Origin of the sequence: Serratia proteamaculans (genome assembly GCF_013337185.1) — a bacterium.
Classification (GTDB): domain Bacteria; phylum Pseudomonadota; class Gammaproteobacteria; order Enterobacterales; family Enterobacteriaceae; genus Serratia; species Serratia proteamaculans_D.
On record NZ_SWDE01000005.1, the window covers coordinates 114,459 to 172,129 of the forward strand.

Annotated in this window: 48 protein-coding genes and 1 tRNA gene (2 of these 49 cut by a window edge); 19 read left to right on the forward strand and 30 right to left on the reverse strand. The window is 54.8% G+C overall.

Translation table 11 applies throughout. The annotated features are described in order from the left end of the window. Positions 1 to 386: the final stretch of an ATP-dependent RNA helicase RhlB gene (gene rhlB / locus FCL49_RS18950; RefSeq protein ID WP_174354720.1), read on the forward strand. 901 nt of this gene lie to the left of the window's left edge; 386 of the gene's 1,287 nt are visible here — the last part of the coding sequence; its start codon lies off the left edge, out of view; the stop codon is at positions 384 to 386. A 6-nt stretch (positions 387 to 392) separates the two neighbouring features. Next, positions 393 to 1,889, forward strand: coding sequence for an exopolyphosphatase (gene ppx, locus FCL49_RS18955; protein ID WP_174354721.1), 1,497 nt, complete (start codon positions 393 to 395; stop codon positions 1,887 to 1,889). 31 nt (positions 1,890 to 1,920) lie between these two features. On the opposite strand, the gene rep is transcribed toward ppx, so the two are convergent. Next, positions 1,921 to 3,945, reverse strand: coding sequence for a DNA helicase Rep (gene rep, locus FCL49_RS18960; protein WP_174354722.1), 2,025 nt, complete (start codon positions 3,943 to 3,945; stop codon positions 1,921 to 1,923). Between the two features lie 109 nt (positions 3,946 to 4,054). Here rep and ppiC point away from each other — a divergent pair, with 109 nt between their 5' ends. Further along, on the forward strand, positions 4,055 to 4,336 hold the full coding sequence (ppiC, locus tag FCL49_RS18965) for a peptidylprolyl isomerase PpiC (RefSeq protein ID WP_174354723.1): 282 nt from the start codon (positions 4,055 to 4,057) through the stop codon (positions 4,334 to 4,336). A 35-nt stretch (positions 4,337 to 4,371) separates the two neighbouring features. Here the strand turns inward: ppiC and FCL49_RS18970 are convergent, their stop codons facing one another. From FCL49_RS18970 to bcsR, 9 genes are all read right to left on the reverse strand, one after another. Beyond that, positions 4,372 to 5,865 (reverse strand): M16 family metallopeptidase, encoded by a 1,494-nt coding sequence (locus FCL49_RS18970; protein ID WP_153858682.1) that lies wholly within the window; start codon positions 5,863 to 5,865, stop codon positions 4,372 to 4,374. 407 nt (positions 5,866 to 6,272) lie between these two features. Next, a complete protein-coding gene (locus tag FCL49_RS18975) occupies positions 6,273 to 7,562 on the reverse strand; it encodes a dicarboxylate/amino acid:cation symporter (protein WP_135314654.1) in 1,290 nt (429 codons plus the stop codon). Positions 7,563 to 7,854: 292 nt separating this feature from the next. Beyond that, complete coding sequence (hmsP, locus tag FCL49_RS18980; protein ID WP_174354724.1) at positions 7,855 to 9,861, reverse strand: biofilm formation regulator HmsP; 2,007 nt, start codon at positions 9,859 to 9,861, stop codon at positions 7,855 to 7,857. Positions 9,862 to 10,151: 290 nt separating this feature from the next. Beyond that, the gene (bcsC, locus tag FCL49_RS18985; protein ID WP_174354725.1) at positions 10,152 to 13,625 is read right to left on the reverse strand and encodes a cellulose synthase complex outer membrane protein BcsC; all 3,474 of its coding nucleotides are present in this window, start codon (positions 13,623 to 13,625) and stop codon (positions 10,152 to 10,154) included. Then, positions 13,607 to 14,719 (reverse strand): cellulose synthase complex periplasmic endoglucanase BcsZ, encoded by a 1,113-nt coding sequence (gene bcsZ, locus FCL49_RS18990; RefSeq protein WP_174354726.1) that lies wholly within the window; start codon positions 14,717 to 14,719, stop codon positions 13,607 to 13,609. The genes bcsC and bcsZ overlap by 19 nt, the downstream gene beginning before the upstream one ends. Before the next feature lie 5 nt (positions 14,720 to 14,724). Further along, the gene (gene bcsB / locus FCL49_RS18995; RefSeq protein ID WP_174354727.1) at positions 14,725 to 17,034 is read right to left on the reverse strand and encodes a cellulose biosynthesis cyclic di-GMP-binding regulatory protein BcsB; all 2,310 of its coding nucleotides are present in this window, start codon (positions 17,032 to 17,034) and stop codon (positions 14,725 to 14,727) included. Positions 17,035 to 17,089: 55 nt separating this feature from the next. Beyond that, entirely contained in the window at positions 17,090 to 19,693 is a 2,604-nt protein-coding gene (gene bcsA, locus FCL49_RS19000) for a UDP-forming cellulose synthase catalytic subunit (protein ID WP_174354728.1), read from the reverse strand. Continuing rightward, positions 19,690 to 20,427, reverse strand: coding sequence for a cellulose biosynthesis protein BcsQ (gene bcsQ, locus FCL49_RS19005; RefSeq protein ID WP_174354729.1), 738 nt, complete (start codon positions 20,425 to 20,427; stop codon positions 19,690 to 19,692). Before bcsQ ends, bcsA begins: the two co-directional genes overlap by 4 nt. Before the next feature lie 3 nt (positions 20,428 to 20,430). Continuing rightward, entirely contained in the window at positions 20,431 to 20,622 is a 192-nt protein-coding gene (gene bcsR, locus FCL49_RS19010; protein ID WP_174354730.1) for a cellulose biosynthesis protein BcsR, read from the reverse strand. Between the two features lie 198 nt (positions 20,623 to 20,820). On the opposite strand from bcsR, the gene bcsE reads away from it, so the two are divergent. Genes bcsE through bcsG form a run of 3 tightly spaced genes read left to right on the forward strand, consistent with a single transcriptional unit; the run spans position 20,821 to position 24,227 of the window. After that, on the forward strand, positions 20,821 to 22,389 hold the full coding sequence (bcsE, locus tag FCL49_RS19015; protein WP_174354731.1) for a cellulose biosynthesis protein BcsE: 1,569 nt from the start codon (positions 20,821 to 20,823) through the stop codon (positions 22,387 to 22,389). Further along, positions 22,376 to 22,591, forward strand: a complete 216-nt coding sequence (bcsF, locus tag FCL49_RS19020) for a cellulose biosynthesis protein BcsF (protein ID WP_174354732.1) — start codon at positions 22,376 to 22,378, stop codon at positions 22,589 to 22,591. The genes bcsE and bcsF overlap by 14 nt, the downstream gene beginning before the upstream one ends. Then, entirely contained in the window at positions 22,575 to 24,227 is a 1,653-nt protein-coding gene (gene bcsG, locus FCL49_RS19025; RefSeq protein WP_174354733.1) for a cellulose biosynthesis protein BcsG, read from the forward strand. Before bcsF ends, bcsG begins: the two co-directional genes overlap by 17 nt. 297 nt (positions 24,228 to 24,524) lie before the next feature. Here the strand turns inward: bcsG and dppF are convergent, their stop codons facing one another. The 6 genes from dppF to FCL49_RS19055 form a co-directional block, all read right to left on the reverse strand. Continuing rightward, positions 24,525 to 25,514 carry a dipeptide ABC transporter ATP-binding subunit DppF gene (gene dppF / locus FCL49_RS19030; RefSeq protein ID WP_174354734.1) on the reverse strand — a complete coding sequence of 330 codons (990 nt, stop codon included), beginning with the start codon at positions 25,512 to 25,514 and terminating at the stop codon, positions 24,525 to 24,527. Continuing rightward, on the reverse strand, positions 25,511 to 26,491 hold the full coding sequence (gene dppD, locus FCL49_RS19035; protein WP_037422859.1) for a dipeptide ABC transporter ATP-binding protein: 981 nt from the start codon (positions 26,489 to 26,491) through the stop codon (positions 25,511 to 25,513). The genes dppF and dppD overlap by 4 nt, the downstream gene beginning before the upstream one ends. Positions 26,492 to 26,505: 14 nt before the next feature. Continuing rightward, positions 26,506 to 27,408 carry a dipeptide ABC transporter permease DppC gene (gene dppC, locus FCL49_RS19040; protein WP_174354735.1) on the reverse strand — a complete coding sequence of 301 codons (903 nt, stop codon included), beginning with the start codon at positions 27,406 to 27,408 and terminating at the stop codon, positions 26,506 to 26,508. 11 nt (positions 27,409 to 27,419) lie between these two features. Then, complete coding sequence (gene dppB, locus FCL49_RS19045; RefSeq protein ID WP_174354736.1) at positions 27,420 to 28,439, reverse strand: dipeptide ABC transporter permease DppB; 1,020 nt, start codon at positions 28,437 to 28,439, stop codon at positions 27,420 to 27,422. Between the two features lie 142 nt (positions 28,440 to 28,581). After that, positions 28,582 to 30,189, reverse strand: coding sequence for a dipeptide ABC transporter periplasmic-binding protein DppA (gene dppA, locus FCL49_RS19050; protein WP_174354737.1), 1,608 nt, complete (start codon positions 30,187 to 30,189; stop codon positions 28,582 to 28,584). A gap of 603 nt (positions 30,190 to 30,792) precedes the next feature. Beyond that, positions 30,793 to 32,484 (reverse strand): glycosyl hydrolase family 18 protein, encoded by a 1,692-nt coding sequence (locus tag FCL49_RS19055; protein ID WP_174354738.1) that lies wholly within the window; start codon positions 32,482 to 32,484, stop codon positions 30,793 to 30,795. Between the two features lie 378 nt (positions 32,485 to 32,862). On the opposite strand from FCL49_RS19055, the gene FCL49_RS19060 reads away from it, so the two are divergent. Continuing rightward, positions 32,863 to 33,159, forward strand: coding sequence for a toxin-antitoxin system TumE family protein (locus FCL49_RS19060; protein ID WP_174354739.1), 297 nt, complete (start codon positions 32,863 to 32,865; stop codon positions 33,157 to 33,159). Beyond that, the gene (locus tag FCL49_RS19065) at positions 33,147 to 33,503 is read left to right on the forward strand and encodes an HVO_A0114 family putative DNA-binding protein (RefSeq protein ID WP_174354740.1); all 357 of its coding nucleotides are present in this window, start codon (positions 33,147 to 33,149) and stop codon (positions 33,501 to 33,503) included. The genes FCL49_RS19060 and FCL49_RS19065 overlap by 13 nt, the downstream gene beginning before the upstream one ends. A gap of 48 nt (positions 33,504 to 33,551) precedes the next feature. Here the strand turns inward: FCL49_RS19065 and FCL49_RS19070 are convergent. From FCL49_RS19070 to FCL49_RS19100, 7 genes are all read right to left on the reverse strand, one after another. Continuing rightward, positions 33,552 to 33,628 (reverse strand) — tRNA-Pro (locus tag FCL49_RS19070). A gap of 120 nt (positions 33,629 to 33,748) precedes the next feature. Beyond that, positions 33,749 to 35,080 carry an MFS transporter gene (locus FCL49_RS19075; RefSeq protein WP_012004606.1) on the reverse strand — a complete coding sequence of 444 codons (1,332 nt, stop codon included), beginning with the start codon at positions 35,078 to 35,080 and terminating at the stop codon, positions 33,749 to 33,751. 94 nt (positions 35,081 to 35,174) lie between these two features. Beyond that, positions 35,175 to 36,716, reverse strand: a complete 1,542-nt coding sequence (uhpB, locus tag FCL49_RS19080; protein ID WP_174354741.1) for a signal transduction histidine-protein kinase/phosphatase UhpB — start codon at positions 36,714 to 36,716, stop codon at positions 35,175 to 35,177. Beyond that, positions 36,716 to 37,306, reverse strand: coding sequence for a transcriptional regulator UhpA (gene uhpA, locus FCL49_RS19085; RefSeq protein ID WP_017891232.1), 591 nt, complete (start codon positions 37,304 to 37,306; stop codon positions 36,716 to 36,718). Before uhpA ends, uhpB begins: the two co-directional genes overlap by 1 nt. A 120-nt stretch (positions 37,307 to 37,426) precedes the next feature. Beyond that, a complete protein-coding gene (eptB, locus tag FCL49_RS19090) occupies positions 37,427 to 39,121 on the reverse strand; it encodes a kdo(2)-lipid A phosphoethanolamine 7''-transferase (RefSeq protein ID WP_174354742.1) in 1,695 nt (564 codons plus the stop codon). Between the two features lie 224 nt (positions 39,122 to 39,345). Further along, a complete protein-coding gene (locus FCL49_RS19095) occupies positions 39,346 to 39,771 on the reverse strand; it encodes an organic hydroperoxide resistance protein (RefSeq protein ID WP_004934114.1) in 426 nt (141 codons plus the stop codon). Between the two features lie 156 nt (positions 39,772 to 39,927). Beyond that, complete coding sequence (locus FCL49_RS19100) at positions 39,928 to 40,392, reverse strand: MarR family winged helix-turn-helix transcriptional regulator (protein WP_174354743.1); 465 nt, start codon at positions 40,390 to 40,392, stop codon at positions 39,928 to 39,930. Between the two features lie 111 nt (positions 40,393 to 40,503). Between FCL49_RS19100 and FCL49_RS19105 the strand changes: the two genes are divergently transcribed. Beyond that, complete coding sequence (locus tag FCL49_RS19105; protein ID WP_174354744.1) at positions 40,504 to 41,103, forward strand: HD domain-containing protein; 600 nt, start codon at positions 40,504 to 40,506, stop codon at positions 41,101 to 41,103. Positions 41,104 to 41,115: 12 nt separating this feature from the next. Here the strand turns inward: FCL49_RS19105 and FCL49_RS19110 are convergent, their stop codons facing one another. Beyond that, complete coding sequence (locus tag FCL49_RS19110; RefSeq protein WP_174354745.1) at positions 41,116 to 41,874, reverse strand: SDR family NAD(P)-dependent oxidoreductase; 759 nt, start codon at positions 41,872 to 41,874, stop codon at positions 41,116 to 41,118. 114 nt (positions 41,875 to 41,988) lie between these two features. Here FCL49_RS19110 and FCL49_RS19115 point away from each other — a divergent pair, with 114 nt between their 5' ends. Next, positions 41,989 to 42,852 (forward strand): LysR family transcriptional regulator, encoded by an 864-nt coding sequence (locus FCL49_RS19115; RefSeq protein ID WP_174354746.1) that lies wholly within the window; start codon positions 41,989 to 41,991, stop codon positions 42,850 to 42,852. 93 nt (positions 42,853 to 42,945) lie between these two features. Beyond that, the gene (locus FCL49_RS19120; RefSeq protein WP_174354747.1) at positions 42,946 to 43,695 is read left to right on the forward strand and encodes an NAD-dependent epimerase/dehydratase family protein; all 750 of its coding nucleotides are present in this window, start codon (positions 42,946 to 42,948) and stop codon (positions 43,693 to 43,695) included. Here the strand turns inward: FCL49_RS19120 and FCL49_RS19125 are convergent. From FCL49_RS19125 to wecB, 4 genes are all read right to left on the reverse strand, one after another. Next, complete coding sequence (locus tag FCL49_RS19125) at positions 43,692 to 45,140, reverse strand: alpha/beta hydrolase (protein ID WP_174354748.1); 1,449 nt, start codon at positions 45,138 to 45,140, stop codon at positions 43,692 to 43,694. The two genes, FCL49_RS19120 and FCL49_RS19125, sit on opposite strands and share 4 nt — an antisense overlap. Before the next feature lie 224 nt (positions 45,141 to 45,364). Then, positions 45,365 to 46,627 (reverse strand): FG-GAP repeat domain-containing protein, encoded by a 1,263-nt coding sequence (locus FCL49_RS19130; RefSeq protein ID WP_174354749.1) that lies wholly within the window; start codon positions 46,625 to 46,627, stop codon positions 45,365 to 45,367. After that, positions 46,620 to 47,354 (reverse strand): hypothetical protein, encoded by a 735-nt coding sequence (locus tag FCL49_RS19135; RefSeq protein ID WP_174354750.1) that lies wholly within the window; start codon positions 47,352 to 47,354, stop codon positions 46,620 to 46,622. The genes FCL49_RS19130 and FCL49_RS19135 overlap by 8 nt, the downstream gene beginning before the upstream one ends. A 16-nt stretch (positions 47,355 to 47,370) precedes the next feature. Beyond that, complete coding sequence (wecB, locus tag FCL49_RS19140; protein ID WP_174354751.1) at positions 47,371 to 48,552, reverse strand: non-hydrolyzing UDP-N-acetylglucosamine 2-epimerase; 1,182 nt, start codon at positions 48,550 to 48,552, stop codon at positions 47,371 to 47,373. A 183-nt stretch (positions 48,553 to 48,735) separates the two neighbouring features. On the opposite strand from wecB, the gene FCL49_RS19145 reads away from it, so the two are divergent. The 6 genes from FCL49_RS19145 (at position 48,736) to FCL49_RS19170 (ending at position 54,690) form a co-directional block, all read left to right on the forward strand. Then, positions 48,736 to 49,638, forward strand: a complete 903-nt coding sequence (locus tag FCL49_RS19145; protein ID WP_174354752.1) for a LysR family transcriptional regulator — start codon at positions 48,736 to 48,738, stop codon at positions 49,636 to 49,638. A 157-nt stretch (positions 49,639 to 49,795) separates the two neighbouring features. Next, positions 49,796 to 50,956, forward strand: coding sequence for an MFS transporter (locus FCL49_RS19150; RefSeq protein WP_174354753.1), 1,161 nt, complete (start codon positions 49,796 to 49,798; stop codon positions 50,954 to 50,956). 32 nt (positions 50,957 to 50,988) lie between these two features. Then, positions 50,989 to 52,140: an acyltransferase family protein gene (locus FCL49_RS19155; RefSeq protein ID WP_174354754.1), complete on the forward strand. Its 1,152-nt coding sequence runs from the start codon at positions 50,989 to 50,991 to the stop codon at positions 52,138 to 52,140. A gap of 17 nt (positions 52,141 to 52,157) precedes the next feature. Beyond that, the gene (locus FCL49_RS19160; protein WP_174354755.1) at positions 52,158 to 53,114 is read left to right on the forward strand and encodes an alpha/beta hydrolase; all 957 of its coding nucleotides are present in this window, start codon (positions 52,158 to 52,160) and stop codon (positions 53,112 to 53,114) included. Then, positions 53,105 to 53,893, forward strand: coding sequence for an SDR family NAD(P)-dependent oxidoreductase (locus FCL49_RS19165; RefSeq protein WP_174354756.1), 789 nt, complete (start codon positions 53,105 to 53,107; stop codon positions 53,891 to 53,893). The genes FCL49_RS19160 and FCL49_RS19165 overlap by 10 nt, the downstream gene beginning before the upstream one ends. 11 nt (positions 53,894 to 53,904) lie before the next feature. Further along, the gene (locus FCL49_RS19170) at positions 53,905 to 54,690 is read left to right on the forward strand and encodes an SDR family NAD(P)-dependent oxidoreductase (RefSeq protein ID WP_174354757.1); all 786 of its coding nucleotides are present in this window, start codon (positions 53,905 to 53,907) and stop codon (positions 54,688 to 54,690) included. A 71-nt stretch (positions 54,691 to 54,761) separates the two neighbouring features. On the opposite strand, the gene FCL49_RS19175 is transcribed toward FCL49_RS19170, so the two are convergent. After that, entirely contained in the window at positions 54,762 to 54,998 is a 237-nt protein-coding gene (locus FCL49_RS19175; RefSeq protein ID WP_012004591.1) for a DUF4282 domain-containing protein, read from the reverse strand. 145 nt (positions 54,999 to 55,143) lie between these two features. On the opposite strand from FCL49_RS19175, the gene FCL49_RS19180 reads away from it, so the two are divergent. Further along, complete coding sequence (locus FCL49_RS19180) at positions 55,144 to 55,731, forward strand: histidine phosphatase family protein (protein WP_174354758.1); 588 nt, start codon at positions 55,144 to 55,146, stop codon at positions 55,729 to 55,731. Positions 55,732 to 55,797: 66 nt separating this feature from the next. Here FCL49_RS19180 and FCL49_RS19185 read toward each other — a convergent pair whose 3' ends face one another. Continuing rightward, positions 55,798 to 56,529, reverse strand: a complete 732-nt coding sequence (locus FCL49_RS19185) for a helix-turn-helix transcriptional regulator (protein WP_174354759.1) — start codon at positions 56,527 to 56,529, stop codon at positions 55,798 to 55,800. Between the two features lie 1,048 nt (positions 56,530 to 57,577). Between FCL49_RS19185 and FCL49_RS19190 the strand changes: the two genes are divergently transcribed. Beyond that, positions 57,578 to 57,671: the 5' end (the start) of an autotransporter outer membrane beta-barrel domain-containing protein gene (locus FCL49_RS19190; protein ID WP_174354760.1), read on the forward strand. 3,200 nt of this gene lie beyond the right edge of the window; the window shows 94 of its 3,294 coding nt (coding positions 1-94); its start codon is at positions 57,578 to 57,580; its stop codon lies beyond the right edge, outside the window.

Consider the following 57,671-nt stretch of genomic DNA (forward strand, 5'->3'; position numbering starts at 1 on the left):
ACTTCACCAAGGGCAACCTCGATATTCTGGTCGCCACCGACGTCGCCGCTCGCGGTCTGCACATTCCGTTGGTTACCCACGTCTTCAACTACGACTTGCCTGACGACTGCGAAGACTACGTTCACCGTATCGGTCGTACCGGCCGTGCCGGCGAAAGCGGTCATTCCATCAGCCTGGCTTGCGAAGAATACGCGCTCAACCTGCCGGCGATCGAAACCTACACCGGCCACAGCATTCCGGTGAGCAAGTACAACAGCGATGCGTTAATGAGTGACCTGCCTGCGCCGAAACGCCTGGCACGCCCACGCGGCGGCAACGGCCCACGCCGTAACTCCGCGCCACGTCGTGGCGGCGCGCCACGCAGTAACCGTAAACGTTCAGGCTGATAGACCATGCTCAGTTCCAGCGCACTTTATGCCGCTATCGACCTTGGCTCCAACAGCTTCCACATGTTGGTGGTGCGCGAGGTGGCCGGCAGTATTCAGACTTTGGCGCGCATCAAGCGCAAGGTGCGTCTGGCGGCCGGGCTGGATCAAAACAATCTCCTGTCGCATGAAGCCATGCAGCGCGGCTGGCAATGCCTGAAGTTGTTCTCCGAACGCCTGCAGGACATTCCACGCGCACAGATCCGAGTGGTCGCCACGGCCACGCTGCGTCTGGCGTCCAATGCCGATGAGTTTCTGCAAACCGCAGAACAAATTCTCGGCTGCCCGATCCAGGTGATCAGCGGTGAGGAAGAAGCACGGCTGATCTACCACGGCGTTGCCCATACCACCGGCGGTCCGGACCAGCGTTTAGTGGTCGATATCGGCGGCGGCAGCACCGAACTGGTCACCGGTACCGGCGCACAGGCGGCTCAACTGTACAGCCTGTCGATGGGTTGTGTCACCTGGCTGGAACGGTTCTTCAGCGATCGCAATCTGGGGCTGGAGAATTTCGAGCGGGCCGAACAGGCTGCGCGTGAAATGGTGCGTCCCATCGCGCCACAGCTGCGTCAGCACGGCTGGCAAATCTGCGTCGGCGCTTCCGGCACCGTCCAGGCGCTGCAGGAAATCATGGTGGCACAGGGTATGGATGAACGTATCACCCTGTCCAAACTACGCCAGTTGAAACAGCGCGCCATTCAATGCGGCAAGCTGGAAGAGTTGGAAATTGAAGGACTGACGCTGGAGCGCGCTCTGGTGTTCCCAAGCGGGCTGTCGATCCTGCTGGCGATTTTCCAGGAACTGGGCATCGAAAGCATGATGCTGGCCGGCGGCGCACTGCGCGAAGGACTGGTCTACGGCATGCTGCATCTGCCGGTCGAACAGGACATCCGCAGCCGTACCATTCGCAACCTGCAACGACGTTACCTGTTGGATACCGAGCAGGCCGAACGCGTCAGTCAGTTGGCTGCCAACTTCTCACAGCAGGTGAGCAATGAATGGCAATTGGATACGCGATGTCGCGAGTTATTGCACAGCGCCTGTCTGATCCACGAAATCGGCCTCAGCGTTGATTTCAAACAGGCGCCGCAACACGCCGCCTACCTGATTCGCCATCTGGATTTACCCGGTTTCACCCCGGCACAGAAAAAACTGCTGGCCACCCTGCTGCAAAACCAGAGCAACACTATCGATCTGCCACTGCTGAGCCAGCAAAACGCCCTGCCGCCGCGAACGGCGCAACGTTTATGCCGGATTTTGCGCCTGGCCATCATCTTTGCCAGCCGTCGCCGCGACGATACGCTGCCGGCGGTACGCCTGCGTGCCAATAATGATGATGAACTGACGGTGATCCTGCCGCCGGGTTGGCTGGAACAGCACCCGCTACGGGCAGAGTTGCTGGATCAGGAAAGTCATTGGCAAAGCTATGTTCATTGGCCGTTGATACTGGAAGAACAACGTTGATATGACAAGGGCGCTAACCGCGCCCTTACTTTTAACTTCCGCCTTTAGCCTTGGCCAACTGGGCGCGAATATTCGCCAGATGGCTTTGACCTTTTTGCATCCGTTCTTGCGGACTGACCACCTTACGTTCACTTTCCCACGCCAGGTCATCCTGTGGTAGCTCCAACAAGAAGCGACTTGGCTCCGGCCGCACCAGCTCACCATATTGGCGGCGTTCGCGACACAGGGTGAAAATCAGCTCTTTTTGGGCACGGGTGATCCCCACATAGGCCAAACGCCGCTCTTCATCGACGTTATCCTCGTCAATGCTGCTCTGATGCGGCAGTAACCCCTCTTCCATTCCCACCAGGAACACATAAGGGAACTCCAGCCCTTTGGAGGCGTGCAGCGTCATCAACTGCACCTGGTCCAGTTCCTCATCGCTTTCGCCGCGTTCCATCATGTCGCGCAGGGTAAAGCGCGTGACCACCTGGGTCAGCGTCATGGGCTCATCCAGCTCGCTGCCTTCGAGCATTTCCGTCATCCAGCCGAACAGGGTATTGACGTTTTTCATGCGCATTTCAGCGGCTTTCGGGCTGGGTGAGGTTTCAAACAGCCAACTTTCGTAATCTACGCCGTGGATCAGATCGCGCACCGCGGCTATCGGTTCACGCTCCGCCAGTTGGGCAATACCGTCCAGCCAGTGAGTGAAGCGTTGCAGCGACTCTAATCCACGACCGGTCAGGTGCTGGCTCAGGCCGAGATCGAAACTGGCGCGGAACAGGCTTTTGTTACGTTGATTGGCCCATTCTCCCAGCTTTTGCAGCGTTGCCGGGCCAATCTCACGCTTTGGCGTGTTAACGATACGCAGGAACGCGCTGTCATCATCCTGGTTAGTCAGAACACGCAGGTAGGCCAGCAGATCCTTGATTTCCGGCCGCGAGAAAAACGAGGTGCCACCGGAGATTTTGTAAGGAATGCGGTTTTGCATCAGCATTTTTTCAAACAGCCGTGACTGATGGTTACCACGATAAAGGATCGCATAATCGCCGTAGTTGGTTTTCTTCACGAAGTGATGGGCAATCAGCTCCCCGACAACGCGCTCGGCCTCATGATCCTCATTGTTGGCGGTCACCACTTTTAGCTCTTCACCGTAGCCCAGCTCGGAAAACAGCCGTTTTTCAAATACGTGCGGGTTATTGGCGATCAGGATATTCGCCGCCTTCAGGATACGCTCGCTGGAGCGGTAATTCTGCTCCAGCTTAATCACCTGCAGCGCCGGAAAGTCTTCCTTCAACAGCACCAGGTTCTGCGGACGCGCACCACGCCAGGAGTAAATCGACTGGTCGTCGTCCCCCACCACGGTGAAACGCGCGCGGTTACCCACCAGCAGTTTCACCAGCTCGTACTGACTGGTGTTGGTGTCCTGATATTCATCCACCAACAGGTAGCGAATACGCTGCTGCCAGCGTTCGCGTACTTCTTCATTGCGCTGCAATAGCAGGGTCGGCAGCAGGATCAAATCGTCGAAATCCAGCACGTTACAGGCACGCATATGCGCGTGATACAGGCCATAGCAATGCGCGAACAGCTTGTCGCGTTCTGAACGCGCCAGCTCCATTGCCTTCTGGGGATCGACCAGGTCATTCTTCCAGTTGGAGATGGTAGAAATCAGCTGTGCCACCAGCGTTTTGTCATTCTCCAGCCATTTCTCGGTCAGTTCTTTCAACAGCGCCAGCTGATCCTGATCGTCGAAAAGTGAGAAGTTGGACTTCATCCCCAGCGCGACATATTCACGTTTGATGATTTCCAGCCCCAGCGTGTGGAAAGTGGAAATCATCAGTCCGCGTGCTTCTTTGCGCCCCATGGTTTGCGCCACACGCTCCTTCATCTCACGCGCGGCCTTATTGGTAAAGGTCACGGCGGCGATGTGTCGCGCCTGATAACCACTGTTGTGGATCAGGTGAGCGATTTTGTTGGTGATGACGCGCGTCTTGCCGGAACCGGCACCGGCCAGCACCAGGCAGGGCCCGGTAACGAATTCGACGGCTTGTTGTTGGCTGGGGTTTAATCGCATGGCGCTTTATTGCTCGACTTTATAACGTAGGAGAGGATTGTAGCAGAAAGCGTCGACGAGATTTAACGGGTATAATCAGCGCAATTTCTGTATCGATAAAGGCAATACCATGGCAAAGACGGCGTGCGCCCTGCACATTCTGGTAGATAACGAAAAACTGGCCGATGAACTGTTGGCCAAGCTTAAACGCGGTGTCAGCTTTGACACCCTGGCACGCAAATATTCAACTTGCCCATCAAAACGCAATGGCGGTTCTTTGGGCGAGTTCAACAAGGGCACCATGGTGCCGGCCTTCGATAAGGCAGTATTCAGCATTCCACTGCTCAAGCCCTACGGCCCGGTAAAAACCCAGTTCGGCTACCACATCATCAAAGTGCTGTACCGCAGTTGATTGAGGGGGCTTGCGCCCCCCTATTCTTACTGTTCTTACTGTGCGCTGGTCTCCGGCGCTGGAGCGGTATCGGTGGGTTTGACTTCTTCCGATACCACGGCAGGTGCCGGGGACATAATGCCGTTATAGGTTTCCTGTAACTGCTTCATGCTCATCTCTGGCTCGCCTTTCGGCTGCATCAGCACCAGGGTCGCATCTTGCGAAAGCTGAAGTTTCAGCTCCTGGTTCAGCGCTTCCAGCGTCAATCCACTCAGGAACTCCTGACGCAGTTTTTGATACTGCTCCGGTGCGATATCCACCACGCCGCTCTGTTGCGAGCGCAAGCGCTGGCTCATCAACACGTCCGTATCGGTGCGGGCATAGGTGGCAAACAGCTTGCTGAGTTGATCGTTTTTCTGCGCCAGCAGGGCGTTAAACTCGTCTTGCGACAACCCGTTATTACGCACGTTAGCCAACTCGCGGGCGATAAAGCCCAGGCTGTTGTTCAGGTTGTTGTTTGGCGTGTCCAGATGGATGGCACATTGGGCACGTTGGTATTGCACGCGGCAATCGAAGCCCAGATGCAGGTTTTTCTGGTCACTTTTGTCCAGCACCTGCTGGAGATGCCAGAACAGCGCTTCGCGAGCCATGTCACCGCGCCAATAGCGGCTCAGATTTTGCGAGTCACGGATCGGGTGCCAGGGTGCATCCCACATGATCGACAGCGTATCCTGTTTCACCTGCTCGCTGATCAGGCTGACCGGCTGCGGTGGCAGTGAGGTCAGCGTTGGCATCAGGGCCGGCGTTTCACGCTTGCCTTGCAGCGGCGAGAAGGCTTTGTTGATTTGCTCGCTCAGGCTACGACTGTCTACCTTGCCCACCACATACAGCGTCATCGCGTCCGGGGTGTACCACTGCTGGTAGAATTTCTTCAGTTGATCAACATTCACCGGTCGCTTGGGTGGCTGGGCCGGATCGTGCGCCAGCATCGTCGAGCCTTTCAGGCGATAGCGCCACCAGGCATCTTTGGGATTCGGTGGGAAAGTGCCAACCGGATCGACGCTGGAGTTGACCACCGCATGCACCGTATGTTCATCGATAGCCAGCTTGCCGGTGGTATCGGAAAGCCACGCCAGCGCTTCTTTCAGCAGATCTGGGCGGTTATTCGGTAAACTGAGATTATAAATGGTGAAGTCATAAGAACTGATGGCCGGCGGCAGAGGCCGGTCGCTGTCTACGCTTTGTTGCCACAGTGAACGCAGTTGCGGTGGCGTAAAGCTTTCGCTGCGCGCCAACGACAGGCGCGGCAGCAGATGGGCGAAGCCAATCTGCTGTGAAGACTCCACTAAAGAGCCGGTGTTAACCATCAACCGCAGCTCGACGCGATCGCTCGGCCGCTGCGGTGTGTCTAATATCTGCCATGAAAACCCGTTGGCCAACGCCCCCTGCTGCCAGGCAGGATCGGGTTGTAGTGCTTCAGCCTGCACGCTGCTGTTGGCTGCAGCCAACAGCAGCCCACCTGCTATGAGATGAATTCTGGTGCCCTGCATGTGAACCCCTACTTAATAACTATACCCGTCGCCTTTCAAGTTGCAGCGTTGTTAACTGCACTCGCTCACCTCAGTTACTTACTCAAGTAAGCGCCTGAGGATGAGCGAGCTGGCCGCCTAGCTGCAACTTGAAATTCATAGGGTATATCCAATTTCTTTATGCAAATGCGGATATTCCATTCACCGGAATATTAGGCTGCAACCAACAGCCTACAAACAAAACGCCCTGAGTTTCACAGTGGGGCGGAAAGCAGAAAGTGTACCATCGAGTTAGACCGCGCGCCTTTGCGGATGTCACTCATTAGTGTGAAAAATAATGGATAACCGAATTTTTAATGCAAGAAATCATTACGCGGGGGGATAAAACATCACCGATTGCCGTGGCAACCGGTGATTTGAGGATAAAATCAGGCTGAAGGCAGCGTTTTATCGGCACCTGTTCCAGACTTGTTGGACAGGGTGTCATGCAGCTGTTTTTCATCCAGCTGTTTACACCATTTGGCCACCACCACCGTAGCCACACCGTTACCGACCAGGTTGGTCAGCGCACGGGCTTCGGACATAAAGCGGTCGATGCCCAAAATCAGCGCCAGACCGGCCAGCGGCAGATGACCGACGGCGGAAATGGTGGCGGCCAGCACGATAAAGCCACTGCCGGTCACCCCTGCAGCCCCTTTCGAAGACAGCAACAACACTACCAGCAGAGTTACCTGATGGATAATATCCATATGGGTGTTGGTCGCCTGCGCGATAAACACCGCGGCCATGGTCAGGTAGATTGAGGTGCCGTCCAGGTTAAAGGAATAGCCGGTCGGAATAACCAGACCCACCACCGATTTTTTACAGCCCAGTTTTTCCATCTTGTCGAGCATGCGTGGCAGTACCGACTCGGAAGAAGAGGTCCCGAGCACGATCAACAACTCTTCTCTTATATAGCGAACAAACTTGAAAATGCTGAAGCCGTTGGCGCGGGCAATCGAGCCCAGCACCACCACCACGAACAGAACACAGGTGAGATAGAAGCAGGCGATCAGCTGACCGAGCTGCAGCAGCGAGCCCACGCCATATTTACCTATGGTGAACGCCATGGCCCCAAAGGCCCCCAACGGCGCCAGGCGCATAATCATATTGATGATGCCGAAGATCACGCGGGAGAAGCTTTCAATCACATTGAAGATCAGTTGGCCCTTATCGCCCAGGCGATGCAGGGCAAAACCGAACAGCACGGCAAACAGCAGCACCTGCAGAATATTGCCGCTGGCGAAGGCACCGATCACGCTACCGGGGATGATGTCCAGCAAGAACGGGATAATACCTTGCTGCTGGGCTTGTTCGGCGTAGACGGCCACCGCTTTGGCATCCAGCGTGCCGGGGTCGATGTTCATCCCGGCACCCGGTTGTACCAGGTTGACGATCAGCAAACCAATCAGCAACGCAATGGTGCTGACAATTTCAAAATAGAGCAGTGCAATCGCACCGGTACGGCCCACGGCCTTCATGCTCTCCATGCCCGCGATACCGGTCACCACGGTACAGAAGATCACCGGAGCGATGATCATTTTAATCAGTTTGACGAATCCATCGCCCAGAGGTTTCATCTGCGCGCCAATGTCAGGGTAGAAATGGCCAAGCAGGACGCCCAGCGTAATCGCTGTCAGCACCTGAAAATAGAGGCTCTTAAAGATAGTGAGTTTCATATGAACATCCTTTGGGGGGGAAGACACGCACCAGGCGGTAGTCTAGTTATCTCGCCTGTTCATCGCTTGCGCGGAAAATAACACCCACCTAACAACATGGAAATAATTTGTTGCACCAATAGATACATGTTGATACGAATTTAAGAGCTGAAACGCGCCAGCCCGAATGCAAGGCTGTAAATTGCGTAACCCATTGTTTGCACTAACGCAAAAGAGGTAGGAACCACTGGCGGTTTTCGGACGGGGTTAGCGGGCGACGCGGATGTCGCCCAGACGGAAAGCAAAAGGCGGATCAGGCCGAAGGCCGGCAAAACTCGGCTTCAAACTCACTGCGCGGTAACGGACGAGCAAACAGGAAGCCCTGGCCGCTATGAATACCGTGCTGCAACAGCCAGTCACGCTGACCGGCGTTTTCGACGCCTTCGGCCATCACTGGCAACGCCAGTACTTCAGAAATCGAACTGACAATACGTACCATGGCGTCGTCCGTCGGCAGACCCTGAATAAAGCTCTTGTCGATTTTAATCAAATCGATCGGCAGGCATTTCAACCGGTTGAGGTAATTAAGACTGGAATACCCCATGCCAAAATCATCCAGCGCAATGGAAAGCCCCAAATCGTGCAACTCCCGCAACAGCGCCAATGCACGATCGAGATCGTCAATACGCACCGTTTCGGTAATTTCCAGCAACAGTTTGCGCGGGTCAATCTGATACTGCGCCAACAGGCTCTTCAGGTGTGGAATAAAATCTTCATGCTTCATCTGGATCGGTGACACATTGACCGCCAGCGGCAGCGTAATGCCTCGCGCCTGCCAATCAGCCAGGATCAGGCAAGCCTCTTCCAGCACCCAGTTGCCGAGCGGCACAATCACACCCAACTCCTCGGCTAACGGAATCACCTCGGCCGGCAGGGTAAAGCTGCCGTCATACTGCTGCCAGCGCAGCAGGGCCTCGGCACCGATCACCTCGTTGGATTGCATATCGACCTGCGGCTGCAAAAACAGGGTGAAGCGGCGCTGCTCGATGGCTTGCAGGATTTCACTTTCCTGCGTCAGTCGTTTCTGCGTACGCTCCGTCAGGCTGGGTTCGAAGAAAAACACCTGATTTTTACCTTCACGATGCGCCGACATCATCGCCGAGGTGGCACTGCGCAGTAGCTGTTCCGCACTTTCCCCCGGATTAAGATAGTGAGCGATACCGATGCTGGCGCTGGGTCGCAGCGGCATATCCTGCAGGCTCAGCGGCGCATTAATCTGTGCCATGATCCGACGCGCCAATTGCATGGCGTGGAACGGCCGCTCAACACCTTTGGCCAAAATGGCAAACTCGGTTTTGCTCAGCTGCGCCAGCACGCCGTTTTCATCGATGCACTCACGCAGCTTCTTCGCCAGCGTCAACAGCAGCGCTTCACGCATGGCCGGGTTGAGCACACCGGAAGCTTCATGCAGGGTTTCAATGCCGATAACCAGCAAATTAAAACGCTCAGGCCGCAGGCTGGAAGCAATATGCTGCTCCAGCAGGGCAGTAAACAGCGCCTGATTTGGCAACTCGGTGACCGGATGATGGGTGCTCATGCGGCTCATTTCGGCATAGGCTTTGGCCAGCCGCTGCTGATTGCGGTTGTAGTTGCGCACCAACAGCCCCAGCTCATCGTCCTGGTGCAGTACCGGCAACATCAGTTGATGGTATGGCGCTTCTTCCTGGGAAATATTTTCCAGCTCTTTGGCCATTGCACGTAACGGATGCACCATCAGCCGGTTCATACACCAGCTGATAGAAACCGACAGGATCAGCGCCAGCAGCAAATAGGTCGATAACATGGTCGACAGAATGCTGAGAATGAATTGGTACATGCGGAACGAGTCGGCCTGCAGCACCAGATAAGCCAGCGGCTGCGGGTTGGCCGGCACGCGCTCCAGCGAATAGAGCGGCACGGAAATCTGGATTGGCAGCTCGAACAGGCGGGCAATCAGCGTCGGTACCGGGCGCTCTGGCGGAAAATTGGCGTGTAATGCCTGGAATTCATTCGGCAGAACAATATCCGCCCGGCTCAGAATACCTACCGGCAGCAGGGTGTTCAGCACCCGCTTGGTTTCCGGCACGTCCATGCGCAGCACGGCCTCCGCCAGCGGCTGGCGGACGGAATGAGCAATATTTTCCAGTTGCTGGGCATAGTCATCCCTGCGCTGCTGCACAAAATGGAATAACTGGATCACGATAAAGATACAGATTGTCACCAGCGCCACGCCGGAAACCGTTGCCATCTGTTTAATCGTTAATGAACGCCTGACCCGCAAACCTGCTCTCCGCTAATTCGGGCTGAAATAAAAAAGGGATGAATAATACCCATCCCTCGGACCGGTCTGAGTATACTCGATCGTTAGCTGTTTTTATCTTGCCATACCCAGGACAAAACCAAGAAAACCGCGGGTTTCAGTCTTTTCCTAATGAAACGCGACTTACAAAGCCGGTTATTAGTGATAGCGCACCTCGGTGCGTCAGGTCCGGGTATCTCAGGCTACATACCAAACTCACACAGGGTAGCAAAACTACCCTGTGCCGACACTCTGAATCTACCTGAGTTGGGCTATTTGAAATCGGCGTATGGCGTCAGCGGCTGCGGCGGTAAATCCAGGTCGCCTTGCCAACCGGCCATCGAATAGCGCAGATAAATCAATGCGTGGCTTGGCGTATAGTCTTTCGCCTGCTGGATATCAAGCCCGGCACCCAGCGTCCAGTGTGAACTGAGACGTCGCTCGACAATCGCCCGCAGGGTATAACCGACACCGGAAGAGGAACTGCCGTCCTCTACCGCAAACTTGTCCGGCAGCGAGTCCGGGATCAGCCCTTGTAGCGGATAACGTTGCTGACTGTTGGTTTTCGAATGGGACAACGACACCGACCCACCCAGCTCCCATGACCAGTTCTCGGTCCGCTGGCGATAATTGACCGGCACCGCCAGCGACATATATTGCTGCGGACTGTAATAGCCCCCCTGGCCGAGAGAGTAACCGCTCAAATCCTTCTGATAGTGCCACAGCATGGTGTTCAGCCCGACGGTGACGCGACGGTTATCTTCATTGATCAGCTTGTAATAATAACCGGCCATAAAGCGTTCACGTTGGTTATCCTCAACGTTTTTGCCGGTCAACTGATGTGCGCTGAGATCGGCCCAGACGCCATGAGCCTCGCCACGATCGTAGCTGCCGCTCAGGCTGACCCCGGTGGCGCGTACGCCGCCCCAGGTGGTGCCGGTGTTCGGATCCTTGGTGCCGCCAAACGCCAGCAATGAGCTGGAAATCGGACGACGCGAAGCCGCCAACGTCCAGCCAATGTGGTTCCAGTCATTGCTGTAGGCCAGCCCGCCGACCCAGTCGACCACCTCAAAGCCCATCGGCGTGGTCCCGATGTCCCCTGACCAGCGATCGTTCTGCCAGCCGACCGCCACGCTGGTGCCGGTGGTTTTTTGATGCTCGTCGCCGCTACACCCCTGAGTATTACAGGTGCCAAAGGTCTCGTAATATTTGCCGCTACCGCCTGTTGCGAAACTGCCGGCATCCAACTGCACGGTATCGGAACGGAAAAATGCCCGCCCGTCGTACAACGGCATATCCACCTGCAGCATGGTGTCGTGCGCTTTGTAATCTGAGATACCGCCGGTACCGCTCGAGCCCCAATAATCGTGATCGAGCGTGACGTTAACATCCTGCTGACGGTACAAATCTGCCGCGTCCGAGCGAATACCCCGCTTGAGCCAGTCGTCGCCCGGATTGTTGCGTGTCAGATAGGTGTAGCTGTCGTTATCCTGCGGCACGCCTGGCGCAATGCCGCTGGCCACCATCGCCTGTTTGTAATCCTGTTGCGCCAGCGCCGGTTGTAACTGGTCGCGCTCGAGCCGCGCCGCATCGCGGTAAATCAACGCCTTCGACTGGCTTGCCGGCTCTGGTTGGGCCGCCGTTTTTAGCCGGGTAAAGATGTCGGTGGCTTTTTGCGGTTCGCCAACGGCATACCAGGCGTTAGCCTCCCGTCGCTCGCTGTTGCCTGAGGGTGCCGGCTCCGGCGTTTTGGTTTGCAACTGCTGGCGTGCCTCGCTCAGCCTGCCCTGCGCCACATAGGCCTCGATTTCGCCCAGTCGCGCATCCGGGTTATTCGGTTCGCGTGCCCGCACCCGCTGATAATCGGCCAGTGCGGCGTCATAGTCACCGCGTGCCAGCGCCCAATCAGCCAACTGGAGATCGATACGGGTATCCGCCGGTTGCCGACGCAGGTAAGCCACCGCGCCCGGCTCGTCACCCGCGGCGCGTAGCTGCTCGGCATGCTCCAGCGTCGCCTGCATTTTCAAGCGCTGCGCCAGTTCGCGCATATTGTCGTTCCACTGTGCGGTAGGCAAAGAGTTCAACTGTGCCAGCGCCTGCTGGTCGCGATCGCTGCCGGAGAGATACAGCGCATAGGCATAGGTCAACTGCGGATTGGCACGCTGTTTTTGCGCCAGTCGAGCGAACAAGGCATCCGCCTGTTGTGGCTGCCCAGCCTGACGCAGGGTTTGCGCGTAGTGATAGGTCAGCCAGACGTCATCGGGGTCCATCTGCTGGGCGCGACGGTATTTTTCCGCCGCCTGATGCCACTGCTGCTGCTGAACCAGCTGATCGGCCTGCTGCTTGAGCATATCGAGCTGCAAACCCTCCAGCGTACTGCGCATTTTGTTTTGCTGGCTGCGCGGCAGGCTGTTGAGATAGGCCAGCGCCTTTTCCGGCGATTGCCGTTGGTAAATATTCACCAGGCCACGCACCGCACTGCCGCTGCCCGGATCCAGCCGTAATGCCTGCTGATAAAAGCGTTCGGCGGCGGCGTCATCTTTACGCGCGACCGCAACGTCACCCAAACCGATCACCGCACTGCTGTCCGTGTTGTCGAATTGCCGCGCCTGTTGGTATTTTTGCTCGGCCAGCGCCAGATTGCCGGCTTTCAACGCCTTGTCACCTTCGTCGACCGCCAGCCAATAGCTGTTGCTCTTGATCAAACTCTGCCATTTACTGCTGCCATAGCCGCTTTTATCGGCCTGCAATGCCTGGCGGAACAGGCTCAAGGCCTGCGGACGATTACCTGCGCGGGAATAAGCCTGCCCAAGCGCGCCCAGCACTTCGGCATCATTGGGAGAGGCCGCCAGCGCTTTCTTCAGTTCGGGGATCGCCGCCCGGCTGCCGCCCTTGTCGACCTGCGCCAACCCGCGCACCCGGGCCTGATAGGCCGGATCCGACAACAACGCCTGCTGCCGGGCCAGCTCTTGCCGGGCGCTGACCGCCTGATCGCCGGTTTCAAACACCCCGAGGAAACGGTTAAGGGCCGCCACGCTTTGCGGGCTGACCGGCATGGCTTTCACTTTCTCCAGCCACAAATCGGCAGCGTCCCCACGCCCGACCGGATCGGCCGCCACTTTCTGCAGCAAATCATAAGCCTGCGCGTCACGATCCTGACTAAACAGCATCCGCGCCAGCGACATGCGCAGCGGCACGTTGCCGGAATATTGTTGATCCAGCGTCTGCAGTTGTTTCAGTGCCGCCGCTTCCTGCCCCGGCAGCCGTGCCACCAGCCGCCAGTATTCCACCGCCAGTTCAAGCGTCGGCGGATCCCCATGGAACAGGGCATCATACTGCGCCTTCGCCTCCGGCAAACGACCGGCGGTCGCCATCAGCCGCGCCTGCTGTAGCTTTTGGCGGGTCTCCGGCTGGGTCAGCAGCATATTCATTTCCGCCTGGCGGTAGGCGCTGGACTGCGGCGCAATCTTTTTCAGCTTATCCAGCTGCTGCTGCGCCAACGCCTGATTCCCCTGGCGTAACGCCAGCCGCATACGCGCTGAAATCACCTCCGGGTTGTTCGGATCCATCAGTTCAAGCCGGTAGAGCGATTGACGAACCAGCTCATCTTTGTTGCCGGCCTCGCCAACGCGCACCTGCTCCAGCAGCCACTGCTCCGGCGCGACGGTTTCTGCCCCCTGCGCCTGTGGCAATATCGCCAGACTTAAAGGCACCAGGCCCAGCCAGTTTATTCGGAAGTTACGCATTGGCCGCCCCAGGAGGGTTGAAGTTCACCCTGCCGATTAAAACGATAACGTTGTTGATCCCATCCCTGGCCGAACAGCACCAGCGAGGCGCTGAAATAGGCGTTGTCGCCCGGCGGGTTTTGCTTAATGCGTTGGCGCTGCACCTGCAACGCCTCGGGTTGATTGGCCAGCATCGGCAACATCGAGGCAGAGAAGCCCACCGGGCCGTCACCCGTGGTTTTGCCACTGGCGGTGTCGGTTTTCTCCGGTGGAACGCCCTGTTGAACGGTGAGCTGTGCCATAGGTTGCAACTGCTTGAGCAGCGCCGCCTTGTGTTGATCGTCGTCTGCCAGCATGCCGGCCCACAAATAGGCCCGGATGGCGTCATAGCTGCCGATGTTCGGCTTGACGGTGTCCGGTTGCCAGCCTTTACCGACCTGCCACACCACCCAGTCCGGCAAGAAGCCGTGCGGGGCAGTTTCCAGCCATAGCCGTTGATTGGTTTGCTGCATCGCACGCCATGGGCCGTTCAACGCGGCAAAACGCGCCAACAGTTGCGGCGGCAGATAGCTTGGGTTGAGCCGCCAGCGATCTTCCGCCACAAACCCCACCTTACCCGGTAACAGCATCAGCCCCAGACCGGGGATATCGGCCACTTCTTCACGGGCAATACGCTGCAACAGCAAGGTACCCAGGGTCTGATAGCGACGGCTTTTCCACAGGCGACCGGCCTCCAGCAGGTTATAGGCAATCCACAGATCGGAATCGGAGGCCGAATTACTGTCCAGCACCGTCCACTGTTTTTTATCGTCTTCCCCCCATAACCAGGCCGGCAAATGGGCGCTGAGATCGCCCGCCGCCAGATTATTTTCCGTCCACGTCAGCAGTTGGTCGAAAGCAGGCCGATCGTTGGCCACCAGGGCGAAGAACAGGCCATAACTCTGGCCTTCCGAAGTGGTGATACGATTCGGGCTACTCGGGTCGATCACCCGCCCCTGATCGCTGATATAAAACTGTTTGTACTGTTGCCAGGCCGGCCACTCGCAGGCGGCTACCGCGCTGAATGAGCACAGTAGCAGCATGCCGAATGTCAGACGCTTCAATGCCGCAGGCATGGCGATTAATCCCGATCTTCAGGCGACAGACGACGACGGCTGAAGGCTTTCAAACCACGCCACAGCATCAGCGCCAGGATCACCACCACTGCCACCGCGATCACCGCCAGCAGCACCGGGTGGGTCGACAGCGCATGCCAGATACGCTCCCACCACGGCAGGTGACCGACATAATAAACGTCGCCCACGCGCAGGCTGTTCACCCCGGATTCCCGGATCACCGCCACCGAACCAAACACCGCCGCCCGCTTGCCGCTGTCCAGCAGTGCATTGTTGAGCAGGTCGTAGCCTCGCGGGCTGTCGGCCAGCAATGCCACGATGCTGCGCTGATCGTTAAACGGCGACTGTACGCCGACAATCGCCGACATGGCCCCTTCTGAACTGATGGTGGTTTTGCTGTCCGCTCTGGTGTCCTCCGCCAACACGTCCATGGTCGGCAGCGGCAACTGCCGCGTCGGCTGTTTCACCCAGCTTTGGGTAGCGTCCACCAGCAGGTTGATTTTTTTGTCGTCCCGCAGTTCCGGCGGAATAGTGCCGATCATCAGAATATCGGCGTCGCGCTGTTTGGCTTGCGACCAGTCGTCGCTCACCGTCACTGCCAGCGCCGGGTAACCGGTCTGGGCACCGATAATGCCCATCGCGTTCAGCAATGCGCTGACCTGCGGTGGCTGTGGCTGTTTGTTCACCAGCACCAGCGTTTGCGACAAATCGGCCAAACGGCTGAAAGGGAAACCGGCGTTGGCAAAGGCACGCAGATCCGGCATCGCCATAAAGTGGCGGTAACCGGAGAAATCGATGGTCGATGCGCCGTCAATCACCGCGTGGTTAGGGGTGAAGGAGTAGGTTTCACAGCGCCCTTCGGCACCGCTGGCCAACAGCGTGGTGTAGTCAAAGTCGAAACGCAGTTGGTTGGTGGCCCCCAGCCGCAGCGCCGGGATATTGACGCTCTTGTCCGAGTCAATCAGCCCCTGGGTCAGTGGCAAACGCAACAGTTGAGCGCCCTGCTCGTGCTCCGGCACCAGCGAATAGGCCTGCACAAACTGGTTGTTCAGGCTGACGCTCAGGCGCGAGCCGTCCTGAATACGCGGCGCGGTGTAGCGATACTTCAGATGCATATCAATGCCGGTACTGCGGATCAGGAACAGGTCCGGCGGCAGGTTCATGGTCAGCGAGATCGGGCCAGGCTCGATACCGCTGGTCTGCAGTTGTTCAGCATATTGCTGCAACTCGGCAAAGGTCATCGGCCTGTCAGTACGCACCCAGTTAGGCGCGTCGTACGGCTGGCGCGGCGCCAGTTGTTCGACCTTGTCCACCGTAACATTCTGGCCGCGGAACAGGATGTTGCCCTGCGCGATGCCTTTCACGGCGGTGATCAAATCGTTGTCGTCACGGCCCTGCACCAGCAGCAGCTTGATGTACGGATTATCCGGATGGCTGATCATCTCCACCGTCGGGCCGTCGACCGGCGGATAATCACGCAGGAAGTCCGGGCGCTGCTTGTTGGTGGCAAAGACGATGGCATGCTGTTCCGGCAGCTTGTTATACAGCGTCGGGAACGACTGGCCGCGCCACTGCGCTTTGCTGCCGAACCACGAGGCCAAAATGCCCGCAGCCCGCTGCTGGGTGACATCCGGCTGGCCGGCAAACACCATTGGCAGGGTCAGCGGTCGGTTGTCGCGGCTGTCAAAGAACGGCTCCGGGAAATGCGACAGCTCGTTTTTCACCGGCAGAGTTTGGTAGCGCAAATTCAACGAACTGGATTTGCTGACTTCAAGCCACAGCGTGGTGCTGGCCGGGTTTTCACAAATGTTCTGGTAGTGGCCAACGAACACCAACCGCACGCGGTTAAAATCGGTGATATAGCGCGGATCGATCGCCATCTGGATGCGATTGGGTTTGCCGAGCTGCTCTTTGGCGAGGGTGGTCACGCCCATCAGTTCGTCATTGAGGTAGACCTTGACGTGCGACTCCACCGGGATCAGCGAAGGTGACGGGGTGAATTCCAGGTCAAGCATCGCCTGCGACACCACTTCATCGCTGCGCACACCGAATTCGACCTGACCATCCGGCCGGGTGCCACGCAGGGTAAAGGTGCCCGGCGGCGGCGCAATTTTGGCAAACTGCAATTGCACGTCACGCACCGGCGCATTCGGATCCTGCGGCGCGACCGATCCCATGGGTGTCGTAACCGCTGCGTCGGCAGGCACCGCCAGCGGCGGCTGTGCGGCAACGGTCGGCGCGGTGGCAGTTTCAGCCTGAGACAGGGTGCTGATGCCTAAGGCCAGGGCGGTAAACCAGGTTATTTTTCTCGTCATCGTATCATCATCAATGTTAGAGCCTGGGGGCCAGGCGAGTAAGCGGGCGGTTTGCCTATACCACTGTCTCTTTTTGGCTGAAGGCCGGAGCCCTGCCGACACCGTGCGGGATAAATGACACTATCCAGCCAATCAGCGTCGTGGTTCCAACCAGCAAGCGGCGCACCAACGGCGGTGCGTAATCCGCCATACGTATATAACCCCGGAAGCCCAGCGCCAGAACATCGCGCAGGCTTTCGATCGGTTTATCTTCAGGGAAGCCGTCCTGCCACAGCGCCCAGGTATCGGCGCGGGCAAAGGTGCACTGAATAAAATCAATATGTTCGCGGGTGCTGAGGCCGACCATGCGGATGCCCACCTTGCTGCCGAAGGCCCGCGTCACCACGCACGGGAAGCTGTATTCCTGCTGACCGCGCTTGAGCAGCAGCGACACCTTGTCACCGTCTTTCAGCGCATCCGCCACGCGCATCTCAATCCCCACCCCACCGTCGGAATAATCACGCAGCGTGCAGGGGAACAGATGACCGTCGGCGCGAGCAATGGCGGCCGGCATGGCAATCTCCACCCGGTGCGCCTGGCGAACCTGCTTGGCCTCTACCGCCACCGCCACCGCGCCACCGAGAATGGTCATGTTGTACAACACCCACACCAGGCTGATGATTACCGTCATCACTTCATCCGCCGGGCCGTAGCCCAATCGCCAGACGCCGAACACCAACCCGGCCAGGTTCAATATCACCAGGAACATATAGGGCCGGGTAATCACCCAGTCGACATGCTCCTCCTCCACCAGCCCGCCTTTGGCGGTCACGTTGAATTTGCCCTTGTGCGGATTGAACAGCGCCACCGTGGTCGGCCGGGCGATGTACCAGGCCAGCACCGTTTCGTAGATCTCGCTCCAGAAAGAGTGGCGGTATTTACCCTGGATGCGCGAGTTGGTCAGGCTGGCGTGGATCATATGCGGCAACACGTACAGCGCGATCGCCAGCGCCGGAGCAAAGATGATATAGGCGTGCAGCAGCAGGAAGGCCAAAGGCGCGGTGAGGAAGATCAGCCGCGGAATACCGGAAAGGAAGTGCAGCATGGCGTTGGCATAACACAACCGCTGCGCCAGTTTCAGCCCCTTGCCGAACAACGGATTATCCAGTCGGAAGATCTGCACCATGCCCCGCGCCCAGCGAATACGTTGGCCAATGTGCGCCGACAGGCTCTCGGTCGCCAGCCCCGCCGCCTGCGGGATACGGATATAGGCCGAAGTATGCCCACGCCGGTGCAAACGCAGCGAGGTATGGGCATCTTCGGTAACGGTTTCCACCGCAATACCCCCGATTTCATCCAGCGCGCTGCGCCGCAAGATAGCGCAGGAGCCGCAGAAGAAAGTCGCGTCCCACATATCGTTGCCATCCTGCACCAGACCGTAGAACAGCGTGCCTTCGTTCGGCGTCTGACGAAAACGCCCGAGGTTGCGTTCAAACGGATCCGGCGAGAAGAAGTGATGCGGGGTCTGCAGCATCGCCAGCTTTTTGTCTTTGAAGAACCAGCCCATGGTCAATTGCAGGAAAGAGCGCGTCGGCACGTGGTCGCAGTCGAAAATCGCCACAAACTCGCCGGTAGCCTGCTTCAACGCGTTATTGATGTTACCGGCCTTGGCATGTTCATGGGTTGACCTGGCGATATATTTCACCCCCACCTCTTCGGCGAAGGCCTTGAATTCAGGCCGGTTGCCGTCGTCGAGAATGTAAATGGTGACCTTCTCTTTCGGCCAGTCGATGCCCAGCGCGGCGTAGATAGTGGGCTTCACTACCCCCAGGTCTTCGTTATAGGTGGGCACCAGCAGATCGATGGTCGGCCAGGTCGCGCTGTCGGCGGGCATAGGTACCGGCTGGCGGTTAAGCGGCCAGACGGTCTGGAAATAACCCAGCACCAGTACCACCCAGGCATAGGTTTCCGCTATCAGCAACAGCAGACCACAGGTCAGACTGAGCGGATCATCCCAGTTCAGCGTGGCGGTATAGCGCCACCACAGGTAGCGGCAGGACACCGTCAGCGACAGCACGATCAGCATCAGCGCCGGCAAGCGGCCCGGTACCCGGCGCACCACCATGGCGATGCCCCACAACAACAGCACAAACACAAATTGCGCAGGCAGGTCGAACGGCTGCGAAATACACAGGATAGCCAGGATCGCCGCCAATACGCCGACAATAATAAACAGTACGCGGCGTACTCGCCGGTTCATCCGGCTCAGCCGTGCTACCGAGCGCTGCTCCAGCCCGGCATTTTCCAGCCGTTGAGGGATAGTATTCAGCCAATTGGCGTAGCGTAATTGCAGGCGCCTCCAACCGGCGAAACGCTGATGGTCCATCGGTTCGCGGTCGGTACGGAATACCAACAGCCACAAGCCCTGCACCAGATAACGCAGCACATCCGCCGGTCGCGGGCGGTTAAACGAAAGGTGCGGGAACCAATAGGCGCGACCGGCCCGCAGCCGTTGCCAGCCCGGCGATTCAAAGCGCAGAAAAATCCAGCCCAACGCCACCAGCAACGTGGTGAAAAAAGCAGTGAAGGCCGATGAGCCATGGCGACGATAGGCACGATAACGCGTCTGCACCGCCTGTTGGACCGGCGGCACCAGCAGCAGGCTCATCACCCGGCTCATGGCGCCGCATCCTTCAGATTGATCAGACACCAGTTGGCCAGCGTCAGCACTTCATCTGCGGCCAGACTTTCCGGTCGATACTCGCCCAGCGGCTGCTTTACCGCCAGCGACTCGGCCATCGCCTCATCACGGTGGATAACCACCGGCAACAACCCGCCCAGCGTTTGCAGCCACAGCTGATGCAAATCCTGCTGAAGCTGGCTGGCAGCGAAATACTGGTTAATCAGGAAACGGCAGCCTTCCGGCAACGCCTGTTGATGCAACCGTACCTGGCAGTTGGCATCCGGAGCGATCAGCATAAATACACAATCAGCAAACGACAGCACCTGCGCGGCCAACACCTGATCATCCGCCGGCAGATCCAGCAATATCCAATTGTACTGCGCACTGGCGCTTAGCTGCGTCAGATTCTCCTGCCAGCGGGTGGGATGTTGCCGGCAGTATTGTTGTAAATTTAACCGTTCAGCCGCAGCGAGTCGGCCAAAGGGCAGAAAGTCGAGGTTTTCGCAGTAGCGCATCGCGCCCTGTTGCCACTCGCCGCCATCCTGCTCCGCCCTGGCCCAGCCACGCGCCAGCTCAAACGGCGTATTAAAATGCAGACGCAGCAGGTTATCCGGCGCGAAATCGACGGCCAGCACCGACTCACCCAATTGCTGTAATGCCCACGCCAGCGCCGCGGTGACCGACGTTGTGCCCATCCCGCCTCGCAAACCCTGCAGCGCAATCACTGGCATAAATTAGCGACTCCCCGTGTTCTGCACGAGTTCGGCCAGCAGCGGCCAGCGCGTCATCATCTGCGTTAAACGCTCCTGACGCGAAATATCGATATAACTTAATTTGGGTAAAGAAAATGCGTGACTGAGGGCCAACAGATCATCCTGTGTTTCTGGCGGTACCACTGCGTGAAAGCGCGTTAATTGATTATTCATTCTGCCGCCTTTAAAAATAGGCTAATGTTAATTAACTATAGCAACGTAATAAAAAGACATGGCCAATAAGATGATTCCTAACAGATATTATTACACAGAATGTAAGATTTGTTATTATTGATCCCAATGATAATATGACTGAATAGCAATGCTCAGTTGGCCGCGACGACACTTCCAACGAAAGTAGAAACATAACCTATGGCGCAATCTTTCTCATTAGGTATTCGGCAGGTTTGGGAAGAACTGTCTGTCATGCAGGCCCCGGGCCTGTATTGGGTAAATATCGACCGTCAAACCGATGCTAACCTGCTCTGCCAACAAACCCTGGCCGCCCAGGCCGCAACCAGCCAGGTGGCATTGATTTGCAGTGGGGATAAACCTGACCGACTGTTGGCCGAGCTGGCCTCACCCGCCCTGAAAAAAATTCCGCTGTACCAACTGCCGGAAAAAAAAGCCGCGCTGACGCATTTCAGCGACGACCTGATGCGCGCCTTAAAACCTCAAAACCGCTTATTAATCCTGTTGGCCCATGCCAGCCTGTGGCAAACCTTCACCAGCGAAGAATTGCGCAGATGGGCGCGTGCCACCGCCATCTGGCTACGCCAACAAGGCTGCACGCTACTGATCCTCAGTCACGGCAGCGGCGTCAACAAGCTCAAAGGGCAGCTCAGCGGCCAGCACCGGATCCTTAACGGCCTGTCCAGCCTGCAGTGGCAACAGGATAGCGCACAGTACTTGGTTAACTGGTGGAGTACCGAAAACGGCATTAATGCCAACCAACTGCTGACGCTGTATGCCGGTGAAAACGGCTGGCAGGGTGACGATGACAGCAACAAACCCTCGCCGACCTCCATTCGCAGCGATGAAGGACTTTATCTGGCCCAACAGAGCATTCTGGAAGGTGCGCCGCCGCTGTCGGCCAACTGGCAACTGCTGGAAAGCAATGCACTACTGGCGCAGCACGGCATGTTAACACTCTCGGCAACCTTGATTTTTGCCCTGTACCAAAGCGATGAAATCGATGCGCTGGCGCACCAAATTCACAGCCTGCGCCGCCAACGCGGTAACGGACTGAAAATCGTGGTGCGCGAGATGAGCGCCAGCCTGCGTTACAGCGACGAACGTCTGCTGTTGGCCTGCGGCGCCAACCTGATTGTGCCACACGTGGCACCGCTGTCGCGCTTTCTGACCATGCTTGAAGGCATCCAGGGGCAACGCTTCTCACGCCACGTTCCGGCAGATATCGACGCTCTGCTGGCCGGACTGCGGCCGTTGCAGCTAAAAGGTTACCTGCGGCCGGATGATTTTAGCCAGGCGGTAAATTCATTGATGGCCAACACGCTGCTGCCGGAAGACGGCAAAGGCGTGATGGTCGCCCTGCGCCCGGCCCCAGGGCTGCGGGCCGAGCAGGCGATGACCCTGTGTTTCTTACGCCGCTTCGGCGACGTGATGACCGTGGTGCAAGGCCGGCTGGTGCTGTTCCTCTCCACCTGCCGAATTAACGATTTGGATACCGCCCTGAAATTTATCTTCCGCCTGCCGGTAGACGAAGCCTTCAGTAACCGGGTGGTGTGGTATCAGGACGTAGATATTATTTCAGAAATCAAACGGCTGGCGCACAGCGCCAATATTCCGTTGGCGGCGACAATCGCACCGGTAACGCCGCGCCAGACCGCCGCCAAGGTAGAAAGCCCAGAGGAGCGCCGTCAGCCGGTGGCCTTCACGCTAGCCACCGTGGCACAGGAGAACAAGCATGTTGAATCTTAGCGATATTGTGCAGTTGATTATCCTGTGCGCGATTATTTTTATTCCACTGGGCTATGCCTTTCATCGACGTTTCCCGCACTGGCGCCAATACTGGCAAAACCTGTTGTTATCACCGCGCTATTTAAAATCCGCCGGGTTATGGGTGCGCGAAGGTTCTTCATCTCAGATTAAGCGTAAAAACAGCCATGAAGCCAAAAAATAACCCGCAATCCGATAACTCTCTGTGGCGCTACTGGCGTGGGCTGGGTGGCTGGAACTACTACTTCCTGGCCAAGTTTGCCCTGCTGTGGTTCGGTTATCTGAACTTCCACGCCCTGCCCAATCTGGTGTTCATGGCGTTCCTGCTAATGCCGATACCGGCGCTGCGCGTGCACCGCTGGCGCCATTACCTGGCGATCCCGATTGGTTTCGCGCTGTTCTATCACGACACCTGGCTGCCTGGCATCAACAGCATCATGAGCCAGGGCTCGCAATTGACCGGCTTCAGTCCCCAATATCTGCTGGAGCTGACCAACCGCTTTATCAACTGGCAGATGGTCGGCGCCGCCTTTGTGATGCTGATTGCCTATCTGTTTTTATCCCAGTGGATACGGGTAACGGTGTTCACCGTCGCCGCGCTGGTGTGGCTGAATCTGGTCAATATTGCCGGCCCGGCAGTATCACTGCTGCCCGCCAGCAGCACCGCTTCCACCAGTAGCACACCGGCAGCGACAGCCCCGGCGGCCGGCGGTGATAACGCCCCGGCGGACAGTGCGCCGCCAACCAGCGCCAACCTGACGGCCTATCTGAACCAGTTCTACGATAAGGAAAAGGCCCGCGCCACCGCCTTCCCGGCCAGCCTGCCTGCCGATGCTCAGCCGTTCGACCTGTTGGTGATCAATATCTGTTCGCTGGCCTGGGCCGACATGGATGCGGTGAAACTGGAAAACCACCCGCTGTGGTCGAAGATGGACATCATGTTCGACAACTTCAACTCGGCGACCGCCTACAGCGGCCCGGCGGCCATCCGTTTGCTGCGCGCCAGCTGCGGCCAACCCTCACACCACGATCTGTATCAACCGGTGAACCAGCAGTGCTACCTGTTTGATAATCTGGCCAAACTGGGCTTCAAAGAACAGTTGATGCTGGATCACTCCGGCGTATTCGGTAACTTCCTCAAAGAGCTGCGCGAACAGGGCGATATGCAGGCACCGCTGATGTCTCAGGCCGGGATTGGCAATGAACTGGCATCGTTTGACGGCGAACCGATATACAACGATCTGGAACTGCTGACTCGTTGGTTGAGCCAACAGCAAAAGGCCGGCGATACCCGCAGCGCTACCTTCTTCAACATCATTCCACTGCACGATGGCAACCGTTTTACCGGTTCGAACAAGAGCGCCGACTATCAGCCACGGGCGCAGAAGCTGTTCGACCAGTTGAATACCTTCCTTGACCAACTGGAGAAATCCGGGCGCAAGGTGATGGTCGTGATTGTGCCGGAGCACGGCGCAGCACTGGTGGGTGATAAAATGCAGATGTCCGGCCTGCGGGATATTCCAAGCCCGAACATTACCCATACGCCGGTGGGCATCAAACTGGTTGGCATGAAAGCGCCGCATCAGGGCAGCCCGTTGCAGATTAAGACGCCAAGCAGCTACCTGGCACTTTCCGAGCTGGTCTCACGCCTGGTCGACGGTAAAGCGTTTACCGCCCCGAGCGTCGACTGGCAGGCGCTGACGCAGAACCTGCCGCAGACGGCGGTTATTTCGGAGAATGACAACGCCATCGTGATGCAATACCAGGGTAAACCCTACATCCGCTTGAACGGCGGTGACTGGGTTCCTTACCCACAATAAACGCGACTAAGAATATTCTCTTTAATACTCAGCACGCCTTCGGGCGTGCTTTTTCATAGCCGATACCAGGCAAAGTGAAATTTAAGCGATTCATTTATTATGATCGTGCGAAGATCCCTAATTAATGGCTATTCGTAAGGATTCCGTTAAGAAAAATAAGCGCTATTAATACAAATTAATTAATTGCTCAACAAACTAATTAATTGCTCAACAAACTAATTAACACGCCAGTGGTTTAATCAAAAAAAATGCCGGCATGTACGCCGGCATTCAAATTAATCGTGATTGATAACAAAGTTATGCCTCAGGATTTTCATCCTGATCGACCGCAAAGCAGGCCACCATCTGTTCGCCGTATTGCTTCAACTGCGGCTGCAACTGGGTACAGGGTCCAAAAGCACGGCGGCAGCGAGCATTGAATGCACAACCCGGCGGTGGATTCATCGGACTGGGCAGTTCGCCGGTCAGCTTGATACGTTCACGACGCATATCCGGATTCAGACGTGGCGTCGCGGACAACAGCGCCTGGGTATACGGATGACGCGGGTTGTTGAAAATGGCATCTTTGCTGCCCTTTTCCACGCAGCGGCCGAGGTACATCACCATCACTTCGTCGGCAATATGCTCTACTACCGACAAATCGTGCGAGATGAACACATAGGACAGCCCCAAATCCTGCTGCAGATCCATCATCAGATTAAGTACCTGCGCCCGCACCGAAACATCGAGGGCGGAGACAGGTTCATCGGCAATCACCACGTCCGGGTTAAGCATCAGCCCACGGGCGATAGCAATACGCTGCCGTTGTCCGCCGGAAAACATGTGCGGGTAGCGATCGTAATGTTCGGTTTTCAGGCCGACCTTGGCCATCATCTCCAGCGCTTTTTCACGACGTTGCGCGCTATTTAGCCCGGTATTGATCTGCAGCGGCTCCTCGAGGATCTGCCCGACCTTTTTACGTGGGTTGAGCGATCCGTAAGGATTCTGGAACACAATCTGGATCTTCTGGCGCCGCAGCTTCTCCGCGGTGACGTCAGGCTTCAGCAGATCCTGCCCCTGGTAGTACAGCTCACCGCCGGTCGGCACTTCAATCATCGTCAGCAGACGACCCAGCGTTGACTTGCCACAGCCGGACTCGCCCACCACCGCCAGCGTTTTACCACGCTCCAGGGTGAAAGAGACGCCGTCCAGGGCTTTAACCAGCCGTTCCGGGGCAAAGATGCCCTTCTTGACCGGGTAGTGTTTTTTCAGGTCAATCGCCTGTAACAAGGGTTGGTTCTGGCTCATACGGTCGGCCTCCCCGCATCATCCAGCGGTGTGTGACATTTAACCTGACGGCCGGGAATGGTGCGTAATTCCGGCTCTTCAACGCGGCAGCGCTCATTGGCGTACGGGCAACGCGGGTTGAGCAAACAGCCGCTTGGGCGGTCATATTTGCCCGGCACCACGCCCGGCAGCGAAGCCAGGCGCGCCTTGTCGGCCGCGAACTCCGGCAGTGCGCGCAATAGCGCCTGAGTATAAGGATGCCGCGGTGCGCGGAAGATTTCCGATGCTTTACCGGACTCCACCACCTGGCCTGCATACATCACGATAATATGATGCGCCGCCTCGGATACCAGCGCCAGATCGTGGGTGATCAGCAGCAGCGCCATATTTTCCCGCTGCTGTAATTCCAGCAGCAGTTCGATAATTTGCGCCTGGATGGTCACGTCGAGTGCGGTGGTAGGTTCATCGGCAATCAGCAGCTTTGGCCGACAGGCAATCGCCATGGCGATCATCACGCGCTGGCTCATACCACCGGAAAGCTGGTGCGGGTACACGTCCAACCGCGAGGCCGGATCGGGGATGCCCACCTGCGTCAGCAGATCGATAGCCCGCTGGCGACGAGTGCGACGGTTACCGCCCTGATGCACCTTCAGCGCTTCCATAATCTGGAAACCAACGGTATAGCACGGGTTCAGGCTGGTCATCGGATCCTGGAAGATCATCGCCACTTCCGAGCCCACTAGTTGGCGGCGCTCTTTTTCGGAAATTTTGCGCAGATCCTGGCCGTTAAACTCCAGCTTTTCGGCCATCACCTTACCGGGAAAATCGATCAGGCCCATAATCGCCAGCGAGCTGACGGATTTACCGGAGCCGGATTCACCGACGATCCCCACCACCTGGCCCTGCTCCACGCTGTAACTGATTCGGTCTACCGCGCGGAAAGGGGTGCCTTCGTCACCGAAGTGCACCGAAAGCTTGTCTACATTTAATAACGCCATCTCTCTCGTCCTCTTTACTGCTTGAGTTTGGGGTCGAGAGCATCACGCAAGCCGTCCCCCATCAGGTTAAATGCCAGCACCGTCAGCAGGATCGCCACGCCGGGGAAGGTCACCACCCACCAGGCGCTTTGTGCGAACTGCAACACGTCGGAGAGCATGGTGCCCCACTCCGGCGTAGGCGGCTGTGCACCCATACCCAGGAAGCCGAGAGCGGCCATATCCAGGATAGCGTTCGAGAAACCAAGAGAAGCCTGAACGATCAGCGGCGCCAGGCAGTTTGGCAGGATATTGATAAACATTTGGCGCATCGCACCGGCCCCCGCCACGCGTGAAGCGGTGACGTAGTCGCGGTTCACTTCCACCAATACCGCAGCACGGGTCAGACGCACATAGTGCGGTAAGGCAACGAAGGTTAGCGCCAGGGAAGCATTGACGATCGACGGACCGAAAATCGCCACCAATACCAACGCCAACAGCAGGCTCGGCAACGCCAGCATGATATCGACGATGCGCATGATGATGGCATCCACCACGCCGCCAAAGTAACCGGCCAGCAGGCCCAGTACCACACCCATGATCAGCGACAGCACCACCACCAGACAGCCAACCAACAGTGACAGGCGGGCGCCGTACATCAGGCGCGACAGCACATCGCGGCCAACGTCATCGGTCCCCAGCAGATATTGCCAACTGCCGCCCTCCTGCCAGACCGGCGGCCTGAGCAGCGCGTCGCGGAACTGATCTGCCGGCGCATGCGGTGCCAGCACCCCGGCACCGATGGCAATCACAAACATCAGAACGATATACACCAGGCCGACAACGGCCCCTTTATTGCGCTTGAAATAGTGCCAGAACTCCTGGAACGGGCTCATCGGCTTCGGCGCACCTTTAACTACAGACTCAGTGATTTGAGACATCAGAGCGCCCCTTATTTCTTGTGGCGAATACGCGGGTTGACCACGCCGTAGAGCACGTCTACCAGCAGGTTAACCAGAATAATCATACAGGCGACCAGCAACACGCCGCCCTGAACAACCGGATAGTCGCGACGTTGCAATGCGTCCATCAGCCAACGCCCCAGGCCTGGCCAGGAGAAGATGGTTTCGGTCAGGATCGCACCGGCCAGCATGGTACCGACCTGCAGACCGATCACCGTCACGACCGGCAGCAAGGCGTTACGCAGCGCATGCACCACAATCACCCGCATACGGCTCACGCCCTTGGCGCGCGCGGTACGGATATAATCTTCGCCCAGCACTTCCAGCATTGAGGAGCGCGTCATACGCACGATCACCGCTAACGGGATGGTCCCCAGCACGATGGCCGGCAGGATCATATGCATTACTGCGTCAACGAAGTCGCCCGGTTCACCCCAGATCAGGGTGTCGATCAGCATAAAGCCGGTCAACGGCAGGCTATCGTCAAGGAACACCGTATCGCTGACCCGTCCCGAGACCGGCGTCAGGTTGAGCTGCACCGAGACCAGCATGATCAACATCATGCCCCACCAGAAAATCGGCATCGAATAGCCGGTCAGTGAGATGCCCACCGCGGTATGATCGAATATTGAGCCTCGCCTGACCGCCGCCAACACCCCAACCGGAATGCCCACCAGCACGGCGAAAATCATCGCGCAGAAACCCAACTCCAGGGTGGCCTTGAAGCGCGGGACGAACTCTTCCCAAACGGAGATACGGCTTTTAAGCGAGGTACCCAGATCGCCATGCAACACGTTGGATACGTAAGTGAAATATTGTTGATAGAGCGGTTTATCCAGCCCCATTTCCGCCATCAGGTGTGCATGGCGTTCTGCGGAGATCCCGCGTTCCCCGGCCATGATGGTCACCGGGTCGCCGGGGATCATATGGACGAATGCAAAAGTCAGCAAAGTGATGCCGATAAACGTTGGGATAACTAACCCCAAACGTCGGAGTATGAACTGCAACATATCCCGAACTCTCTGTATCAATGCCCGGCAGCTCATCGTCCGCCAGGCTTATTAAAGCTCACACACTTCTGGTGTTTCTCTGCCTACGGGCAACCACGCCCCTCCCTTAAAGAGAGGGGCGTGGTATTAACCGGTAGTGAAATTAATCCAGAGAGACATTCTCAAAGTGATGCTTACCAAGCGGATCCACGACGTAGCCTTTCACTTCCTTACGCACTGGCTCGTAAACGGTGGAGTGGGCAACAATCAGCGCCGGAGCCTGATCGTGCATCACTACCTGAGCCTGTTTGTACAGTTCTATGCGTTTGTCGTGGTTCGATTCGGCGCGCGCCGGTTGAATGAGATCTTCAAACGGCTTGTAGCACCAGCGAGAGTAGTTGGAACCGTCTTTGGCCGCGGCGCAGCTAAACAGCGTAGCGAAGAAGTTGTCCGGATCCCCATTGTCGCCGGTCCAGCCCATCATCACCGTCTGATGTTCGCCCGCTTTGGCGCGCTTGAGGTATTCGCCCCACTCATAGGTTACGATTTTGGCTTTCACGCCGATTTTCGCCCAGTCAGACTGGATCATTTCCGCCATGCGGCGCGCGTTCGGGTTGTACGGACGCTGTACCGGCATTGCCCACAGATCGATGGAGAAACCATCTGCCATGCCCGCCTCTTTCAGCAGTTCTTTAGCCTTGGCCGGATCGTAAGCGTAGTCTTTCACCGCATCGTTATAGCCCCACATGGTCGGTGGGATCAGGTTCTTGGCCGCCTGGCCTGCACCCTGGTACACCGCGTCGATGATCGCCTGCTTGTTGACCGCCATGGTCAACGCCTGGCGCACCTTCAGGTTATCCAGCGGTTTTTTCTCAACGTTGAATGACAGGTAACCGACGTTTAGCCCCGGTTGTTCCATCAGATTGATGGTTTTGTCCTGCTTCATGCGTGCGATGTCAGCCGGGTTCGGATACGGCATCACCTGGCATTCGTTTTTCTGCAGTTTGGCGTAACGCACTGAGGCGTCAGGCGTAATGGAGAACACTAAACGGTCAATCTTCGGCTTGGTGCCCCAGAAACCGTCAAACGCCTTGTAGAGAATTTTGGAGTCTTTCTGGTATTGCAGCAGTTGGAACGGACCGGTACCGATTGGGTTCAGGTCAATTTTCTCCGGGGTGCCGGCTTTCATCATCACGTCAGCGTATTCGGCAGACATAATAGAAGCAAAGTCCATGCCCAGGTCAGCCACAAATGGTGCCTCAGGACGGGTCAGCACAAAGCGTACGGTGTAGTCGTCCACTTTCTCGATTTTGGCAATCAGCTTCGGCATGTCCATGCCTTCAAAGTACTCATAGCTGCCGCCGGAGACTTTGTGATAGGCATTGTTGGCATCTAACTGGCGTTCAAAGGAGAACACCACGTCGTCGGCATTGAAATCACGGGTCGGTTTGAAGTCTTTGCTGCTCTGCCACTTCACGCCTTTACGCAGGTGGAAGGTGTAGATTTTGCCGTCTTCGCTGACGTCCCATTTTTCAGCCAGGCCAGGCTGCAGCTCGGTGGTACCGATTTTGAACTCGACCAGACGGTTGTAAATAGGCACCGAACTGGCGTCATAGGTGGTGCCAGAGGTGAACAACTGCGGGTTGAACCCTTCCGGGGAACCTTCAGAACAGTAAACCAGAGTCTTGGCTTGCACGCTGGCCGCAACGGTCAACGCAATCAGCCCAATACCGAATTTCAGAATCCCTGTTTTTCCCAAGGAACTTGTCATCGCTTGTGCTCCATTATGTGATGTGATGTGTGTATTACCGCCAGAGCCTATATTTTTTATTGCGCGGCCTGTGCAGTCGGTGCCCGAAGGCTGGGAGGGATAATGGCGCGAGAGAGCCGGGTGAACGCATCCCGGTGGGGGCGTCTGAGCGCGTGGAATTCACTCAAACAACTCTCGCTCTTACCCCTGAGGCTACCAAATTGCCAACTGTTTGGGGTGTCGTCAATATAACCAGTGGGGATTTACGCAGACTGTGAGAAACAGCAAACAAACATAAAAAAAACCTTTTTTTAACAGGGGCAGCATGAAAACTTATGCTATGCGGTCATTTTTAGTTCGATAGGCTGTGTTACAGAAAGTTGCTGGTGTTTAACTCCGATAAAAAACTAAAAAAGTTTGTTGCTGAATGATGAATATCTGAACGGTTATTTTTGTGATCGGCGTAAAAGACAGGACGAAATGCTGTCCTGTTACCCGAAAGGGTGAGGCGTCGGCGTATTTTTTTAGCCGGGTGACGCCACAATCTATTCATCGTAAAAAAACTTTCGTCTGTTAAAAAGCCGGGGGCAAAAGGATATCCCCCGGCAACGTGCTACAACCGATTTATTGCGTGCCGGCGCTGTTGCCCAGGCTGCTGTTCATATTGTTCAGAATATCGCCGTTATCAGCGTCAATTTCCCAGGAGAACAATCCGCCCAACTGCTTATCCAGCACATACTTGCCCTTCGCCTGCACCGAGCGCGCATCGTCGAAGGTGATCAGGTCGCCGGTGGAAGGTTTGAACACATAAGGCGCTTCGGCCGTGGTGTCGTAGCTGTACTGCCATTCACCGCTCATAAACTCATTGGCGATTTGGCGGTAATCAACGATGCCATTTTCCCAGGTGCCTTTCACCGGGCCGGTCGCGGTGCCGGTAAACGGAATGTTGTTCTGGTAGCCGTTAACACCGGTCCAGCCGCGGCCGTACATGGCAGTGCCCACCACGATTTTTCCTGGCTTCACGCCCTGCGTCAGCAGCGCGTTGACGCCATTCACCGTGGTATATGCCGTATCCGGTTTCCAGGACGGCGCTTTCAGTGCCGTCTGATGGCCCAGATTTTTCAGATCGAACGCGCCATAAAAGTCGTAGCTCATCAGGAAGATGTGATCCATCGAGTTCTGCGCAGTGTTGTAGTCCACCTTGTCGATTTTGTCCTTGCCGGCGCTGATCGCAGAGGTCAGTTCATACTTGCGACCGGTTTCTGCGGAAAGCTGATCGAGCATCGCCCGCAGCTCTTTCATCAATTGCACATAGGTCGCCCCATCCTGCGCACTGCCCAGTTTCGGGTTAGCGCCCTGCCCGCCCGGGAATTCCCAGTCGATATCCACGCCGTCAAAGAACTTCCAGGTTTGCAGGAACTCTTTCACCGAGCCGACGAAGCGATCCCGCTTGGCCTTGTCTCCCATAAAGAAGAACGGATCGGACAAGGTCCAGCCGCCAATCGAAGGCAGAATTTTCAGGTCTGGACGCGCCTGCTTCAGCGCCATCAACTGACCAAAGTTGCCTTTGTAGGGGTCATCCCAGGCGGTCACGCCTTTTTGCCCTTTTTGCAACGCGGCGAACGGATCGTGGATCGACACCTTGAAATCTTCACGGCCCTGGCAAGAACGTTGCAGCGCCTGGAAACTGCCTTCGATCTCTTTCAGGCTGTCGTTGATGCCGTCACCGCCGCAGATTGGAATAAAGCCATACAACAGATGCGTCAGGTTCTGCGCCGGCAGTTTATCAACGGTGAAATTGCGGCCGTAGACGCCCCATTCAACAAAATAAGAACCGACCACTTTGCCGGAGTCTTGTTTATAAGGTTTATTCTTTTCCAGCAGAGGTTCTTTTAACGGTGCCAAATGACTGCCATCAGTATCTGCCACGACAATTTCAGTGGCATCGCTGGCGGTACAACCGTCGGCATTACATAACGCCACCTGCATTTGATAACGGCCGCCTTTATTAACCTTAAAGTTTGCCGTACCCGAAGCGCCGGTTGAGGCACCGGTCCAGACTTCTTTGCCATTTAATAATACTTTTGCCGTGGTACCGGTATCGCCATTCCATAAATTCCATGAAACAGAAACGTCGGCGGCATCTTTTACCTTCACCAGGTTATTATAAGCCGTCGCCGCTTGATCGACTTCGACAATGGCGAACTTGGTATTGCCCCAGGCCAGCGTAGGCTTGCCCGGTGCGGCGGCCTGCGCCGCAGAGCACAGCGTGCTGCCGATCAGCAACGCCAACAACGGTTTATTAAATTTGCGCATAACTGATTCCTTTATTCCGAGAGGATAAACATAAAATATTTAATGACGGCCGCCGATTGTCGGACAAGAATAATTCCGCAATAATCTAGGCCGGTTAAAATGAATAAATAAGCATTAATCTTTCCCACGAGATGGAAATCTATCATTCCCATCTCGTGTATTCAGACTATAGATAAAATAATCATTAAAACAATAGCGCCATCAACCGGGTTTTAGTTGGCAACAATGAATTAATTTAATAATGCATAACCCACGGCCGGGGGAATAAGGAGAGTGAATTAAATTCAGGGAAAGGATAAATATTTGTCATGGTTTTGATGTCATCGTTGACATCAAATTATTATTGGTGGTAGCGTAAACTTCAACAAGGAATGTTCAATGCCGGCAACACTGGTCATGAAGCGGCGCATTTGGCTCGATACAAGCAGTTTGCTTAGTCTGGTTGTCTGGGATGTCACCCCCTCGGTCAGAGGCAGTAACCACAGGTACAAGTATCGTTTGGCCTATGTGGTAAAGGATGAATGCCTATTGCGCTATGACAATGAAGCGGGTAAAGGCGATCACAAGCATCTCGGCGTAGCCGAGGTCCCGATAGAGTTTATTGATATCAATAAGCTGGTTGATGATTTCGTTACGGAAGTGAACCAGCTGAGGAGGCCGAAATGCGCACTCTAATGGTCAGTGTCATGCCTGTCCAACAGGCGATCGACGGGCTTAAAATCGATTTGTCCAAAGCATTATCCGGCGCGGATATGGGCAGCAGGCTGATATTCCCGGATGTCAAAACGTTAACCTATGTACTGCTGAACAACAACCGGATGACTCTGCTCGAGGAGATGTCCGGAGCAGAAGCAATGTCAATCCGCGAACTCTCCAGACGAGTCAATCGGGATTTCAAAGCCGTACATACGGATGTCCAGGCGCTGCTGAATGCCGGAGTGTTAGATAAGAAAGGCTCGAAGATTATCTTCTCGTACGACGAAATCCATTTTGACTTCGTCACTGGCAAAGCCGCCTGAATGACAGACGAAAAAAAACCTGCTGTAAAAAGCAGGTTTTCTTGAATGTGGTCGGCGAGAGAGGATTCGAACCTCCGACCCACTGGTCCCAAACCAGTTGCGCTACCAAGCTGCGCTACTCGCCGATGCGGGGCGCATCTTACTGCTGACGATATTACGCGTCAATCACTTTCTTACCCCGGCCAATCAAGTGGTGATAAAAACGGCATAAAGCGCGCTGCAGCAGCCTGCAGCGCGCTTTTTCATCATGCCTTCGCCGTTTTCAGCGCCGGTGATTGAGCGCGCAAGAACGGCAACAGGAACAGCGCGGACAAACAGGCGGCGATCGAGATCACTACGAAGAAACCGTTCCAGTGCCAGATTTCCATGATGCGGGCAATCGGGTAGCCGGACAGCGCCGCCCCCAGGTAAGCAAACAGGCCGACAAAGCCGGTTGCCGCCCCGGCAGCATCCTTGTGCGAACATTCCGCCGCCGCCATGCCGATCAGCATCTGCGGACCAAAGATAAAGAAGCCGATAGCAAAGAAGCAGGCGGCCTGCAGCAGGAAGGTGACGCCCGGCATGATCCACAGCGCCGCAACCGACAGGAAGATGCCGATGGCAAAGATCAGATTCATTGGCCCACGATTACCGCGGAACAGCTTGTCAGAACCCCAACCGGCCACCAGCGAACCAATAAAGCCGCCCACTTCGAACAGCGAGATCGCCGAGTTGGCGGTCATCAGCGAATAGCCCTTTTCCTGGGTCAGGTACAGGTTGCCCCAGTCGTTAATCGCCGTACGTACGATGTACACCAGCACGTAGGATACCGCCAACAACCAGATGTACTTGTTGGTCAACACGTAGCGCTTGATGATTTCGCGGTTGGTCAGCCCCTGGCCTTCCGATTCCTGCACCAGCTCCATGGCGTCGTTACGCCATTTCCCCACGCTAGGCAGGCCCATGGTGGACGGTTTGTCACGCAGGCGCCAACACATCAACAGACCCAACACCACGCCGATAATGCCCGGAATAATCATGCCGTAGCGCCAGCTGAAGTGCAGCGAGATAAAGCCAACCAGCAGCGGGATTAGTGCACCGCCAAAGTTATGCGAGGTATTCCAGATCGCCCACCAACTGCCGCGTTCGGAACGCGAGTACCAACTGGTGAGGATTTTTGAACATGGCGGCCAGCCCCAGCCCTGGAAGAAGGCGTTGAGGATCCACAGCGTCCCCAGCATCAGCAGCGAAGAACTGAGGCCGAAGAAGATATTGAGTATGCCGGTCATAATCAGGCCCAACCCCATAAAATAGCGCGGGTTGGAACGATCGCTGATCATGCCTGAGATAAATTTCGAGCAGCCGTAAGTGATGTAGAACAGCGTACCGAGGATGCCGACGTCAGACATTGTCAGGCCAAGATCGCTCAGCATCGCCGGCATAATGAAGTTGAAGCTTTTGCGCGTGAAGTAAAACGCGGCATAGCCGATGTACATCGTCCACATCAGCTGGATGCGCCAGTATTTATAGCTGGCATCGATCTGTTTTTGATCGGTCACCGGCGGCACATCGTCGCGGCTTTTAAGGAAAGACCACATGTGAAACCTCAGAGAATATGAAAAGTGCCGCTATCATGCTGCGCGCGCGCGGAAATGACTTACGCCGGATTCCCGACGCGGCTAGGAGTATTTCCTAGTTTGGCCCTTCCGCCGGTGAAACTGTGGGTAAGATCACATTCAAACAGGTGCCCTTCTCCGATGTCAGTCGCAGGCGGCCGCCCAATGCGCTGATGCGTTCCTGCATGCCGCGCAGACCATAGCCCGGCTCATGATGGGCCAGATCGATACCCACGCCGTTATCGCGAATGGTCAGCAACACCTGCGGCAACTGCCCTTTGCGCTGACGGAGACGTGCATCCAGCTCAATCCGGCTGGCGCCGGCGTGACGACAGACATTGGTCACCCCTTCCTGACACACTCGATACAGCGTAATTTTCAACGTCTCATCCAGCAGTTCATCCGGCACCTGCCACTGCATCACGCTCACCAGCGACGTATCCTGCGGTAATGATTCACGCAGCATCGCCGCCACCGCCGCCGACAGCGGCAAATTATTCAGCGCAGCCGGCCACAGCTGGGTCAGCACATCATGCACGCCGTCATACACCCGCAGCGCCAGGGTATCTATCGCCTCGGCGCAGCCCATAACCTGCGGCTGTGGTGCCAACCGTTTGATAATACTGGCCTGGGTGCGGATCACGGTGATGGTTTGACCGACCTCGTCGTGCAACTCCCGCGCCACCTCGCGCCGGGTCTGTTCTTCTGCCGTGACCAGCGCACGCGCCAGTTGGCGGTTTTCCGTCAGCCGCAGCCGCAGTTGCTGGTTCAGCTCGCGCTGGCGTTGAATACCTGCGCCGAGCAACAGACCGGTCAGGCTCTGGGCCAGCAGCGACAGCAGCAAATCACGGTGTGATTCAGGTTGTGGCGGCTCGTTGGCCACCAGTACTACACCATTGAGCAAAGTTGCCAACAGCGCGCCCTGCCAGCCATAGCGATAGGACATAAAGACAATCGGAATGGCCAGACAGAAGGGGGCAAAGCGGCGCAGCTCGGCGGCATTGACCTGCTGTTGCAGCCAGATGCTGAGCGCAAACAGCAGTAAATAGCTGGCCAGATGGCGCAACCGTAGCGTCACTGGCTTATGGATCAGGCCCGGTTCGAGCGGCACCCAGATCTGCCGCGCCAGGTAGTGCCACAGCAGCAGACAGGTCGGGGCAATAGTGAATCCGCCCGCCAACCCCAGCAATAGCGCTCGAGCACCCTCACCATTCACCAACTGCCACACCAACGCCTGCAGCAACGCGGCCACCGCAACCACCGCGCCCTGCATCAATGGCCATTGCCATTCGCTGTCATTTTCCTGATGCCGCAGCAGCCAGGGGGAAGCCACCAGGCTGAGCAACACCGTCAGCACCAGTACCACCACCGAAGCCCAGAGTGCCGGCCCGTAACCGAACTGATCGGCCAGCACCACCATCAGCAACAGGTCGGCCAGCAGAATGCCCGGCCAGAAACGGTAAGGGCTTTGCAGCAGAATGCCCATACGCAGACCAAACGGGAACAGTAACAGCGCCTGCCACGGCGGGTCGATCAGCGCGGTGCCAATGCCCCACAGGCAAAACGCACTGGTGGCATAGATAAAGAACAACGCCAGTTGGGTGATCAGGCGTTGCATCACAGGTTCAGCATCCGCTTCGCCAGTTCGACGTTGTTATTGATACCCAGCTTGGCGAACAGATTGGCGCGATGCACGTGCACCGTTTTAGGAGACAACCCCAGCGCAGCGGCAATCTCCCGCACCTCCTGCCCTTGCGCCAATAACAGTGCGATTTCGCGTTCGCGGCGGGTCAGTGGATCCACCTTCACCCGCGCCAGTTGCTGGGCGATTTCAGGCATCAGATACACGCCGCCGCTGGCGACGGTGCGCACCGCGGTGATCAAATCCTCCGGCTTGCAGCGTTTGGACAAGAACCCGCAGGCACCGCGCTCCAGCGCCAGCTCCACCAGCGCCGGGTTGTCATGCATTGACAGCATCACCACCCGAATACCCGAGGGAATATCCGCCAGCAGATCCAGTCCACTGCCGTCCGGCATCGAAATATCACAGATGCAGATTTCCGCCTCCAGCCCGGGCAGACCGGCACGTGCCTGAGCCGCACTGCTGAACTCGCCGACCACCTGAATATCCGGCTCCAGCGACAACAGTTGCACAAAGCCCGATCGCACAATGTCATGATCGTCAATAAACGCCACGCGCAAGGTCATGGAAATCTCCGGTCCGAGGGGGAAAGTGCGCAAGTATACCGCAAGCCTGGGCCGGATTAGTTGATGAAGGGAAGGTATTAACGGATTTTACCGGGCGCAATGCGCCCGGTATGGGAGAGGTTACAGCTGAGCCGGCGCCGCTTTTTCCTGCGGAATATTACACCAGTTGTTTTTCGCCACGATGCCACCGTTCGGCGAGGTATAGCCGAGACAACCGAGAATGGTATCGAACAGCTCAACATGGCGGTGGGTCTTGCCAACCCGCTGCTGCGCCTGCAATTGCTCGAAAGCACTGCGATGCTGTGGGTCTTCCAGGAACTTGTCGGACGCCCATACCATCATTGGCACGCGGAACTGCTCCACCGGTGCCATTTCACGCGGCGTACCATGCAGGTGTGAGTTCTCGCCTATCGATTCGCCGTGATCGGAAGAATAGAACACAATGGCCTTCTTCTCGCGCACCTGGTCAATCACATTGGCGATAAAGCTGTCGGTATACAGCACCGAGTTATCGAAGGCGTTAACCAACTGATCCTTGGAGCAGAAATCGTCAACGCCGATACACTCCGGCTGATAGCGCGCGTAGCTGCGTGGATAACGTTGGGAATAGAGATAATGTGAGCCTTTGGTGTGCAGGATCACCAGATGCTTGCCCTTGGGATAACGGGCCAGCGACTCCTTCATTTCATCCACCAGCAGCATATCGTCAACCGATTTGCCGTCGTTGCGCTTTTCGGAGGCGATCATCTCGCGGAACGAATAGTTGTTCACTTCGGTATTGTTATAGAACCAAACCTCACTCTGCATGGCGAACAGCTCGGAGGTGAAGCCCAGATCTTTCATTACCGCGAACACGTTTTGCTCTTTCAGCGTCCGTTGCGGGTTATCTGCCGTGCCGCCTTCCCGCACGAACATACAGCGCAACGACAGTTTGGTGGCGGTATCACAAGACGTGCCGCGGAACGCCACCAGATTTTTCTCTTTGGACAGCCGCGGCGTGGTGTCACGGTCGTAGCCGAGAATGCCCATGTGATCCCAGCGGGTGGTTTCGCCAATGATAAATACCACGTAGGTGTCATCAATATCGGCTGGGGCTACATAGGTAAAGTTCTTGGCCGGGTCGAACAAATTGGCCTGATCCTGACTTTCGTCATAACGGGTGTAGGCAAACAGCCCCAACGCCGACAGCCAATTGGATGGCAAATAGGAATGCGCGACCACGCCACCGTAGCTTGGCAAGTCCACATTGGTGATTTTTTCCTGCGCGCTTTGCTCGTTATCCAGCATACGCAGCGGCACCCAGACCAGCGCCACTACCGCCACCAGCACCACCAGCGGTTTGATCCGGTGTCCGGGCGTTTTCAGTTGCTCGATCAGGGTATAACGCAGGTTGTTTTTCCAGATGCAAAGCAGCGGCAATGCACTGAGCACCACCATCCACAGCACAAAGTGCATGCCGACCACTTCTTTCGACAGGTCAACATCGGTGGTCATCACCGACACCACGATGCCGTAGCCGATCACCACGTTGAAAAACGTCATGTAATAGCTGGCAGCCACGGAAATCAGCACCAAGAGCGAGGCCGTGATGCGGTAGAACAGCCGGCCGCCGAGCGAAACCAGCCGCATAATAAAGAAGGTGAACAGAACGATGGCGATAACCTCGGTTACCGCAGAAATAACCTTAATCCCCTGAATGCCGTGCGAAAACGAATCAAAGCGACGATAGAAAACGGAAAGGTTCAGAAATATGCCGATATAGATCGCTAACAATAACGATAAATTCTGCTGTGATAGCGATTTAACTTTGTTCATGTAACGCGGTGGCTCCGGGGGCTTTAACAGTTCTGAAGTCAGTCAGACATTCGATGCGGCTGCAGGTTCAGCCGATCGGCAATAAGCGCTATTTTGGGGGTAAGAATCAAGAGAATTCTCACAAAATAACCATTTTTGCCATTTTTTGTGCAAGGGATAAAGGGTGACGAGGCGAGAAATGGAGGGCTGAACCCTCCATTTATTCCGTGATATTGGCGAAAAACTTACTTAACGTTCAGCGTCACATCAATATTGCCACGGGTGGCGTTGGAATAAGGGCAGACCACGTGGGCTTTTTTCACCAGGTCTTCCGCCACGCTGCGCTCGATGCCCGGCAGAGAGATATCCAGCTGCACTTCGATACCGAAGCCGTTGGGGATTTCGCCGATACCGACGGTGCCGTCAATTTTGGCTTCGGCCGGGATCTTCACTTTTTCTTTCGCCGCGACAAACTTCAGTGCGCCGAGGAAGCAGGCCGAATAACCGGCAGCAAACAACTGTTCCGGGTTGGTGACTTCACCGCCCGCGCCGCCCATTTCTTTCGGCACGCCCAGTTTGACATCCAACACGCCGTCAGATGAGGTCGCACGGCCATCGCGGCCACCGGTTGCGGTGGCATGAGCACGGTACACAACTTTTTCAATCGACATACATCATTCCTTCTTTCTGGTTGGAGGCAAGACGGCAATTCCTGCTGGCGGAACGTCGTCATTGGTATATCTTTCACGATTAAATAGCACGCTATATATTTACTGCTTACTTCCAGTGTAGTCCACCCGTGCCGATCCTGCGTCCGGCACTGGGTATCAAAGCTGGTTGATCAGCTTGCCGCGCAGCTTTTCCAACTGCTGCTTGATATTGACGATTTCGTCGAGGCTGCAATCGGTAGCGCACATTACCGCTTCCGGCACCGACTGCGCTTTATCTCGCAGAGCGCGACCGGCGTCGGTTAACGCAATAATCACCTGCCGCTCATCGACAGTGGCGCGATAACGCGCTAACAAGCCGGCGGTCTCCAGCCGTTTCAGCAGGGGGGTCAGGGTGGCGGAATCGAGAAATAGCCGTTCGCCAATGTCCGTGACCCTGATTTCGTCCCGCTCCCACAGCACCAGCATCACCAGATATTGCGGATAGGTGATATCAAGCTGGCTCAGCAGTTTGCGGTACACCTTGTTCAGCGCCAGGTTGGCGGAGTACAGGGCAAAGCAAAGTTGCTGGTCGAGCAGCAGCAGGTTTTTCGCTGTCGGTTGTTCGGTGTTTTCGATTTTCATGTTCTGAATATAGATAGTGCACGATGTAATCGCAAACTATTTTTTAGACAATATGCTACCTTGTTAAAAGCAGGGGATGCCACAGCGAGGTGCTGTGTGGAGGGAAAGGACATGACAGACACTCTGACAGAACGCGCGCGCCGCTACGCCACCAAGGCGCATGCGGCCATCGATCAGCGCCGCAAATACACTAATGACCCCTACATTGTTCACCCGCAGGCGGTGATGGAAATCGTCAGCAGCGTGCCACACAGCGAAGAAATGCTGGCCGCCGCCTGGCTGCACGATACGGTAGAAGATACGCCTACGACCCTGGGTGATATCGAAAGCCATTTTGGCCCACAGGTCGCCAGTCTGGTGGCGATGCTGACCAACGTCAGCGGCAGCGGGGACGGCAACCGTTTCGAGCGTAAAAATCGCGATCGCCGCCACAGCGCCAGCGCTTCACCGCAGGCCAAAACCATCAAGCTGGCGGACCTGATCGACAACACCCGTTCACTGCTCGACTATGACAGTCATTTCGCCCAAACCTACCTGATCGAAAAACAGCGGCTGCTGGAAGTGTTGACCGAAGGTGACCCTACCTTATGGCAGCAGGCGCATCATATTGTCGAAAAGGGGCTGGAAAGGCTGCAATTGCCACCGCATAACGTCCCGGCAAGCTGGTTTGAACATGCCCGCCAGCGCTACCGGGAAAGCGATGCGGCATAGCCGACAACGACTTCAGTGCGCAAAATAATGCATACCACCATCTACCGGGATCACCGCCCCGGTGATATAGCGCGCTAGTGGAGAACAAAGAAACGCGGCCAGATAGGCCATATCCTCCGGCTCGCCAAAGTAGCCAATCGGGATATTCTGTTTGATAAACGCCTGGCGCGCGGCCTCGGTCGGGTGCAGTTTTTCACGCACCTGTTCGCTATTAATCCGCCCAGGCTGCAGCGTATTGACGGTAATCCCTTGCGCCGCCACTTCGCCTGCCAGCCCCTTGGCCCACAGATGCAATGCCCCTTTGGCGGCGGTGGCGGCATTCAGGCTACGCGGCTCCATCGAGCCGCTGATGTTAATCACGCGTCCCCAGCCCTGAGCCTGCATGCGGGGCAGCAACGCATGGGTTATCCGACGCGCCGGTGTAAAGTTCAGGGCAAACGCCTCTTCCCAACCGGCATCGCCTTCGCTCAGTGACGTCGGGCGGGCACCGCCGACCGCATTAATCACAATATCAATGGTCCCGAAACGCTGCATCACCTGCGACAGCATGCCCTCGAGCGCTTGCGCATTGGTGATATCCGCCGCGATTGCACAGGGCCGAATGCCACCGGCTTGTTCAACTTCGTCCGCCAGAGCCTGCAAACGATCTGCCCGGCGGGCTGTCGCCACCACAATCACGCCCTGCGCCGCCAAGACCCGCACCATACCGGCACCGATCCCTTCGCTGGCGCCGGTCACCAGCGCGATACGCCCCTGCAGATGCAAATTCATAAGATATCCTAATTGAATAATTCAACCTGGTGACAAAGATAGCGCTATTGAATCACGTCCCTGTCTGTGTGAATATTCCGTAAACTCGCGGCAATACTGTGCAGGAATTCACTGATGTTCGATTGGCAGGATTTAAAACACTTCGTGGTGCTGGCACGCACCGGTTCATTGTCGGCAGCGGCACGGGAACTGGGCTGCGATCACGCCACGGTAGGTCGACGGGTGGCGGCACTGGAGAAGGCACTCGGCGTGCCGCTGATCCTTCGTCTGCCGCGCAGCACGCCGCTGACGCAGGACGGAAAGGTGATTGCCGGCCTGGCGAGCGACATCGAAAACCAAAGCCACGCCATTATCCGCCATGCGCGCAGCATTGGTGAAACACCGCAAACTCAGGTGCGTATCAGCGCCCCGCCGTCGATTGCCGCGCGGGTTATCGCCCCGCAGATTGCGCAATTTCACCAGACTTTTCCACATATTACGCTGGTGCTCTCAGGCGAATCGGCGATCGCCGAACTCGATCGCGGTGATGCCGAAGTGGCAGTGCGTATGGTGCGCCCACAACAACCGGACCTGCTGGTGCAGCGCATTGGCATGATGCGCTACGCGTTGTATGCCGCACCACAGCACGCTGCCCTGCCGGAGGCGGCGCGGGCCTTTATCGCCTACGATCATCACTACCAAAACCAACCGCATCAACAGTGGCTGCAACAGCTGTTGCAGGGCCGTCCGGTGGTGTTTCAGGCCAGCGACCTGTTCTCACTGCAAGAAGCCGCACGATCGGGGCTTGGTGCGGTAGTATTACCGACGTTTGTCGCCGATGGCGACCCAAATATGGTTACACTGCCCACGTCAATCGCTGCACCGACCCGCGAGCTGTGGCTGGTCACTTACCCGGATCTGGCGCGCTCAACGGCCGTGCGCGCGGTAATGAATTTTCTGGCCGAAATCGTCGGAGAAAAATGTCCGCTGGCAGGCTAAAACATAAGGCATGCTAATTTGATACTGGACAAATCTGACGCGGCGGATTATTACTGGTCTCCACAGAATGGACTTTAGGGACTGGTTGAGATCATGACTTTGCGCACTGAATTTGGACGAATTCTGATTACCGGCGCGGGCGGCCGGGTGGCGACGGCATTCCGTCAATCGGTGGGAAATCGCTATCAACTGCGGCTGGCGGAAAAAGACCTCGGGCTGCTAACCAACCTGCAGCCAAATGATGAGATCATCAGCTTCGACATTGCCGACTTAGCCGCCTGCCGCGCGGCCTGCACCGACATCGATACCGTGTTGCACCTGGCGGCCGATCCCTCTCCTGATGCGGACTTTTGCCACTCGCTGATGGATAACAATATCCTCGGTACCTTCAATATTTTCCGCGCGGCAAAAGACGCAGGCTGTAAGCGCGTAGTCTTCGCCAGCAGTGCGCAGGCGGTGGAAGGTTATGCGCTGGATTATCAGATTAGGCCGCAGGACGCACCAAAACCGAAAAATATGTACGGCGTCAGCAAGGCGTTTGGCGAAGGCATCGCCGCCTACTTTGCCCATCAGGAAGGGCTTTCTGCGCTGTCGGTACGCATTGCCAATTTCACCACACTGGAGCCTGGTGAGCAGCTCAGCGCCCGCGATATGAGCGCTTTTCTCAGCCACCGCGATGCCGCCGATCTGCTGGAGCGCTGTCTACGCGTTGAAGGCGTGCACCATGCGGTGGTGCACGGCGTTTCCAATAATCGCTATAAGCGGCTGTCGCTGGAGGAAACCAGTCAACTGCTCGGTTACTACCCGCAGGACGACGCGTTTAGCATCCTCGGTTTCGCCTAAAGTTTGCTATCTATGCGCTGCAGCAGGTAAGGGAAAAACGGGTTGGAGGCAATGCGCAATAGCGAATCGAGACTGACCACCAACACTGAGCTTTCCCCACGTGCGGCAATGGTGCCGAGGCTAATGCCGAACTCATCACGCTGCGCCGGAAAACGACCATAAAGTGAATCGCTCACCGGGAACGGTAATGCCACGTGAGACAACGAATAAATATCCGCTGGATAAGTCATGCCCAGTGGCTGCTCACTGGCCATAGTTGCCCCGGCGGGTGTTACGCTGGCGATCGCTTCGCTGCTTTCCGGCGAGGCGTTGGCGATCACCGTGGTCTGGTAACGGCGTGGCGGTGCCGGCAGCAGTTGGCTGACCGCCGCCGCCGCATTTGGTCGCAGCAGCGGCCCGAAGTTTACCGTACGATTAACGTCAAACAGCACCAGTTCGCTGCCGTTAGCCGGCAATTCGTTGTATAACGCGCGGATCACCGCCCGGGTGCTTACCGTGGAATCCATCGCCGACTGGAACGTCAGTATCGGCGCTAATTTATCCAGCTTGCCGTCACGCGCCGCACGGGCAATTTGCTGTTGCAGACCATTACTGAGCAGATAAGACTGACGCGCTCCGTTCACCGGGAACGAGTTGTATTTGAAAGGGTTAAATTCCGGCAGTACCCCGAGCCAGGCGGCTTTGGCAAACGCCGGGAACACTGCGGGCCAACCGGCAATACCGGCGAAACGAGCAAAGCTGGTCACGCCGATCATCGGTGAGATCAGCACCAGTCGTTGTGGTGTCGCCAATTGCGGATCGTCCAATGCATCCAGCGCGTACTTCATCGCCAGCGCACCGCCGTTGGAAAAGCCAACAATATGCAGCGGCTTATCGCCCCCGGCTTTGCTGCGCGCCTCGCGCACGGCTAAACGTGTCGCCGCCAACCAGTCTTGCCATTCAATATCGGTCAACGCACCCGGTACCGTACCGTGCGCAGGCAGGCGAATACCGACCGCCACATATCCCTGCTGCCGGTAGTTCTCGGCAATGTGGCGCAGGCTGTAAGGGGAGTCGGTCAGGCCGTGCAACAGCACCACCGCGCCACGCGGTTCGCCCTGTGGCAGCAGTTCATAGGAACGGTTCCAGTCGTGGGCGAAGTGCTCCGGGTATATCGGGCTGCCGTCAAAGTAGCGGTTGAGCGGAATACGTTCGCTGGCGGAGAGTTTGTCCGTGACGTTAGCCTTCACCTCATCAAACACCCGGCTCTCTGCGGTCAGATAGCCCTGCCAGTCGGCCTTGTCCAGCTCGGCTGCCGACAGCTCGTGCGGTATAAAAGTGTGCCAGGGTTCCAGCGTCGGGCCGCTCTGAGTATCGTAAATACGTACCGCAAACAGCGTGAGCAGTACGGTGACAATCACTATCGTCAGCCGTTTGGTCCATTTGATTATCGCCCTGGAAGGCATGCTCACTCCTGATTTCACGGTTATCCAAGCTGCGATTATAGAAGTTAAATGCTCTCAGGGGCAGCCCAATGACTGCCAATCGCTACCCGCCGATTCAGGCTAGGCAGCGAAAAAGTTGCCGGAGAATTTTATTGAGCTGATGTGGGAACGGCTGGCGCTTATTCGGGGGAATCATAAGGTGCCGGGCGATGCCCGGCATTATTTTCCAGAGATTGGTTCGCAGCTCAACGCTGGTTCAATAATGGAATTTCGTTGTAATGAACGACGATTTTGGCATCTTTAGCTACATAATAATTCGGCACGGAGTAAGCGATAGTGGCGAAATCAATTTTGCCACGGTTCTTGAAGTCAGCAATAGCGATACGCGCCACGGACTCGTCGGAAATACGCCATTTGGCAAAAATGCCCTTGCTGATATCGATAGCCTTGTAATAAAAAACTCCCTGCCAAGGCCAAGGGCCGCGCAGACCAATAATAAACTCGTCCTCACCATCGCCGTCAAAATCGGCACAGACCACCTGGTGCCCAGGACCTTCACCATTCTCATTAGGATCCCCATAAATATCCAACAACACACGCTGCCATTGCGCATCTTGTGGCTGAGCATCGTCCTGTTTGTAATACACGGCGACGGTATTGCCATGAAAAGGTTCTATCGCTGCAACATAGCTGAAAGGATCATTGCCGATGCGTCCAACATCCATATCACCGCTGCCTTTAAAGCCGGTTTTTTCGAACTGAGTCAGTTCCCCAGCCCCAATCAGCACCCGACGCCATACCAGTTCCTGTTCGTCAAAATAAAGCCAAGTGACCCCTTCGTCAGAAGCCAGTACCACTGAATCTCGGGTTGAACCGGGTATCAACCCCCTTTTCTTCTCCGCACCGTGGATCATGCGAAAACTACTGTCGTCAATAACCGTCATCTGCCATTCATCGGCGTTAAGCACATCATCCGGCTGGGTAAACAACACCACCGGCAACACGGCATGAACATCTTCTTTGGCAACAATCGGAAAGCCCAGGATTTCGATCTTTTCGCTTTGAGTAAAATAACCCGCCCGCAGGCGATGCATCCCGGTCGTTCTACCAACATAATGCCTTTTCCAACGCTCCCCTTTGCTTAAATCAGCGCCTGGATTCTCAATCCAGTCTATCTTTCCACCGGCGGTGTCAGGATCGTGAATAGTTCCTATTGGCCCATAGAGCTCATAACAAACAATGGCGTCAGGATAACCATTACCACTGATGTCTGCATAATCAGCCCCTACCGGCATCTTGATTTTGTCGACTATAAGGTGTTTTTTCCATTCCGGGTTTTCATACCAATAAAGTTCACCCAAGGTCAGGCCATAGCCAAACAGATCCGTTTTCCCATCCTGATTTAAATCAGCCGCTTCCAGCCAATAGCCGTCACGCAAATTTTTAGCCACGACTTCCTTGGTGAATTCAGGGATGATCAAGGGTGTGTTGCGCTCATTATCAGACATTTTTTGCCTCATCATTGGATAACGGATGATATTCCAAAGCCAGCCACACACTGGGTGTGTCGGCATAGTATTGGTGGAAGGGGTAGCTGTATTGCTGATTGCTGATTCGGCAAAATGCCTGTGAAGTCGTTGCCCCTGGAGCCAATATCAGATCTTCGCAAAGTGATGTTTCCGCTTCATTTTGGAAAGTCTGCATGCGGCCAATACCCAGAACCTGAGTATGTAACTCAATAAACGAATGTTCGTTGTGTATACCACAGTGAGTGCCTGCGTCGGCAAACCACAGATTGGCACATAAACTGAAGCCTTGATTGTCGTAGACAGCATCGCTGCTGACCGTCAGTTTTTGGGGGGGAAAATACAGCTCTGCAATCTCATCCTGCGGAGAGCGAAAAAAATCCACATCGGTCTGGGCCCCACAATAGCGCGATCCAGGGTAGCGTTCCTGCTGTTCCCAGAAGATGTTTCCATCCGCCTCCAGCGTTTCCGGCAACTCAAACAACAGGCAGCTCAATGCCGGAGTAATGAACTCATTGCAACGAATCACAGATGAGAACGCCGCCAATTGTGTGTCCTGAGAGTTATTAAGCCGGATCACCTGTGGATTAAAATTCACCACCAGACCGCGCCCTTTCAAATATCGTTTTTCACCTGCAGCCAATAACCAGCTTGGCAACGCTGGATGAGAAAAATGGGTGTCCCGCGAACGAACTGCCGTCAGATCCATACTCTTTCCTCGCATATCAGGCAGCGCTGGTAACGAAATAGCGTTCCGGTTTCATCTCACAGCCGCAATAGAATGGCTGAACAGCCGGGCCAAGCCCGAAAAAGTTGGCCATCGCACCAATAACCCGCTGCGTCGCCAAACCGTCGCCATAGTGATCCGTTTGAATATTGGCGCTTTTGAACGCGTTCAGATTATCGAGAATGCGATTAACGTGGTGGATAATCAGCTCACCCGAATTGCCCACCAGAATGGCGGAACCCGAGTGAGTGGCTTCTGGTCGCTCCGTGAGCGAGCGCAGAATCAACGTCGGTTTACCGAGCGTAGGTCCTTCCTCTTCAGCTCCGCTGCTGTCGGAAAGAATAACGTCCGCACGGTTCATCAGACGGCAGAAGTCCAGGTAGTTCAACGGCTCGATCAGATCGACATTGTCGATATCGACCAGAGCACTTTGGAAAGCCTGTCGAACAATCGGGTTCTTGTGCATCGGGATCACTACCCGTACGTCCTGACGCTGGGCGATCTGCTTAATCGCATCGGCGATCTCAGGGATCTTCTCCCATGCCTCGCGCCGGTGGGCTGAAGCCAATATAATTTTTCGCGTATCCTGCTGCAGCTCCGCAAGCAACCCAATGTCTGAAGGGGCTGGCTGGTCAATTGCCCAAAGCAAGGCGTCCACCACGGTATTTCCAGTGATCACAATGCGGTTCTCTGCAATACCTTCACGAATCAGGTTGGCGGCATTGCCCGGCGTGGGTGCCAAATGCAGCGAAGCAATCTGCGCAACCAGCTTTCTGTTACCCTCTTCAGGAAACGGGGAACTAATATTGCCACTGCGCAGCCCAGCCTCAATATGAATCACCGGAATATGGTGGTGGAAACCCGATAGTGCAGCAGCCAATGTGGTGCCAGTATCGCCATGCACCGTGAGCGCATCCGGCTTCAGTTGTGGCAGCAACTTGGCCAAACCGTCAGTAATTCGCGACGTAATATGCGCCAGCGTTTGCCCCGGTTGCATCACCTGCAGATTGTAATCCGGCTGAATACCGAACACGGCCAACGCATCATCCAGCATTTCTTTATGCTGACCGGTAGAAATAACAAACACTTCAAAGCGTTTATCATTTTTTAAAGCATTAATCACCGGGCCATATTTGATCGCTTCTGGCCGCGTTCCTAAAATTACAGCAATTTTCTTCATTATCTGACTCCTGGAGTGGATGATAAATAGAAATAGCAGTTTATTGATTATTACTTATGCAAAAAAAATTTAAAAAGAAAGCGTTAGATTCCACTTATGGTCTATATTCTATTGAAGACGAAGTTGGGTTTGGTTGAAAGCGATATTTTGGATAAACACTTACGCTGGAAAGGAACATATTAAATGAAAAATCTTGATGACCTGGAGGCTTTTGTCCGCGTGGTCGACAGCAGTGATTTTTCAAGTGCAGCGCGTTCATTAAATGTTACCGCTGGGGCAATAAGTAAACAAATAAGGCGGCTTGAAGGTTCACTGGGGGTCACTCTGTTTGAGCGTAGTACCCGACGTATTCGCGTAACGGATGAAGGATTACAGATTTATGAATGCATTAAAAGAGGGTTAAGCAGTATTCGTGAAGCCTACGGCATTGCCGAACAAGGCAGACAAAGCCTTTCTGGTAACATCGCCATCAGCAGCCCTTCTACATTTAATGACTATTTTTTGATCGAGGCTATCGAAAACTTTAAACAAGATCATCCGGAGGTTAGCTTCTATCTGGACAGCTCTAACCGTGTGGTAGATATCTATTCTGATGGTATTGATCTGGCTATTCGATCAGGCCAACTTTCCGACTCGCAACTAGTGGCGCGTAAAGTATTTGAACAGCATCGGGTCTTGGTCTGTTCACCCACTTATCTGGCCAGAATTACGCCCCCAAACCATGTTCAGGATCTTTCGCCTTTGAATGGTCTGGTGTTTGCCTATCCAGGCTATAACTCTGCCTTCTGGACGTTGGAAAATACCGAAAATGGTGAGGTGCGACGTGTCCCGATCAAAAAAGCCATGAGTTCTGACGATGGTATGGCATTGCTCAACTGGGCTTTGCAAGGGCATGGCATCGCATTGCGTGAATCCTGGAGCGTACAAAAACACCTCGCATCCGGTGAACTGGTCAATATATTACCGGAATGGCATGAACCTATTAGCCCAATTCAGATTGTCCGAACCGGTCGCAATTCTGTACCAATAAGGATTTCAATGTTCTCTAATTTTCTTATTGAATTTTGTCAGAGTAAGATGGAATAGTTATTTTATATAACAAAATAGCCTTTAAGGCTATTAATTAATACTGACCGCACATTGTGACAGAACTTCACAAGTGATGTTCCAAACAATGTATAGCGCAATTTTTTAAGGCTGGGCATTATCATCTCCATAGTAATTTCATTCTTAGGAGTATGATATGCCTCTTGCCTTACTGGCGTTGGCCATTAGTGCTTTTGCTATTGGTACAACGGAATTTGTCACGACCGGGTTATTGCAGGATATTGCTCGGGATCTTCATATTACTATTCCGCAAGCAGGTTACCTGACATCTGGATATGCTTTAGGTGTGGTAATCAGCGCTCCTATTTTAACCATATTACTGGCCCGTTTTAACCGAAAACATACTCTGATATTTCTGATTCTTTTATTCATTGTCGGCAGTATTCTTTCTGCCAAGGCTGCAACCTTTGAGCAATTGATGTTTGGCCGAGTATTGTCCGCCTTCTGCCATGGCGCATTTTTCGGTATCGGGGCTGTAGTGGCTACCACGGTGGTAGCGCCCAACAAGAAAGCCAGCGCCATTGCACTGATGTTTACCGGCCTGACGCTGGCCAATGTAGTTGGTGTTCCTCTCGGCACCTATTTTGGTCAACATTTCGGTTGGCGCGCTGCCTTCTGGGCCATTGCGGTGCTTGGGATCGTTGGTTTTGCCGGACTGGCTGTGCTGGTCCCCAAACAACTGGCCGAACGCAGCCACATTATGGATGAAATTGCGGTGTTCAAACGCCCGCAGGTCTGGCTCGCGCTGATCGTAACCGCCATCGGCTTTAGCGGATTGCTGGCCTCTTTTGCATATATATCACCAATGATGACAGAAGTAGCCGGCTTTTCACCGGAAAACCTGGCTTGGATCCTGTCGATTTACGGCGTTGGCCTGGTGGTCGGCAACATTGTTGCCGCCAAATTTGCCGACCGCGCTCTGGTACCAACCATTTTAACCCTACTGACCCTGCTGGCTCTCGTTCTGCTGCTATTCACCTACACCATTCACATCAAGCCATTAGCCATTATCACCGTGTTTTTCCTCGGCGCAATTGGCTTTGGCACCATTCCGCCACTGCAAATGTACGTCATGGAGAAAGCCACTGGCGCACCTACTCTTGCCTCTGCGGCCAATATTTCGGCGTTCAATCTGGGTGCATCAGGGGGGGTTTGGCTGGGTGGCATGGCGATCAATGCGGGTTACGGCTTCGTCTCACCAAACTGGGTTGGGGCTATTACTACCGGAATCGGTCTGCTAATCGCTATCTATGCGGTACGACAGAAGCGGGATTTGGTGTTGGAAAATAACTGCTGACATTTCCTTCGAACGATCAATGAGGTTATCGGATGATGAGCAATAACATGATTAACGCACAACGCCCTAAAAATTTAACCTCATTGACTGGTATGAGGATCTTTGCCGCCCTGTTGGTGTTTCTTTTCCATGCATCACTCGGCAAGATGCTCAATCCCTTTGAGGATCTACAGGTTGCCAATACTTACGCCCTGGTGTTCAAAAATGCTGGCTGGCTGGGTGTTTCGTTCTTTTTTATCCTCAGCGGGTTTGTCCTGACCTGGTCGGCTAACCCACAGCAGTCCAACCGGCGCTTTTGGCTGAAGAGATTGGGGAAAATCTTTCCCAACCACCTCGTAACCTGGGCTCTCATGCTGGTATTTTTCAGAAGTTACGTGTCAGATAGCCATGCCTGGTTACCCAACCTGTTTCTACTCAGCTCCTGGTCGAACAACATCGACATTTTCGTCAGCGTTAACCAGCCTAGCTGGACGTTGTGTTCCGAACTATTGTTTTACCTTCTGTTTCCGGCGATTTTTCTGATAGTGCGCAAATTGCCACCCCATTGGCTACTTCATGCACTGGTAGCACTTTTCCTTATGCTGGCATTAACTCAGTTTGCCATTGCTCAGTGGGTCGAAGGTACGCCACAACTCAAAGAGTGGCCGCTGTCGGAGAACCAATGGTGGTTGGCCTATAACTTCCCACCATTTCGTCTGTATGAATTCGCCGCCGGCATGATAATGGCTCGTTTGCTCCAGGCCGGTCGACACATCCCCCTGCCACTGTCTGGCGCGGTGTTACTGGTGTTGGCGGCTTATGTGGCAACCTACTTTGTGCCTTTCCAGTACTCACTGAATCTCCTCACATTCATTCCTTTGTGTCTGCTGATTACCGTCGCGGCACAAAGTGACCTGGCCGGGACACCCACGCTGATAAATGCCCGTCTGACCGTCTGGTTGGGTGAGATTTCATTCGGCATGTACATGGTCCACTACCTGGTTCTGATTACGGCAAAACAGATGATGTCGGGCCAACTCTATGGACTGACGTCCTCGCTGCTGATTATTTTGACATGCCTGCTGGCTTCGCTGGCTGGCGGCTATCTGCTTTATCGCTATATCGAATTGCCCGTAATGCATCAGTTGGCAAAGACGGAAAAGAAGCCTGTTGTCATTGCCACTCAATCCATCACGGAACGTTAATGCATAAGGTAAAATAAATGAATGAAATATTGAGCGATTTTCTTGCCGAGCAAAATGAAAAAAATCCAGTTAATTTTAACCAACTGGATGTCGTCGAATTTCGACAAGCCTTTCCGGAACGTTTTGCCGAAGGCAGTTATCGGCAGAACGTAAATAAAATAGATATCGAGATTAATTTAACCGGAAATAAAATCCTTGCGCGTCTTTATAAGCCATTCGATATTGCCGGGACATTACCGGTTCTGGTGTATTTTCATGGCGGTGGCTTTGTTATCGGTACACCGGCGCTGAGTGACTCTATCTGCGAAGGGCTAGCCTACGGCGCTCAATGTGTCGTAGTTTCTATTAACTACCGGCTGGCCCCCGAACACCCTTTCCCCGCTGGGTTGCAAGATGCCTTCGAGGCCCTGAACTGGGTTTATCACAACGCCGCTACGCTGGGTATCGATCCAGAACGCATTGCCGTTGGCGGCAACAGTGCTGGTGGAAACTTTGCTGCCGTACTGGCACAGGCCAGTTCGGACGTCGTTCCGGTGCTTTGCCATCAGGTGTTGTTATTCCCGGTGGTGAATTATGGATTTGACTCAGCCTCAATGCACGAATACACGCAGGGCTTCTTTTTAAGTCGGAACATGATGCAATGGTTTTGGGAAACCTATGTGCCAGGTCATTATGATAAACAGGATCCGCTAATTTCGCCCTTGCAAGCACACCAATTAAAAGGCGTTTGCAGTGCAACCATTATTACTGCCGAGTATGACATCTTGCGGGATGACGCCCACAGCTATGCCGAAAAATTAATAAAATCTGGCGTTCCGGTCACCCTAAAGTGTTGGAGTGACAGCATACATGACTTCATTCTCATGCCCGATAAATTCCCTGCGGCCGATGACGCCCTTATTTTCGCCGCTGAAAAATTAAAAAATGCCTTTGCTACTTTTAGCGTCAGTCATGGAGAGCGTAAATGGAACTAAATTTATCGAATAAAATTGTACTCGTCACTGGCGCCGCCTCAGGGATTGGGGCCAGCGTGGTAAATAAAATGCTGGAGGCGGGTGCCAACGTGGTGGGGGCAGATATCAATCCTGTACCCTTCGAGGCCATTCAAAACCGCAAAAAATTTCTACCGCTAGAAGCGGATCTGGCTGACTCTAGTGCCGCACAATATATCGTTGATGAAACTGTCCGCCATTTCGACAAGATCGACGTATTAATCAATAACGCAGCGGTGATCAAAGTACGTAAGGGTTTTCTCAGCGTTAAAGATGAGGACTGGTTCGAAACATTTAACCTGAACTTCCTCGGTTACGTTCGCACCTCGCGTGCAGCACTACCACATATGCTGGCCCAGAAAAGCGGTGTAATTATACATACCGCGTCAGAAGCTTCAGTCATGCCCAACCCACTGTTGCCAGACTACAGCGTATTCAAATCAGCGGTTGTCGCGTTATCAAAAGCGCTGTCTCGGGAGTTTACTCCACTTGGCGTGCGTTCCAACGTCGTCTCTCCCGGCTTTATTCGTACGGCGGTCTACGATGCGCCGGGCGGCATTCTCGATTCTCTGGCAGAAAAATATGATGTCGATCGAGAAAGCGCATTGGAGCAGTTCCTTAGCCAAATCGGCATGCCTGCCGGACGATTGGGTACACCAGAAGAAGTTGCCGATCTCATCGTCTACCTGGCTTCGGAAAAAGCGGCATTCATGTCTGGATCAAATATTCTGATGGAAGGCGGCATTGTCCCGACCGTTTAACTGAGGTGAATATGATTATCGATAATTCCAAACGAAAGGCACTGATTACCGGCGCGACTTCCGGCATTGGTTTTGCAGCAGCGAAAGGGCTGCTGGAGACGGGGGCGGATGTTTATATTAACGGGCGCAACCCGGAAAAATTGGCCACAGCACTGCAACGCCTCAATATCACCGACTCCAGCAAGGGTATTCTCGCCGATGTGGGAACGGCAGCAGGTTGTGCGGCTCTGATTGAGCAACTGCCGCAGGTGGACATTCTGGTAAACAACGCCGGTATTTTTTCGCCACAACCGTTGGTGGAAATTGACGATGAAGAATGGTTCAAGTTTATCAATGTCAACTTTATGAGTGGTGTCCGCCTTACCCGGCATTATATGCCACAAATGCAGAATGCAGGTTGGGGACGCGTGGTATTTGTCTCAAGCGAATCAGCCATTCAGGTACCACCAGAAATGGTGCACTATGCCGTGACTAAAACGGCACAACTGACCCTGGCACGCGGATTTGCCGAGGTAGCCAAAAACACCAACGTAACAGTTAACAGCATATTGCCCGGTCCCACAATGAGCGAAGGAGTCGAGCGATTTGTACGAGAAATGGTACCGGATCAGAGCGTGCCGCTGGATGAAGCGGGACGCATCTTTATTCGCAACGAGCGCTCTACGTCTTTGTTGGGCAGAATGGCCAGTGCCGATGAAGTGGCCAATCTGATCGTTTATCTCAGTTCCGAACTGGCTTCTGCCACTACGGGTACTGCTGTACGTGTAGACGGGGGCGTCTTGCGCGGCATTATCTAGCCTGGCAAAAGAAACCCTCTGGTGCCAAGGCTCCAGAGGGTTATCATTGAAGCTTCAAGAGTTCTATTTAGTTACGGCTTTTCGGAGATTTTGCGCAGGTATTCGTTATTTTTAAACGCAATAATGATCATTTCAAAGCAAACGCGAGTAAACACTCCGCCGATGATGATGGCGAACAGACCACGGAAAAACTCACCGTAGAACATCGCCCCAATCCCACCAACAATAATGCTCAGCAGGCACAGCCAGTAGACACCGGTGATGATTTTCGGAGTCAGCATCGCATCAAAAAAGAAAATGTTTTTCATTGTAAATCCTTCCTTAGGCCAGTATTTAATTATCCCAGAGGCGCCGCATCGGAGCGGCAAGCCCTTTTTGTCACACCGGTAATGATAGCGAGTAACGCGACCAAAAGCGCATAGAAATCAGCAGGCCATTACATAAGGGTTGAGGATGTTTAACAAAGTAGCTCACAATTTACTCGGCGGTTTGGCGGCGTTGCTGTTATTGAGCCAAAGCGCGCTGGCGCAGGAAACGCTGATCTTTGTGCGGCATGGAGAAAAACCGGCCAACAACAGCGGGCAGTTAACCTGCAAGGGGCTGAACCGCGCGCTGGCGCTACCGGACGTGCTGCTTAATCGCTATGGCAAACCGGATTTTATCTTTGCCGCCGGGCCGAAAGAAGACAAGACCGGCAGTTCACTGCGGGCGCTGTCGACCATCATGCCCACCGCCGTACGGGTAGGATTACCAATCGGCATTCAGTTCCACGCCGATGACATCGCCGGGCTGCAGCAGGAACTGCTGAGCGATAAATACCAAAACTCACGCATTTTTATCTCCTGGGAGCACAAGAATCTCGATAAGGCAGTCAAGAATATTGTGGCAGCACGCGGGGGCGACGCCGATTCAGTGCCAAAATGGCCGGGCAGCGACTTTGACAGCATTTTCGTGGTCACGCTGGATCAGGACAAGGTTTCATTCAGGCAGGAAAGCGAGGGGTTGACCGCGTTAGCGGAAACCTGCCCTTCGGGGGGATAATGCCAAACGGCCTTTGGCAGGGATAACATCAGGAGCATCACCGGGCTTGGCAGCCCGACATCCATGTTACCTGACCGCCGTCGACGTAATAAGCCCCAGTTCAACGCCCAGCCGAATAGCCTGACGGGCGTTGCTGACGCCAAGTTTAATCACAATATTCCCCATATGAAACTTCACCGTACTCAAGGAAATACTGGCAATGGTGGCAATCTCTCCATAAGTTTTCCCCATGCTGGCCCAATACAACACCTCACTCTCCCGCGGAGTGAAAATGGGTTTGTCCGCGTCCGCATGATGCCTCTGCCGACAGGACGAGACCGACTCGGCGAGACGATACATTTGCTCATTAATATCGATCAGCAGCATTTGTATGGCTCCGCGATCGGATGAAAGCCGCTTTTCCAGGTCCTTTTCTCCGTTGCCGCCGAGGATGACCGATAACAACGCCAGGCTATTCATCGAGTCGTGCAATACAAAGGTGAAGCCGTTAACAATGTTGTACCGCCTGGAAAGGCAAAAAATCTTATCTGACATCAGGGTAATATTTTCGTCCCAAACAAAGGGCGAACTACGCTTGAACGCGGTCAGCACCACTGGGTCAGTAAGCTGAAAATTGTTGGTGCGATAGAGATCTACCCATTCCTCAGGATAACTGGAAATAATAAGCGCATCCGACGGATCTTTTTTTCTGACCACGGTGTAAGCGTATTCCGGGCTACCGAGTAAGGACAATTTTCTGTCGATATGGTCCCGAAGCGTTTCCGTTATTGTTTGATTTTCACTGAAGGAAGAAAACATAGGGACTCCGTGGCAGTTTGACCCTTCCCTGTGGTGCAAGAACCTACACTTATGTTGAGGTATGAACTGTACTTAAGTTCAGGTTATGAATCAGGCACTCTGTCTTATAATGAACCACGTTAGGTGAAGAGTAAAAGCATACTCTGTACGGTCAGGTAGGCCACTCAGCCAACACCAGGGAAATTTTCCGGTCGGACAGAATAGACAAAAAAAACTTCTGACCGGGATCCTCACGTTAACACCGCTAATTTATCCTTTCAAATTCATCTTCGCCAAGACCATAGTTTGTCTACCAAAGCCCATAGGATTACTTGACTCTCTGTATCATAAAGAAAACGAGTATTATCAGAAATCGCGCCTAAAATGAGCGCGCCGGCGTTTATAAAAGGTTATTTTAAAAGTTCCGGCTGGTCATTTTTATCAGATTTATACTCAATCAGAGATGCTCTCTTAAAAGAAAGGGGAAATCATAAGCTCAAATACCTACCCCATCACTCCTTCCCTGCTGCGGAACCAGCTCAGAGCCTTCTCTGGTTAGTATCATGCTCAGAAAAGACATTAACAAATGTTAATCATGAGAAACTATTTCATATTTTAACTAAAATCCAGTGTAAAACAGATGAAATATACAGCGACCATTGATTATTATCAATATTGCTACTGAATTATTTAAAAAACAAAAGAATTACATATAAATCAACAATATAATTAAAAACACGTCATTATTTCAACAACCAAAAAGAACATGTTAAAAGAACATTTCCCATTTTAAAAAGATGATAACAATTGGATGCGCATTCTGGTCAGATATAACATTCGCCCAAGGACAGGTCTTTGCGCAATTTTCTACTATACCAACAATAATCTGATAAATATCTGACCTTACAGATTGTGATAACAATTACATTGAATATATGGGTTGCCACCTTAGATCAGCGAAAAATTCTTATCCAGGAATGTATCGCTCATCCTAAAAAGTAAAGCCTAGTGCTTGGCTGAGAGTGAGTTACCCATAAATGAGCAACAACACCATCGAGATTACAAACGCATGAAATATATTTATAAAGCAGTGTCCCGCGAAGGGTTGGGATTGATTATTTTAGCATCGCTGACTACGACCGTAAATGCGGCCCCGGTGGTTA

Excerpts from the sequence above, each read along its gene's own strand:
- bcsG (WP_174354733.1), top strand. The coding sequence starts at position 22,575 with ATGAAGCCAAAAAATAACCCGCAATCCGATAACTCTCTGTGGCGCTAC.
- FCL49_RS19120 (WP_174354747.1), top strand. The coding sequence starts at position 42,946 with ATGACTTTGCGCACTGAATTTGGACGAATTCTGATTACCGGCGCGGGC.
- bcsF (WP_174354732.1), top strand. The coding sequence starts at position 22,376 with ATGTTGAATCTTAGCGATATTGTGCAGTTGATTATCCTGTGCGCGATT.
- FCL49_RS19110 (WP_174354745.1), bottom strand. The coding sequence starts at position 41,874 with ATGAATTTGCATCTGCAGGGGCGTATCGCGCTGGTGACCGGCGCCAGC.
- FCL49_RS19185 (WP_174354759.1), bottom strand. The coding sequence starts at position 56,529 with ATGTTTTCTTCCTTCAGTGAAAATCAAACAATAACGGAAACGCTTCGG.
- bcsQ (WP_174354729.1), bottom strand. The coding sequence starts at position 20,427 with ATGCCAGTGATTGCGCTGCAGGGTTTGCGAGGCGGGATGGGCACAACG.
- dppA (WP_174354737.1), bottom strand. The coding sequence starts at position 30,189 with ATGACAAGTTCCTTGGGAAAAACAGGGATTCTGAAATTCGGTATTGGG.
- FCL49_RS19105 (WP_174354744.1), top strand. The coding sequence starts at position 40,504 with ATGACAGACACTCTGACAGAACGCGCGCGCCGCTACGCCACCAAGGCG.
- FCL49_RS19130 (WP_174354749.1), bottom strand. The coding sequence starts at position 46,627 with ATGTCTGATAATGAGCGCAACACACCCTTGATCATCCCTGAATTCACC.
- FCL49_RS19095 (WP_004934114.1), bottom strand. The coding sequence starts at position 39,771 with ATGTCGATTGAAAAAGTTGTGTACCGTGCTCATGCCACCGCAACCGGT.
- dppF (WP_174354734.1), bottom strand. The coding sequence starts at position 25,514 with ATGAGCCAGAACCAACCCTTGTTACAGGCGATTGACCTGAAAAAACAC.
- FCL49_RS19115 (WP_174354746.1), top strand. The coding sequence starts at position 41,989 with ATGTTCGATTGGCAGGATTTAAAACACTTCGTGGTGCTGGCACGCACC.
- FCL49_RS19145 (WP_174354752.1), top strand. The coding sequence starts at position 48,736 with ATGAAAAATCTTGATGACCTGGAGGCTTTTGTCCGCGTGGTCGACAGC.
- bcsA (WP_174354728.1), bottom strand. The coding sequence starts at position 19,693 with ATGAGCCGGGTGATGAGCCTGCTGCTGGTGCCGCCGGTCCAACAGGCG.
- bcsB (WP_174354727.1), bottom strand. The coding sequence starts at position 17,034 with ATGACGAGAAAAATAACCTGGTTTACCGCCCTGGCCTTAGGCATCAGC.
- FCL49_RS19055 (WP_174354738.1), bottom strand. The coding sequence starts at position 32,484 with ATGCGCAAATTTAATAAACCGTTGTTGGCGTTGCTGATCGGCAGCACG.
- eptB (WP_174354742.1), bottom strand. The coding sequence starts at position 39,121 with ATGAACAAAGTTAAATCGCTATCACAGCAGAATTTATCGTTATTGTTA.
- wecB (WP_174354751.1), bottom strand. The coding sequence starts at position 48,552 with ATGAAGAAAATTGCTGTAATTTTAGGAACGCGGCCAGAAGCGATCAAA.
- bcsC (WP_174354725.1), bottom strand. The coding sequence starts at position 13,625 with ATGCGTAACTTCCGAATAAACTGGCTGGGCCTGGTGCCTTTAAGTCTG.
- FCL49_RS18975 (WP_135314654.1), bottom strand. The coding sequence starts at position 7,562 with ATGAAACTCACTATCTTTAAGAGCCTCTATTTTCAGGTGCTGACAGCG.
- FCL49_RS19100 (WP_174354743.1), bottom strand. The coding sequence starts at position 40,392 with ATGAAAATCGAAAACACCGAACAACCGACAGCGAAAAACCTGCTGCTG.
- uhpA (WP_017891232.1), bottom strand. The coding sequence starts at position 37,306 with ATGACCTTGCGCGTGGCGTTTATTGACGATCATGACATTGTGCGATCG.
- FCL49_RS19135 (WP_174354750.1), bottom strand. The coding sequence starts at position 47,354 with ATGGATCTGACGGCAGTTCGTTCGCGGGACACCCATTTTTCTCATCCA.
- FCL49_RS19125 (WP_174354748.1), bottom strand. The coding sequence starts at position 45,140 with ATGCCTTCCAGGGCGATAATCAAATGGACCAAACGGCTGACGATAGTG.
- FCL49_RS19150 (WP_174354753.1), top strand. The coding sequence starts at position 49,796 with ATGCCTCTTGCCTTACTGGCGTTGGCCATTAGTGCTTTTGCTATTGGT.
- dppC (WP_174354735.1), bottom strand. The coding sequence starts at position 27,408 with ATGTCTCAAATCACTGAGTCTGTAGTTAAAGGTGCGCCGAAGCCGATG.
- FCL49_RS19160 (WP_174354755.1), top strand. The coding sequence starts at position 52,158 with ATGAATGAAATATTGAGCGATTTTCTTGCCGAGCAAAATGAAAAAAAT.
- FCL49_RS19170 (WP_174354757.1), top strand. The coding sequence starts at position 53,905 with ATGATTATCGATAATTCCAAACGAAAGGCACTGATTACCGGCGCGACT.
- rep (WP_174354722.1), bottom strand. The coding sequence starts at position 3,945 with ATGCGATTAAACCCCAGCCAACAACAAGCCGTCGAATTCGTTACCGGG.
- FCL49_RS19165 (WP_174354756.1), top strand. The coding sequence starts at position 53,105 with ATGGAACTAAATTTATCGAATAAAATTGTACTCGTCACTGGCGCCGCC.
- ppx (WP_174354721.1), top strand. The coding sequence starts at position 393 with ATGCTCAGTTCCAGCGCACTTTATGCCGCTATCGACCTTGGCTCCAAC.
- uhpB (WP_174354741.1), bottom strand. The coding sequence starts at position 36,716 with ATGCAACGCCTGATCACCCAACTGGCGTTGTTCTTTATCTATGCCACC.
- bcsR (WP_174354730.1), bottom strand. The coding sequence starts at position 20,622 with ATGAATAATCAATTAACGCGCTTTCACGCAGTGGTACCGCCAGAAACA.
- FCL49_RS19180 (WP_174354758.1), top strand. The coding sequence starts at position 55,144 with ATGTTTAACAAAGTAGCTCACAATTTACTCGGCGGTTTGGCGGCGTTG.
- FCL49_RS19155 (WP_174354754.1), top strand. The coding sequence starts at position 50,989 with ATGATGAGCAATAACATGATTAACGCACAACGCCCTAAAAATTTAACC.
- dppD (WP_037422859.1), bottom strand. The coding sequence starts at position 26,491 with ATGGCGTTATTAAATGTAGACAAGCTTTCGGTGCACTTCGGTGACGAA.
- FCL49_RS19065 (WP_174354740.1), top strand. The coding sequence starts at position 33,147 with ATGCGCACTCTAATGGTCAGTGTCATGCCTGTCCAACAGGCGATCGAC.
- FCL49_RS19060 (WP_174354739.1), top strand. The coding sequence starts at position 32,863 with ATGCCGGCAACACTGGTCATGAAGCGGCGCATTTGGCTCGATACAAGC.
- FCL49_RS18970 (WP_153858682.1), bottom strand. The coding sequence starts at position 5,865 with ATGCAGGGCACCAGAATTCATCTCATAGCAGGTGGGCTGCTGTTGGCT.
- ppiC (WP_174354723.1), top strand. The coding sequence starts at position 4,055 with ATGGCAAAGACGGCGTGCGCCCTGCACATTCTGGTAGATAACGAAAAA.
- FCL49_RS19175 (WP_012004591.1), bottom strand. The coding sequence starts at position 54,998 with ATGAAAAACATTTTCTTTTTTGATGCGATGCTGACTCCGAAAATCATC.
- bcsZ (WP_174354726.1), bottom strand. The coding sequence starts at position 14,719 with ATGCCTGCGGCATTGAAGCGTCTGACATTCGGCATGCTGCTACTGTGC.
- FCL49_RS19075 (WP_012004606.1), bottom strand. The coding sequence starts at position 35,080 with ATGTGGTCTTTCCTTAAAAGCCGCGACGATGTGCCGCCGGTGACCGAT.
- bcsE (WP_174354731.1), top strand. The coding sequence starts at position 20,821 with ATGGCGCAATCTTTCTCATTAGGTATTCGGCAGGTTTGGGAAGAACTG.
- dppB (WP_174354736.1), bottom strand. The coding sequence starts at position 28,439 with ATGTTGCAGTTCATACTCCGACGTTTGGGGTTAGTTATCCCAACGTTT.